This is a genomic window from Falsiroseomonas oleicola, from assembly GCF_019029495.1.
Classification (GTDB): Bacteria; Pseudomonadota; Alphaproteobacteria; order Acetobacterales; family Acetobacteraceae; genus Falsiroseomonas; species Falsiroseomonas oleicola.
Genome location: NZ_JAERQM010000005.1, coordinates 1 through 54,432 on the forward strand (window position 1 = coordinate 1; position 54,432 = coordinate 54,432).

A 54,432-nucleotide genomic window follows, 5' to 3' on the forward strand; every position below is an offset into this window, starting at 1 on the left:
TTCAAACCCTGCGGCTTCGCAAGGCGACTCGGAAAATGCGTTGGAGCAGGAGGCTGGAGCCGTTTCACCGTCTTCGCTTTCGGTGAAACGGGTCTAGGCGGCGCGGCACAGCGCGATCGCGGATCCGGACATTCCGTTCGGGCTGTTGAACGCGACAGCGAAGCTGTCCTTCGCGCGGAACAGGACCGAACGGTCCGCTCGCCGGGCGGTTCTGATGTGCACAGGGGCGATGCAGCGCCACGCGCTCGCCCGACACATCCACAGGAGCCCGCATTGCCTATGCCCGCCCAGTCCTCGCGGCTGACCGAACTCGATGCCTTGCGGGGCGTGGCCGCGGTCGTGCTGCTGCTGCATCACGCCTGGCTGCTGCTGCCGCGCGCGCCGGGCGATGCGCTGGGCGCGGTGGACTGGCTGCTCGAGGAAACACCGCTCCGCAGCCTGGCCCTGGGCCGCCCGGCGGTGATCTTCTTCTTTCTCCTGAGTGGCTACGTGCTGGTCTTCGGGCTGATGCGGCGCCCGACGCCCTGGCTGGCCTTCGCCGTGCAACGTGCCTTGCGCCTGGCGCCGCCGGTGGTTCTGTCCGTGCTGGTGTCCTGGCTGCTGTGGCAGATGACCTGGACCGGCCCGCTGCCGGATGAACTGCCCGACTTTGCCGCGGCCACCTGGGCCAATGCGCCGACGGGCGATGCCGTGCTGCGGCAGGCCATGCTGCTCAACACAGATCCGGATAACGGGCTGAACCCGGTGCTCTGGTCGCTGGTGCATGAATGGCGCATCGGGTTGCTGCTGCCGCTGTCGCTCGCCGCGGCGATTCTCCTGCACTGGGCGGCGGAACAGCCGGCGCAGCATCTGGCCCGGGAGCCTGCAGGCGAAAACCGCCCGATAGCCGTGGCAAAGCCGGCACAGCCCCTCATCCGGGGCCGCGCCGGCCAGTCCGGGCCGCAAGGGTGCGGCCCGGTGCCTTGATCGGGCCTAGGTGACCTTCTTGTAGATCGTCAAACCCAGGACGAACAGGATCACGGCGATGATGATGGCCAGCCAGAACAGGAGCTTGGCAATCTCGATGGCCGCTCCGGCCAGGCCCCCGAAGCCAAGCACGGCAAGCACCAGCGCCACGACGGCGAATATGACGGCCCATTTGATCATTTCAGCATCCTCGTCGGTTGTGTGCATCCTGAACGGGCCCTGAGGACCTTGGTTCTGCCCCCGCGCATGCTTTCCACGCGGCGACGCGGCCCGATGCATCACGTCCCGGGAGATTGATCGACACGTTCGTCCGCACGCGGCCTGCGCGCCGCCGCGGACAGCAGCGACGCCCAGGCCCCCGGGTCCTGCGGTGCCAGCAGGCGGAGATCCGGATTGGGGAGCCCGATGTCGGCCGCGAGAGCTTGCTGCGCCCTTGCGCTGAAGGAGCCGGAGCCGACCGAACCAGGCCGTCGCGATGACGGGCCGTAGCGCAGCGGCGATCGCGCGTGGATGGTCGCTCGCCGCGATCTCCGCCTCACCGCGCGGCAGCATGGCCCGGCAGCGGCATCAATCCGGCCTTGGCCTTGAAGCCCCCGCATGTCGCGGCGGGCTTCAGGCCTCTGGCAGGATCCCGGCCGATCAGGGGAACATCGCGACCGCGCGGATCGGGCTGGCGGTGCCGCCGCGGATGCGCAGGGGGAAGCCGATGAAGGTGAAGCGGCCCCGGCCCAGCAGCTTGTCCAGGTTGGCGAGGCATTCCATGTGGGTGATGCCGAGTTCGGCGCAGGCCATATGCGCCTGGAAATTCGGCTCACCCTCCGGTGCCGGGCTGATCGCCTCCACGCCGAACATGCCGATGCCCTGGCCCGCCAGCCAATGGATCGCCGGCAGCGACAGGCCCGGGAAGTCATGCGCATAGCCGGGCTTGCCGAGCAGCCGGTCGTTGGTCCCCATGTGGATCAGCACCGTGTCGCCGGGGCGGATCGTCTCCCCGGATTTCGCCACCGCCGCCTGCACCTCCTCCAGCGTCGCCGCCGTCTTCAGCGGCAGGTGCGAGAGGTCGATGCAGAAGGCGGAGGTGTAGAACTTCTCCAGCGGCACCTGGTCGATCGACAGCGCATCGGGGCGCGGGTCGAAATGCACCGGCGCATCCACATGCGTGCCGGCATGGTCGCTGAAGGCGATCGACAGCGCCTTGCTGGTGAAGGTGGTGTTGCCGGCGCGCTTCGGTTCCGAATGGTCGTTCCAGACCGTCATCACCACCGGGGGGTGGGAGGGATGGGTCTGGGTGCGGTGAAAGATCTCGCGGCTGAGATCGACGAATTCCATGGTTCTGTTTCCTCTCGGGGTCAGCTGATGCGGATGCCGGCGCGGCGGATCACCGCCCCCCAGCGTGCGCGGTCGGCGGCGACATGGGCGGCGAGGTCGGCGCGCGCCACGGGAAGCGGATCGCATCCCATCTCGTTCAGGCGGTTGGCGACGGCGGGCTGGGCGACGGTCGCCTCGAAGCCCTCGCCGAGCCGCGCCGCGATCGCATCCGGCGTGCCGGGTGGGGCGAACAGCGCATAGTACAACACCGCCTCATAGTCGTTGAAGCCGGACTCGGTCAGGGAAGGCACCTGCAGCAGCCGGGCGTGGCGCGTGGTGGTGGTGACGGCGAGCGCGCGCACGGCGTCGTTCTGGATATGCGGCAGGGCGGTCGGCATGGTGTCGATCATCATGTCGATCTGCCCGGCGAGCACGGCGGCCGTGGCGGGGGCCGTGCCGCGGAAGGGGATGTGGTTCAGCTCGATGCCCGCATGGGCTTCCAGCAGCATCATCGCCAGGTGCCCGCCCGTGCCGATGCCGGCGGTGCCGTAGGTGAGCTGGGCAGGACGCGCCTTGGCCAGCGCGATCAGCTCCGGCACCGAGCGCGCGGCGAGGCTCGGGCGGACGTAGAGCACCTGCGCGACATTCCCCACCGAGGCGATCGGCACCATCGTCGCCGGGTCCAGGCCGGGATTCTCGCGGATTTCCGGATTGATGGAATGGGTGGACTGGTTGCCCATCAGCAGGGCGTAGCCATCCGGCGGGCTGCGCATCACCGCCTCCGTCCCGATGGTGCCGCCGCCGCCGGAGCGGTTCTCGACCACGACGTTCTGGCCGAACGCCGCGCGCGCGGCCTCCGCCACCACGCGCGACATCACATCGGCGGCGCCGGCCGGCGGGAAGGGCACGATCAGGCGCAGGGTGCGGTTCGGAAAGCCCTGGCCCTGGGCATGGGCGAGGCCCGGCACGAAGGCGGGACCGGCCATGAGGGCACTGGCCAGCAGGGCGCGGCGATGGAGGGTGGCGTGGCGAGGGTCAGGCATGGTGAGCATCTCCCGGTCCGAGATTGGCCGAGCGACGGGGCATTTTCCTTGCAGCGTGGCGGTGCGGCTGGGAGTCCACCATGTGGACCATGAAGCGACCGCCATCCTTGTTGCCATGTATGCTTGCCGCTGCATGAGCAAGGATTCAACCGGGTTTCCGTATTGTGGACTCTGACCTGAACCCTGCCGCCCCATCCGCGCCGCCGGCGCGCGACGGGGCGCAGACCATCCACCGCGTCGCGGCGCTGCTGCGGGAGATCGCGGCCGCGCGCGGCCAGAGCGCCTCCCTCGGCGCCCTCGCGGTCGCCACCGGCCTGGCGCGCCCCACCGTGCACCGCATCCTCCAGGCGCTGGTCGGGGAGCAGATGCTGGCGCAGGAGGCTTCGGGAAAGACCTACCGGCCCGGGCCGCTGCTGTATGAGCTGGGCCTCGCCGCCGCGCCGCGCCTCGACCTGCGGGCGCTGTGCCGGCCGAGCCTGGAGCGGCTGGCGGAGCAGAGCGGCGACAGCGTCTACCTCACCATCCGCAGCGGAGAGGATGCGCTGTGCCTGGATCGCTGCGAGGGCACCTTCCCGATCAAGGCGCTGCCGCTGGAGATCGGCAACCGCCGGCCGCTGGGTGTCGGCGCCGGCGCGCTGGCGGTGCTGGCCGGAATGCCGCCGGCGGAGGCCGAGCTGGCCCTGGCCGGCAATGCCGTCCGCTTCCCGCGCTACCGCCTGACCGACGCCAAGGTGCGGGAGGCTTTGGAACAGGCGCGGCGCGACGGCTATTCCGTCAGCACCGGCCGCTTCGTGGCGCGCTATCGCGGCGTCGCCGCGCCGGTGCCGGTCCCGCCGCATCGCGGCGTGCCGGCGGCCTCGCTCTCGGTGGTGGCGATCTCGGAACGGCTGGCGCCGCCCCGGCTGGAACGGGTGGCGCGGCTGCTGCTGCGCGAGGCCGCCGCGCTGGCGGTGCTGCTGACGCGATCCGCCCTGGCCGATGGCCGCGCGATATGATGACGGATGAGGAGCGCCCGATGACCCTGACCCTGTTCCCCCGCGACACCGCGGCCGGCATGGCGGCACGACTGGCCGACGGCACGGTGACGCCGGAGGCGCTGCTGCGAACCTGCCTCGACCGCATCGCGGCGCTGGACGGCACCCTGCATGCCTGGGTGCATCTGGACCCGGAGGGTGCGGCCCGGGCGGCCGCGGCCTCGGGGACGCGGCACCGCGCCGGGGTGGCGCTGGGGCCGCTGGATGGCGTGCCGGTCAGCGTGAAGGACAATCTGCATGTCGCGGGGATGCCGGCGCGCTGGGGCAGCCGCTTCTTCGCCGATTTCGTGCCGGCGCAGGATGACATCGTGGTGGAGCGGCTGCGCGCCGCCGGCGCGATGATCCTCGGCAAGACCAGCACGCCGGAATTCGCCCTGTCGGGCCGCTGCTTCAGCCCCCTGACCGGCCATACCCGCAACCCGCTGGACCCGGCGCTGACGCCGGGCGGATCGAGCGGCGGGGCGGTGGCGGCGGTCGCCGCCGGCATGGTGCCGCTGGCGATCGCCACCGATGCCGGCGGCTCCACCCGCCTGCCGGCGGGCTATACCGGCCTGGTCGGGCTGCGGCCTTCCAATGGCCGCATCGCGCGGCGGCACGGCTTTCCGGCCATGGCGCTGGATTTCCAGGCGGTGGGGCTGATCGCGGCGACCCTGGCGGATCTGCGGCTGCTTTATGCGGCGGTGGCGGGGCCGGATGCGCGCGACCCGACCTCCCAGCGCCAGCCGCCGGAGCCCATGGCCGGGCCGGGCCGGCGCCCGAGGATCGGCTGCTGCGCGGCCATCGAGGGGGAGCTGGTGGACCCGGCGGTGCGACAGGCCGTGGCGGAGTCGGCCGCGCGCCTCGCGGCGCAGGGCTGCGAGGTGGTGCCCTGCACCGTCCCCTACGACCTGGCGGCGCTGCGCGACATCTGGGGCGTGCTGACGGCGGCGGGCGTCGCCCGCATGGCCGCCCGCTTCCCGGCGCGATGGGAGGCCGAGGCGAGCGATTCCCTGAAGCCCATGGCGCGGCGCGGCGCGGCCATGCCGGCGGCCGAATATGTCGAGGCGCTGGACCGGCTCGCGACCTTCCGTGCCGATGTCTCGGCGCGCTGGGGCGCGCATGATGCCCTGCTGCTGCCGAGCGCGGCGGCGCCCGCCTGGCCGGTGGAGCAGGAATTCCCCGCCATCATCGACGACCAGCCGGGCCATGCGCGCGCCCAGAATGTCTTCGCCACCTGGGTGAATGCGATGGGCTGGCCGGGCTTGACCGTGCCGGGCCAGCCGCATCCCGATGGCCGGCCGATCGGCGTGCAACTGGTCGGCAGCCATGGCAGCGAGGCGCTGCTGTTCGATCTGGCGCAGCGCCTCGTCGGCTGACTACAGCCGGTGCATGTGCAGCCCGCCATCGATGTGGAAGGCATCGCCGGTCGAGAAGGGAATCGCCCCCGTCACCAGCGCGGCGATGGCATTGCCGACATCCTCCGCCTCGCCCCAGCGGCGGACCGGGGACAGGCCCTCGGCGATGCGCTGGTCGTAGCGGGCGGTGACGGCGGCGGTCATGTCGGTGCGGATCACGCCGGGGCGGATGTCGTAGACGGGCACGCCTTCCTCCGCCATGCGGATGGCGAAGCAGCGCGCCACCATGCTGACGGCGATCTTGCTGGCGCTGTATTCGGCGCGATCGGCACTCGCCATCAGGGCGTTGGCGGAAGAGACGAAGACCAGCGCGCGGTTGCCCCGCAGCGGCGCCCCCGCCGCCACCATCCGCCGCGCCACGTTCTGCGAGACGAAGAAGGGCGCGCGGGTGTTGATGTCGAGGCAGCGGTCCCAGGAGGCGCGGGAGACGTCGAGCAGATCGCCGCGCTGCAGGGCGCCGACGCCGGCATTGTTCACCAGTGCCTCCACCCCGCCCCATAGGCCCCAGGCCCATGCGACCATGGCATCGACGGCGTCGAGGTCCGACACATCGCAGAGATGCCAGGCGAAGCGCCCGCCGGCCGCTTCCACCGCCGCGCCGGTTTCGGCAAAACCGTCCTCGCCAAGGTCGCAGCCGAGCACGTCATAGCCCTTCTGCGCCAGCGCCACGCAACTCGCCCGGCCGATGCCACGGCGCGCGCCGGTGACCAATGCGACGGGGCGCGTCATGCCAAAATCTCGCGTGCCATGATGACCCTTTGAATCTGATTGGTGCCTTCGTAGATCTGCGTGATCTTCGCGTCGCGATACAGCCGCTCCACCACCACGCCGCGGATATAGCCGCTGCCGCCATGGATCTGCACGGCATCGGCGGTGCGGGCTACGGCGGCATCACTGGCGAAGCACTTGGCCATGCTGGCCTCCAGCGTCACGCGGCGGCCCGCATCCATGCCCTGCGCGGCATCGCGCACCAGCAGGCGGGCGGCATGCGCGTCCTTCGCCATGTCGGCGATCAGAAAGCGGATGGCCTGCTGCTCCGCGATGGGTTTGCCGAACTGCACGCGCTGTTTCGCGTAGCTGACGCTTTCCTCCAGCGCGCGTTGCAGGATGCCGAGCGCCAGGGCGGCGATGCCGATGCGGCCCTTGTCGAGCACCGACATCATCATGTGGAAGCCGCGCCCTTCCGGCCCCAGCAGCGCATCGCCTGGCAGACGCACATCCGAAAAGCGCAGGCCGCCGACCGGGGAGGCGCGTTGCCCCATCTTGTGTTCCTTGCGCAGCCGCTCCACGCCCGGCGCGTTCAGATCGGCCAGGAAGATCGACATGCCACGATGCCCGGCGGCGGGATCGGTGCGCGCCAGCACCGCGGCGAAATCCGCGCGCGGGGCCATGTGGATCCACATCTTCTCGCCATTCAGCACCCAGTCGGAGCCGTCGCGACGCGCCGTCGTCTTCAGGTTCGCCAGGTCCGACCCGGCCTCCGCCTCGGTCAGCGCATAGGCGCAGCTTGTCTCGTAGCGCAGCAGCGGAGTCAGGTAGCGCGCCTGCTGGGCCGGGGTGCCGTGTTCGGACAGCAGCGTGCCCAACAGCTCCACCAGCCCCACCTGGTCCGCCACGCTGGCATAGCCGCGCGACAATTCCTCCATGACGATGGCATAGGCCTGGACGCCGGCCTCGGCACCGCCCAGCGCCTCCGGCACCGTCATGCCGAGCAGGCCGAGCCCGCCCAGGGCGCGGTAGATATCGGCGGGAAAGCTCTCGTTCTCGTCCAACTCGGCGGCGCGTGGCGCGACCTCGCTCTCGGCGAAGCGGCGCGCGGTGTCGCGCAGCGCGGCAAGTTCCCCTGATTCGGCCAAGGATGCGTTTCCCCCAATTCTTGGGGGTATCCTGCCGCGTCAGCCGCGCGCCCGCCAGACCGCCGGGCGCACGCCCAGCGCCGTGACCAGCCCATAGGCGGTGATGCCCAGCGCCACGCCGAGGAAATGCCCCTCGATGCCCATGCCCAGCGGCCCCGCCAGCAGCCATCCCCCGCCCACCGCCAAGGCGAGGCGGGACAAGGCGCCCGCCACCGGATAGCCCATCCGCCCCGCGCCCTGACTGGCGAAATACAGCGCCATGCCGAGGCCGAAGCCGCCAAAGGCGAAGCCGACATAGCCGAGCCCGCGCGCCGCGATCGCCACCACGGCGGGATCGCTGGTGAAGAGCGACGCCACCTGCACCGGCAGCAGCGCCACCAGCAACCCGGCCGCGCTGGTCAGCGCCAGCGCCAGCGCCGCGCCGGTCCAGGCGAGCGCGCGGGCCTCCGCCCAATCGCCGGCACCCGCGGCGCGGCCGACCAAAGCTGTCAGCGCCGATCCGATGCCGAAGGCCAGCGGGATCATCAGGAATTCCAGCCGGGCCGAAATGCCATAGGCCGCGACCGCCACCGCCCCATGCGCCGCCATCTGCGCGGTCACCAGGATGGTGGCGAGGTTGGCGATCACCGCCAGCCCGCTCGCCACCAGCCCCACCGACAGGATCTTTGAGAAGACCTCCGCCTGGGGTCGCATGCGCAGCGTCGGCACGAAGCCGGCGCCGCCGCGCAGTACGACGATGCCCATGGCCAGCGTCGCCACCCAGAAGACCAGCGCCATCGCCGCGCCCAGTCCGGCCAGGCCCATGCCGAAGGGCTCCGCCAGCGCCCAGCCGGTGAAGGGCAAAGCGAGCCAGGCCAGGACCAGCACCCGCGCCGCCAGCGCATGCCGCCCGCCGCCGCGCAGGACGGAGGCCAGCGTATTGGTCATCCAGACCGGCACCGCCCCCAGCCCGAACAGCCACATGGCATAGGGCGCCGCCGCCTCCGCCGCCGCGGCGCCGCCGATGGCGCCCAGGATGGCGCGCGGGAACAGGCCGAGCGGGATGGCGAAGATCAGCCCGGCGGCCAGCGCGATCAGCGCCGAATGCAGCACCATGGCGGAAGCTTCCTCCCGCCGTCCGCCACCCAGGGCGCGGGCGATGGCCGAAACCACGCCGCCGCCCATGGCGCCGGTCGACATCATCTGCATCAGCAGCACGAAGGGCAGGGCCGTGGCCCAGCCCGCCAGCGCCGCCGTGCCCTGCCGCGCCGCGAGCCAGGTTTCGGAGAGCTGCCCGGTGACCTGCAGGATCGCCACCAGCGCGGTCGGCGCCGCCAGCGCCCCGATGCGCCGCAGCCTTGCGCCCATCATATCGCGATGGCGGCGGCGGGCCGGCGAGGGTCGGCGGCGGCGGAGATCAGCCCGCGCGCCGGGTCCTTGCGCACCAGCTCGACACAGCCGGCCAGCCAGGTGCGTTCCGGCCAGAGCCGTATGACATGGCCGCGCGCGGCCAGCGCATCCCGCGTTGCCTCCGGGATGCGCGATTCCACCGCGAGGCGGGCCGGGAAATGGTCATGCGGGGCGCTGGTGCCGGGGAAGGCGTAGCTGGCGACGCGGGGCGCCTCCACCGCCGCCTGGGGCGACATGCCGTGGACGAACAGGTTCATCAGCACCTGCAACAGCGCCTGCGGCTGCACGTCATTCCCCGGCGAGCCGAAGGGCATGACGCTGCCATCCGCGCCCAAAGCCAGCGCCGGCATCGGCGTCAGCCGCGGTCGCCTGCCGGCCGCGAGACCCGCCGGATGCGCCGGGTCCGTGCGGTTCTGCGAGCCGCGGTTCGACGGCACGAAGCCCAGCCCCGGCACCACCGGGCTGGACCAGGAGGCATCGGACGGCGCGGAGGAAAACGCCCCGCCCCAGCGATCCACCACCGCGACATAGGAGGTTCCGGCCTCCACCGGCGGATCGGCGGCCTCCGATGCCGGTGGCACCGCTTGGCCGCGCCCGATCAGCGGCGCCATCATGCCCGGATGGGCGCGGGCCGGGTCGATGGCAGCCACGCGCGCCGCGACATGCGCATCCGACAGCATCTCGGCCAGCGGCACATCGACGAAGTCGGGATCGCCGACATGGTGTTCCCGATCGGCGAAGGCGATCTTCAGCACCTCTGCCAGCAGATGCAGATAGTCGGGGGAGTTGTGCGGCAGTTCCGCCAGCCCGGCACGCTCCGCCATGCGCAGCGCCTGAAGCAGAGTCGGCCCCTGGCACCAGGGGCCGCCCGTGAAGATCTGCCGGCCGCGCCATTGCACGCTGACCGGCGGCAGCACGGGGCAACGAAACGCGGCAAGATCGTCGCGGGACAGCCAGCCGCCCTCGGCCTGGATGAAATCCGCCATGCGCCGGGCGATGTCGCCGCGATAGAAGGCGTCCCGCGCCGCCTCCAGCCCCGCCACGCGATCGGCGCCACGCGCCCGGGCGGCGCGTTCCTCATCCACCATGAAGCGCAGCGTGGCAGCGAGGTCGGCCTGCACGAACAGCTCGCCTTCCTCCGGCGCCCTGTCGTTGGGCAGGTAGATGGCGGCGTTCTGTGGCCAGCGGCGATACTCCGCCGCGTGATTGGCGATGTTCTCCGCCAGCAGCGGATAGACCGCGAAACCCTCCGCCGCGAAGCGGATCGCATGTTCGGCGATCTCGGCAAAACCCATGCTGCCGTGGCGCTGCAGCGCGGTGATCCAGGCGCAGGGCGCGGCGGGCACCACGGTGCGCAACACGCCCGCCGGCATTTTGGCGCCATGCTCGCGCTGGAAGAATTGCGCATCGGTCGCCGCCGGCCAGGGGCCGACGCCGGCGATGGTCTCCACCATGCCTGCCGCCGTGCGCAGCGTGATGGGCGCGACGCCGGCGATGCTCACCAGATCCGGATGCAGCACGCCCAGCGCGAGGCCGGCCGCGCAGCCCGCATCCACGGCATTGCCGCCCGCCTCCAGCACCGCGAAGCCGGCGGCACTCGCCAGGTAGTGCCCCGCCGAGACGGCGTGGCGCGTGCCGCTGACCGTCTCTCTGGTCAGCATCACTCCACCTGCACCCCCGCCTGCCGCGCCACCTGCGTCCAGCGGGCGATCTCCGGCGCGATGATGGCGCGGAATTCGGCGGGCGAGCTGATGATGGGCTTGATACCGATATTGGCGATCCGCTCCGCGAAGCCCGGCAGGGCCGCGACCTGGGCGATGGCGGAGCCCAGCTCGCTGACGATGTTGGGCGGCGTGCCGGCCGGCACCACGAAGCCGAGCCAGCCGCTGGCGCTGTAGCCGGTCAGCCCGACCTCGGCGAAGGTCGGCACGTCCGGCAGCAGCGGGTCGCGCGTGACGCCGGTTGTCGCCAGGGCGCGCGCCGCGCCGTCCCGCACCGCCGTCATCACGGAATTCACCGTGTTGAAGGTCATGTCCACCTGCCCGCCGAGCATATCCGTCACCGCCTGCGGGCTGCCGCGATAGGGCACGTGCAGGATGTCCACGCCCGCCATCTGCTTGAAGAACTCGGCCGCCATATGGGTGGAGGTGCCCGTGCCGGCGGAGGAATAGCTCAGCGCCCCCGGCCGCGCCTTGGCCGCCGCCAGCAGGTCCGCGACGCTGCGAAAGGGGGATGCGGTGCGCACCACCAGCGCGCTGTCATTGGCGCCGACCAGCGCCACCGGATCGAAGCTGGCCACCGGGTCGTAGGGCAGGCTGGCACGGATCGCCGGGTTGATGGCCAGGACGGAGGAATTGGCCATCAGGATGGTATAGCCATCCGCCGGGGATCGCGCCGCGGCCTCCGTGCCGATGATGCCGCTGGCGCCGGCGCGGTTCTCGATCACCACCGGCTGGCCGAGCAGCTCCGTCAGCCGCTGGCCATAGGCGCGGGCCAGCAGATCGGTGCCGGCACCGGGCGGATAGGGCACGATGATCCGCAAAGCGCGGTTCGGCCAAGGCGGGGTCTGCGCCCGGAGCGATGTCCAAGGCTTTGCGGCCAGGGCCGTGAAGGCGGCGGCGGCGAGCAGGCCGCGCCGGGGAAGCTGGGTCATCCGCGATCCCTCATCGATATGTGCCCTGACATGCTGGCACCCCGATGCTGCGACGCGAAGGGGGGCTGCGATGCCAATGCGCGGCACCCCCGATGCCGGGAGGGTTCAGCTCGGCGTCACGCCCGCCGCGCGCACCACAGGCGCCCAGCGCGCGGCCTCGGCGGCGACGAATTCGCCAATCTTCGTGGGGCTCATGTCACCGAGGGAGACCACGCCGATGCTCTCCAGCCGCGCCTTCACCGCCGCATCGGCCAGCGCCGCCTGCAATTCCGCGTTCAGTCGCGCGGCGATGGCCGGGTCCAGCCCGGCAGGCGCCGCCATCAGGAACCAGTTGGTGGAGACGGAGCCCGGGAAGCCCGACTGCACCAGCGTCGGCGTCTCCGGCAGCGCCGAGACCCGTTCCGGCGAGGAGACTGCCAGCGCCTTCAGGCTGCCGGCGCGGATCGCCGCGGCATTGGCGCCGGAGGTGTCCCAGAGCGAGGTGGTGTTGCCGCCCATGACATTCTGCTGCGCCTCCGCCGCGCCGCGGAAGGGCACATGCAGCATCTGCACCCCGGCCTCCATCCCCCACATCACCCCGGTCAGATGCCCGACCGAGCCGACGCCGGAGGAACCGAAGGAGACCGTCTCCGGCGCCCGCGCCGCCATGGCCCGGTAGTCGGCCAGGCTGTTCATCGGGCTGTCGCCCTTCACCGCGCAGACGATCGGCGCGCCGCCGAGCATGCTGACCCAGGAAAAGGCACGCTGCGGGTCATAGGCCAGGTTGCGGAACAGCGACGGCGCGACCGCCAGAGGCCCGGTGTTGGAAACCAGCAGCGTGTGCCCATCGGCGACGCCGCGCGCGGCTTCGGCGGTGGCCACTGTGCCGCCCGCGCCGGGCTTGTTCTCGATGACGAAGGGCCGGCCGAAGGCGCGTTCCAGACGCTCCGTCAGCGGGCGGATGATCAGGTCGCTGGTGCCGCCCGGGGCATAGGGGTTGAGGATGCGCACCGGCCGGTTCGGCCAGGGCGCCTGGGCCAAAGCGGGGGCGGCGAGCGGTGCGGCCATGGCGGCGGCGAGGAGCTGGCGGCGGGTGGTCATCATGTCTCTCCGGCGTTGCAGGGCCGGTACGATGCAATCCGCGTGCCGACCAGCGGGGCACGCTCCGCGTGCCGGGGGCTCAGCCCGCCGGCCGCAGTGTCGGGATGCGGACCGGGGTGACCGTGAAGCCCTGCTGCCGCAGCAGGGCAACCACGCCGCGCGGCCCGGCGGCATGGGCGGCGCCGATGGCCACCACCAGACTTTCGCGGGGCAGTCGTGCCGCCAGCCGCCGCGCCATCACCTGGTTGCGCGCATCCAGCATCTGCCGGGCGAAGGCGTCGCGCAGCATCGGGTCGGAGTCCATCGGCGCCAGCATGCGGGCGCGCAGCCGGTCGAAATCCCCGGCCAGAAGGGCCTGGAGCATCAGAGCATCGAGCGGGGCGAGATCGGCCTGCGCCGCGCCGCCGCCCAGCATCTCCCGCGCCATCCGCGACACCAGCCGCAGCACCGCATCGCCACCCATGCCCCGCAGCGCCAGCAGCATCTCGCGCCGTGTCTCCAGCCCCTGGATAGGGACGCCGCGCCGCTGGGCGAGAAGGCGCAGCCAGGGATCGCCGCCGGAGGCTGTGCCGGCGCCCTCCGATGCCGGTGGGGCAGGCAGGCCGGGGCAGGGCGCCGCCGGGGGCTGGCTTGCGGCCAGCAGCGCCAGGAACAGGCCGAGCGGGCTCAGCGGTTCGTGGATCAGCCGGGTGCAGGCCGTCGCCGCCTCCAGCAGCCGGCGCTCGGCGGGCGGGAGGGGGTCGAGCACCCCGAAGCCGGGCGGGGCGCGCAGCAGGTCGCTGACATCCTCCGCATCCTCCACCGATTCCAGCAGCAATGCGCTGCGACCTTCGAAGATCGCGGGGTCCGGCGGCAGCAGCCCGACCTCCGGCTGATGCGAGCCGGGGATCAGCAGGGAGGCGGGGGCCTCGCGGCCGGCCGGGGTGATGCGGAAGGCCGCGAGGCTCTCCGGCTCGGCGCGCGATGGCGATGCGGCCAGCAGCAGGGCAAAAAGGACAAGCCAGCGCATGCTCAACGCGCCGCGTAGAGCGCCGCGACCTCCGCCGCGAAACCCGTCAGCGCCCGGTCCCGCCGAATGCGGGCTGCGCCGGGCGGGGCGAGGCCGACCAGGGCCTCCGCCAGCCGCACGGCGGCCGCCGTGCCATCCACCAGCGGGACCGCCACGCGATCGGCGATCACCGGGGCGAGGCCGGCGAGCGGTCCGCCGGCCAGGATCACCACCTCCGCCCCATCCTGCTCGACGGACTGGCGACAGAGGTCGACCAGCAGCGCCGCGCGTTCCTCCGCCACCAGCCCGGGATCGCCGGCGAAGGCGGGGCCCATGCGAAAGCCGGCGCAACGACCGGCGAGGCCGTGATGGGCCAGGCAGTCCTCGAACATCGGCCGCAACGCCGCGGTGAAGGACACCACGCCGAAGCGCCGGCCAAGCATGCTGGCGGCGTGGAAGGCGGCCTCGCTGATGCCGATCACCGGCACATCCAGCAATTCCTTGGCGGCATCGAGGCCCGGATCGCCGAAACAGGCGATCACCGCGGCGTCGTAGCTGCCGCGCCGGGCGGCGAGCGCCGCCAGCGTGGCGGGGCCGGCGACCAGCCAATCCGCGCGGCTGACGATCAGCGGCAGGCCGAAGGGGGCGCTGACCGCCTCCACCACCGTGCCCGGGGAGGCCGCGGCCTGGGCCGCCGCGCCGATGCGGGCGGTGACGCTGTCGGTCGTGTTGCTGTTGACGACGAGCAGCCGCATCACAGGGCCTCCTGCGTCAGCCAGTGCCGCGCGATGTCGCAGCGCCGCGCCACCCAGATATCCTCCCGCCCCGCCACATGCCGCAGCACGGCGTCCAGCCCGGCCATGCGTGCCGGCCGGCCGATGATGCGCAGGTGCAGCCCGATGGACAGCATGCGCGGCCCGCCTTCGGCCAGCAGCCAGTCGATGGCGCCGATGCAGTAGCGCGAAAAATCCTCGGGCTGCACGAAGCCGCCGCCGGGGGCGAAGCGCATGTCGTTGGTGTCGAAGGCATAGGGCAGGCGGACATGCGGCGCGCCATCGGGGCGCGGCATCAGCCGGGGCAGGTCGTCGTCGTAATTGTCGCTGTCATAGAGGAAGCCGCCTTCCTCCAGCAGCAGCCGCCTTGTGTTGACGGAGGATGCGCTGCGCGTGTGCCAGCCGACCGGGCGTTCGCCCGTGGCGTCTCGGATGGCCGCGACGGTGGCGGCGATGACCGCGCGCTCCGTCGCCTCCGCCATGCCGGCATGGCTTTCCCAGCGCCAGCCATGGGCCGAGACCTCATGCCCCCGCGCATGCGGCGCGGCGGCCAGGACCGGCGTTGCCGCCACGGCGCGCCCGCAGCTCGAAAACGTCGCCTTCACCCCATGCGCGTCGAAGGCATCCAGGATCCGCCACAGCCCGACGCGGCTGCCATAACCAAAATGGCTTTCCATGCAGGGGTCGGGGTGGCCCACCACCTCCTCCCGCGCCTCATAGGTCGGCTCGTTGCGATGATCGCCGGAGGTGAGGGCCATTTCCGCCCCTTCCTCCACATTCACCACGAAGGACAGCGCCAGCCTGGCCCGGCCGGGCCAGCTCGCGGGGCTGGGGGCGCCGGCGCGGCCGGCCAGGTCGCGGGTGGCGGGCGGCATGCCGCCTGGGAGTTCGCTCATGCCCCGCGATACAGCGAAAACCCCCAGGGTGTGAACTTGATCGGCAGATGATAGTGCAGCGCCGCGTCGAAGACCCGGAAGCGGAAGGGCACCAGTTCGAGAAAGGGCGGCGGCGGGCGGTCGGAAGCGGCGAAGAAGTCGCCGATATGGAACATCACCTCATAGGTGCCTTCCTCCACCCCGGCGCCGGTCGTGATCGGGTGGTCCAGGGCGCCATCCGAGCCGATCACGCCATCGGCGACCAATTCGCGCTCGCCATCGCGGCCGATGCGATGGATGTCCACGCGCATGCCTTCCCCGGTGCGGCCGCTGGCCACATCCACCGCATGCACCGAGATGCCACCCGCCATCAGCCCTGACCCTCGATCGAGAACAGCTGGCCCCATTCCGGCCCGGGGCGCGGCGTGATGCCGGCCAGGTCGAGCCCGCCCCAGACGCCGAGCGCCGTGGCATCCAGCACGGGAATGCCTGTCTCGGCCTCCATCGCTGCGGCGAGGGGGGCGGCGGCGCAATTGGTGTTCCACATGATGATGGCCTCGACTCCGGGATGCGCCACCTGGCGCACCAGCCCGGACACCGCCTCATACCCGATGGAAGCGAATGACAGGTTATCGGTCAGGCCGAGACTGGCCTCCGCCACCATCTCCACCCCCTCCGCCGCCAGGCCCCTGGCGGCGCGCAGGTTGTAGTCCCGCGTATGTGGTCCGATCAGCGCCACCCGCCTGGCCTTCAGCGCCGCCAGCGCCCGCAGCAAAGCGAGGCCGGAGGTCTCGCAGGGCAGGCCCGTGGCCTCCCGCACCCGTCGCACCAATTCCCGGTCATGCTCCAGGCCGATCACCGCGCCCTTGCTGGCCGACCAGATGATGACCTCCGGTCGGGCATCCGCCAGCAGGTCGGCGGCGCCCAGCAGGGCGTCCCAGTCATAGCTGTCCGGGAAGGGGTCCACCGCGCCGCGCTTGGCGACGCGGGTGAAGATCGGCACCACCCCCGGCAGGCCGCGCAGCAGCGCCTGGGTGGTGCGCTCCACCACCGTATTGGCGGAGGGCAGGATGGTGGCCAGCAGGCGGGGGGCCTGCGGCATCAGGGTCTCGGGGTCCATGATGGGAAGCCTGCACCGGGCGCGCGCGGCACGGCAATTGCCTCGAAGATGGTCAGATCGAGGATCATGCCCATGCGCCGCCGTCAATTGCCCGTTATCGCGGCACTCGCCGCCTTTGCCGCCAGCAGTGAATCCCGGGCGCAGCCCGCCTGGCCCAGTCGGACCATCCGCCTGATCGTCACATTCCCACCCGGCGGCTCCTCCGACATCGTGGCGCGGGTGCTGGCGGAGGTGCTGTCCCAGCGCCTGCCGCAGCGGGTGATCGTGGAGAACCGGCCCGGCGCCGGCGGGACGCTGGGCGCGGCCTATGTCGCCAGCCAGCCGGCCGATGGGCTGACGCTGATGCTGTCCAACACCGCGCCCATCGTCACCTCTCCGCCCATCTATGCCAACGTGCCCTATGATCCGGTCGGCGGCTTCACGCACATTGCCTATATCGGCGCGACGCCGCTGGTGGTGGTGGTGAACCCGCGGCTGGTGCCGGCCACCGACCTCGCCGGGCTGATCGCCTGGATCAAGGCGCAGGCGGCCCCGCCGGGCTATGGCAGCTCCGGCGCCGGCTCCGTCGCGCATATCTTCGGCGAGGCCTTCATGGCGAAGACCGGTGCGCAGCTGACCCATGTGCCCTATCGCGGCAGCGCGCCGATGCAGGCGGACCTGCTGGGCGGCGCCATCCCGCTGTCCTTCGACACGCTGCCGCAGAATGTGGAGAACATCCGTGCCGGCCGGCTGCGCGCCATCGCCATCACCGCCCCGGCGCGGCAGGAGATGGCCCCCGAGGTGCCAACCACGGCCGAGGCCGGTTTTCCCGATCTGCTGGCGGAGAACTGGCTCGGCCTGGCCGGTCCCGCCGGGCTACCGGCAGCGATCGTCGCGAAGCTGCATGCCGAGACCATGGCGGCGCTCGATTCGCCGCTGATGCGCAGCCGCATCCTGGAACATGGCATCGCCATGCGACCGATGACCCAGCCGCAATTCACGCAGTATGTGGCGGATGAGGTGCGCGTGGTCGGCGGCGCGGTGAAGGCGCTTGGCCTGACCGCCCAATGAGCAGCCTGCCGCGCGTCGTGGCCGTGCTGTTCGGCCAGCCCGGCGCCGGCGCCTTCAACCAGGCCGGCGTCGAGGGTTTGGCGCGCGCAGAGGCCCTGCCGGTGGCGATCGAGACGCTGTGGGAGCCGGTGCCCGCCCGGCGCACTGAGACCATCGAGGCTGCGGCGCAACGTGCCGACCTGGTGATCGCCCATGGCGGGCAGGGGGAGCAGGCGGTGGCGGCGGTGGCGCCCGCCTTCCCCGATGTCGCCTTCGCCGTCACCCAGGGCCGCATCACCGGCCCCAATATCGCGGGCTTCGAAGTGTTGCAGGAACAGTCGGCCTTCCTGGCCGGTGTGCTGGCCGGCTGGTGGATCGCGCCGGGCGGCGTGGCCGCGCATCTGTCCGGCGAACCAGTGCCCCCTGGGCTGCGCGGCCGCGCCGGCTTCGCCGCTGGGCTGGCCCATGCGAATCCGGGCGCGCGCTTCCTGACCGGCTTCTGCGGCAACCAGCACGACCCGGAACTGGCGGGGCGCTGGACGGCAGGCCAGGCGGCGGCGGGGGCGACCCTTCAATTCGCCATGCTGGACGGCGGCCGCGCCGGGGCCATCGCCGCCTGCAAGGCCGCCGGGATGCGCGCCATCGGCAATGTGCGCGACTGGACGGCGGATGACGCTGTCTTCCTCGCCTCCGCCATCGCCGACAATGGGGTGGCGATGGTCGCGGCGATCAAGGCCTTCCTGGCCAACCGATTCGCGGACCGGCGGATCGGCCTGGAAGCGCCGGAGGCCGTGCGGCTGGCGCTGGCCGCCGATGTGCCCGCCGACCTCGCCGCGCGGCTGGAGGTACTGCGCGGCGCGATCCTGTCCGGTGCCGTCAGGGTGCCGGAGGAATGGGCGGGGGAGGCGTGGGCGCCGCCGTGACCGGGCGGGCGCGCAGCTCCGCCAGGATTTCCGCCAGCAGCTTGTCGGTGGAGGAGGGACCCTTCACCGCCTCCTGCCGGATGCGCAGCTTGGTCAGCACCTTCAGCAACCAGAAGATCGCCATCGCCACGATCAGGAACTTGATGATGGCGTTGATGAAGCGGCCGATGGCCAGCACCGCCGCGCCACCTTCCCGCGTCGCCTCCAGCGAAGGCCGGCGTTCGCCGCTCAGCACGATGAAGAGATTCGAGAAATCGATCCCGCCGATCAGCAGACCGATGATGGGGTTGATCAGATCCTCCACCAGGCTGCCGACGATGGTGGTGAAGGCGGCGCCGATGACGATGCCGACGGCCAGGTCCACCACGCTGCCGCGCATGATGAAGGACTTGAACTCGGTCAGCCAGGCGGGCTCGTTGATCGGAATGGGCAGTTTCACGGCAGCGCTCCTTGTTCGCGCCGCCAGGGTGCGGCGCCTTGCGGCGCCGCGCCAGTCAGGACTGCGCGCGTGGGGTTATTCCGCGCCACACCAGCCCGCGATCAGCGCCGCCACCACGGCGACTCCGCGTTGGTAGTCCGCCACATCCACCCATTCATCCCGCCCGCCATTCTGCGTCAGGTCGCCGCAGAGCGGGCCGAGGCCGACGCAGGGGATGCCCGACTGCACCATCGGATTGCGGATGTCGGAGGAGGTGTGCAGCGGGTTGATCTCCGGCGCCGTGCCGGTGCCACGCAGCACCGCGGCGCTGGTCTCGACCCAGAGCGGATGGTCCAGCGGCACCTCCGCCCCGGTGACGCCGGACAGGAAGGTGACTTCCAGATCCAGATCGGGGTCGGCGGCCTGGGCCTCGGCCAGCGTGGCTTCCACCGCGGCCTTCACATCGGCCAGCTTCTCCCCGGGCGGGAAGGACAGGGCGCAGGACAGTTGCACGGCCGGCGGCACGCGCGCGGCGCGGCCATCGCCCAGCGTCTTGAAGTCGCCGACCAGCAGATTGGTGCTGCGTCCGATCGCCGCATCCAGCGCCGGATGATGCACGCTGGCGCCACGCTTCGCATCCAGGGCGCGCAGCGCGGCCAGCACCACGGTGGCCTTGTCGATCGGGTTGATCGCGGTATGGGCGAAGGCGGCATGGCCCGGCTCGTTCGTCGCCGGCAGGCGGCCCTTCACGACGATGCGGAAGACGAGCTGGCCGGAGGCGAGTGCCTTCACCTCCCGCATGCCCACGCCGGATTCGGCCGGGTGCAGATAGACCGCGGCATCGGCGGTGACGCCGCCATGCAGCAGCGCATGCACGCCGCGCGCATGGCGCTTCGACGGCGTGGAGGCAAGGATGACATCGCCCTTCGGCGTGACCCCGGCGGCGAGCACCGCGCGCAGCGCCTCCACCATCGTGGCGACGCCCGCCAGGTCATCCGCCACGCCCCAGCCATGGATGCGACCGTTGTCGACCTCACCGGCCATCGGGTCGTGCAGCCAGCCATGCTGCGGGTTGAAGGGCTCGCCATCCGGATGGGCGAAGAAGATCACGCTGCGGCCGCCGCCGGTGCCGGGGAAGCGGGCGAGCACCGCCGCGCGTTCCTCCGCCGCGATGGTCGCATCGCTGGCGAATTCGTCGCGCAGCACGATGCTGCAGGGCTGGTAGCGCCGGGTCTCGACGATGCAGCCGAGATCCTCCAGCGCCGAGGCGAGGCGCGCCTGCACCGCCTCCTCGCCGCCCGATTGCAGCCGGATCAGGTCGCGCAGGAAGGTGACCGCTGCCTCGCTCCCCGCTTCCGCCGCCTGGTCCACGCGTGCCGCGATGCCGTCCATCTGGGTCTTCTTCCTGTCTGCGCGGCGCCACCTTACCGGCTGCCGCGCGCGGGGCAACGGGGGCTGTGCGCCGGGCGTGCGTATACAGTAAGTGATTGGTGTTTCAGGACTTGCCGCGGTGCACAGCTTGCGTCCATGCTCGCATCAACGGTTCACGAACACAGGGGGCTTGGCGATGGATGGGATGTTCGGGCGGCGCGCCGCCATGTCGGGCCTTGCGGGCATTCTGGCCGCGGCATCGCTGCCGCGCAGCGCCGGGGCGCAGCCGCGTGGCACGGTCACGGCCTCGCTGCTCGGCAATCTGCCCAATATCCATCCCTGGCATGTCGGCAATGTGGAAACCGGCGCGGCGAATCTGCTGGCCTATTCCAACCTGCTGAAGGTGGGGCCGGACGGCACGCTGGTGCCGGACCTCGCCGTGGCGCTGCCGCAGATCACCGATGACGGGTTGAACTACACCTTCGAGCTGCGGCGCGACGTGCGCTTCCACAATGGCGACCGGCTGACGGCGGACGACGTGCTGTACAGCTACGAGCAATACCTCGCCACCGGCCGCCGCCGCGGCAATCTGCGGCGCTTCATCAGCAATGTGACGAAGGATGGCGACCATGTCGTCAAGGTGACGCTGCGCGATCCCTGGGTCGGCTGGATGCGGCTGATGGGCTATGAGGCGGCCATCGTCCGTCGCGGCACCGATGTGGCGAATGAAGGCGCGACCGGCGAGAACCTGTATCGCGGCAGCCGCACCGCCGGCTGCGGCCCCTTCATCCCGAAAAGCTTCCAGGCCGATGTCGGCGTGGAGTTCGAGGCTTTCCCCGACTACTTCGGTGGCGCGCCCGCGACGCAGACCATCAAGCTGGTGCGCATTCCCGATGCGGCGACGCAGCTCGCCAATCTGCGCACCGGCACCGTCGATATCATCTCCAACTGCCCGCCGAAGGATTTCGCGCCGGTGCGGCAGGAGCCTGGCTTCGGCGGTGCGGTGCGGCCTTCCGCCGGCATCTTCTACATGCCGATGAATGTCGCCAAGGCGCCCTTCGACAATGTGCATCTGCGCCGCGCCGTCGCCTGCGCCGTGGATCGCGACTATATCTGCGAGGAAATCTATTCCGGCCTGGTCACCGCCAGCGCCCTGCCGGCCTCGCCGAACGAGTTCTGGTATGAGGAGGATCTGGCGAAGCAGTTCGCCTATGATCCCGACCGCGCCAAGTTCCACCTGCGCGCCGCCGGCATGCCGCGCGGCTTCGCCTTCGAGGCGATCGTGCCCGTGCCCTCGGCCTATGTGGAGGCGCGGGAGGCGGCGGTGGTGATGCAGGCGAACCTCGCCGAGGTCGGCATCCGCATGAACATCCGCCAGACCGACTTCGTCAGCATGTACCGCAGCGCGCAGAATGGCGACTGGCAGGCCTTCCCGCATCCTTCGATGCAGTCCTCGGTGGAGGACTATCTGATCTGGAACAACTACCACAAGGATGGCAACCAGGCGCGCTGGATGGGCTATCGCAACCCGGCCTATGACACCGCGGTGATGGAGAGCTTCCGCTACCTGGACGAGGCGCGGAAGAAGCCGGCGCTGCGCAAGGTGTCCGAAATCCTGGTGGAGGATTGCCCGGCGCTGTGGATCGGGCGGCTCAACGCCTATCACCTGTGGCGCGCGGATATCTCGGGCTTCGGGCCGCGCTACTCCTATTTCATGGACCTGACCTCGGCCAGGAAAGGCTGAGGGCAAGAAGGGCTGATGGCGAACTTTCTTCTCGGCCGCGCGGCGACGCTGGCGCTGGTGCTGTTCGGCGCCAGCGTGCTGATCTTCCTGGTGGTCCGCGCCCTGCCGGGCGACCCCGCCATCGCCATGATGACGAGCAACGCGACGCCGGAGGAAATCCAGGCGATGCGGGAGGCGATCGGCCTGCATCTGCCGCTGTGGCAGCAGTATTTCACCTGGGTCGGCGGTGCGGTGACCGGCGATCTCGGCCGCTCCTTCATGTATTCCACCGGCGTCGCGGGGCTGATCGCGGAACGCTTTCCGGTGACGCTGCATGTCTCGCTGGTGGCGCTGGCGATCGCCATGGCCATCGCGATTCCAGCCGGCGTGCTCTCGGCGCGCTACAAGGGCGGGCCGATCGATCATCTGTTCCGCATCGTGGCGATGATCGGCATTTCCATGCCGGTCTTCTGGCAGGGGCTGCTGAGCATCCTCCTCTTCGCCGTGATCCTCGGCTGGCTGCCGCCGGGTGGGTACCAGCCGCTGTCGGCGGGCATCGGCCTGTCCACGGCCCATATCATCCTGCCGGCGGTGGCGCTGGGCACCGCCTATGCCGCGACCATCACGCGCATGCTGCGCTCCTCCATGCTGGACGTGCTGGGGCGGGAGCATATCGCGGTGGCGCGCGCCCATGGCGTGCCGGAACGCACCATCATCTGGACCGACGCTTTCCGGAATGCGCTGATCCCGACGCTGACTGCCGCGGGCTTTTCCTTCGGCTACCTGTTGGCCGGCGCGGTGTTGACGGAGGTGATCTTCAACCTGCCGGGCATGGGGCGACTGCTGTATGAGAGCATTCTGTCGCGCGACTATCCGCTGGTGCAGGGACTGGTCCTGCTGAATGTCACGCTCTTCGTGCTGATCAACTTCGGCATGGATGCGCTCTACGCCATTCTCGATCCCCGGATTCGCCGATGAGCGCGACGCTGGCCGCACCGCGGCGCCCGAACCGCCTGTGGATGGTGATGAAGCGCGATCCGCTCGCGCTGGCCGCCTTCCTGTTCCTGCTGGTGCTGGTGGTCGTCGCCATCTTCCCGGAACAGATCGCCCAGTTCCTGCCCAACCGCCCCTCCCGCCTTCGCCTGCGGCCGCCGGATGCCACCTTCTGGTTCGGCAGCGACCAGTTCGGTCGCGACATATTTTCCCGCTGCGTGCATGCGACGCGGGTTTCGCTGACGGTGGGGCTGACCACGGTGGGGATCGCGGTGGCCATCGGCGTGCCGCTGGGTGCCATCGCGGCCTTCCGCAGCCCGGGTTTTACGGACTCCGCCATCATGCGGGTGATGGATGTGCTGATGGCTTTTCCGCCGATTGTGCTGGCCATCGCGGTGGTCGCGGCACTTGGCACCCAGGACCTGGAATTCGGCCCCTTCGTCATCCCGCATATCATGAAGGTCATGGTGGTGATCGGGTTGCTGAACGCGCCGAAGGTCGCCCGCATCGTCCGCGCCGCCGTGCTGGTGGAGCGCAACGAGCAATATGTGATGGCGGAACGCGCGGTCGGCGCCAGCGAGACGCGCATCCTGTTCCGCGACGTGCTGCGCAACTGCGTCTCCCCGGTCGCGGTCTTCGCGACCCTGCTGGTGGCGACGTCCATCCTCACCGAGGCCTCGCTCTCCTTCCTCGGCCTCGGCATCCAGCCGCCGGAGCCGAGCTGGGGCGGGATGCTGGCGGATAGCCGAACCTATGTGATGTCCGGCCAGTGGTGGCTGACCATCTTCCCCGGCCTGCTGATCTTCCTCACCGTCGTCGCCTTCAACCTCGCCGGCGACCTGCTGCGCGATGTGATGGACCCGGCGCAACTGACGCGGCGGGGCGATGCCTGAGATGCTGTTCGAAGTGCGTGACCTGGTCACGCGATTCCGCAGCGAGGGCGGCGAGATCCGCCCCTCCCGCGGCGTGTCCTTCCACATCGCGGCGGGGGAGGTGCTGGGGCTGGTCGGCGAATCCGGCTCCGGCAAATCCGTCACCGCCCGCGCCTCGGTGCGCCTGCAGCAGCCGGAAAGCGCCACCATCGGCGGCGAGCTGTTTTTCCGCGGCCAGGACCTGCGCAAGCTGGATGCTGAGGCGCTGCGCGCGCTGCGCGCGAAACAGATCGCCATGGTGGTGCAGGACCCCGCCGCGGCGCTGAACCCCGTGATGACCATCGGCGACCAACTTTTCCGAATTCACCGCCTGCATGGCGGCAGCGAGTCGGAGGCGCGCGCGGCGGCGCTTTCGCTGCTGACGCGGATGCGTATCGCGGAGGCCGAAAGCCGGCTCTCGGCCTATCCGCACCAATTGTCGGGCGGCATGCGCCAGCGGGTGCTGATCGCCCTCGCGCTGATCTGCCGCCCCTCCCTGCTGATCGCGGACGAGCCCACCACGGCGCTGGACGTGACGGTGGAGGCCGAGATCCTGGCGCTGCTGGACGAGCTGCGCCGCGAACTCGGCATGGCGATGCTGATGATCTCCCACAACCTCTCCGTCATCGGCCGCATCTGCGACCGCGTCGCGGTGATGTATGCCGGACGGATCATGGAGGAGGGGCCGACCCAGGCCCTGCTGACGTCCCCGCGCCACCCTTACACCCGCGCCCTGCTGGCTTCCGTGCCGCGCGGCACCAAGGCGGATGGCCCGTTGCCCGCCATTCCCGGCGAGCCACCGGACCTCGCCCGCCTGCCGCCAGGCTGCCCCTTCCAGGCCCGCTGCCCCGGCGCCGAGGCCCGCTGCACGGAGGATCAGCCGCTGCGCGACATCGCCCCCGGCCGCAAGGCCGCCTGCTGGCGCGCGGAGGCCGCATGAGCCCGCCACTGCTGACCCTCGACGGCGTTTCCCGCCACTACGCGACGAAGCCCTCCGTGCTCGGCCGGCTGCTGCCCAACCAGCCGGTGGTGCGTGCCGTGCAGGATGTGTCGCTGAGCATCGCCCGCACCGAAATCCTCGGCCTGGTCGGCGAAAGCGGCTCCGGCAAATCGACCCTCGGCCGTGTCGCTTTGGCGCTGGAACCGCCCACCGCCGGCACTGTGCTGTTCAACGGCGCGCCGCCCGCCGCCGACCTGCCCGGTTTTCGTCGCCGCGCGCAGATGGTGTTCCAGGACCCGCAGAGTTCGCTGAACCGGTCGCTGACCATCGAGCGCATCCTGGAATCGCCGCTGGTCGTCCACCGCTTCGGCAACGCTGCCGCACGCCGCGCCCGCATCGCGCAATTGCTGGAAACGGTGGGGCTGCGCGCCGACATGATGCGTCGCTACCCGCACGAGTTGTCGGGCGGCCAGCGCCAGCGCGTCGGCATCGCCCGTGCACTCGCCATAGAACCCGCCTTCATCGTGCTGGATGAGCCGACAAGCGCGCTGGATGTCTCGATCCAGGCGCAGGTGGTGAACCTGCTGGTGGAATTGCAGCAGCGCCTGTCGCTGACCTATCTGTTCATCAGCCACGACCTGCGGCTGGTGCGCTGGCTCTGTGACCGGATCGCGGTGATGTATCTCGGCCGCATTGTCGAGATCGGCCCGGCCGAGGCGCTGTGGAACGCGCCGCGCCATCCCTATACCAAGGCGCTGCTCACCGCCGTGACGGCGGAGACGCTGGTGCCGCCGGAGGCCGCGGGCGACGTGCCCAGCCCGATCCGCCCGCCGCCCGGCTGCGCCTTCCACCCCCGCTGCCCTGCCGCCGGCCCGCGCTGTTCGCGGGACGCGCCGCGTGATGTGGCAGCGGGCGATGGCGTGATGGTGGCCTGCCATCTGCATGACGGGGGCGTCGCGTGATGAAGCTCATCATCGGCGGCAAATGGTCCTCCACCTGGACCATGCGCGGCTGGCTGGCCTGCAGGCTTTCGGGCCTTGAATTCGAGACGGAGACGCTGCTGCTGTCGCGCGACGACAGCAAGGCGAAGCTGGCCGCCATCTCCCCCACCGGGCTGATCCCCATCCTGTTCGACGGTGCCCTCGCCATTACCGATACCTGGGCCATCGCCGAATATCTGTGGGAGAAGGCGCCGGGCTGCGACATCTGGCCCGCCGATCTGCCCGCCCGCACGGCGGCGCGCGCCTCGGCCGGGGAGATGCACGCGCATTTCGTGGAGCTCCGTGCGGCCATGCCGATGAACCTGGTGAAGCGCTGGCCGATCGCCAATGGCGTGCCGAGCAATGCCAAGCTGCTCGGCCGCCCCGGCGTCGCGCCGCAGGTGGCCCGGGTGCAGGAAAGCTGGCGGCAGACCCGCGCGTTGCATGGCAGCGGCGGCCCCTTCCTGTTCGGCGCGCGCTTCTGTTTCGCCGATGCGATGTGGGCGCCCATGGCCAGCCGCTTCCGCACCTATTCCGTGCCGTTGACGGCCGAGGCCCAGGCCTATGCCGATGCCGTGCTGGCGCATCCGTTGGTGATGGAATGGGTGGCGGGGGCGGAGGCGCAGGCGCGCGAGATCGGGCTGGAAGCCTGCCGCGCCTTCCCCTGAGCTAGATCACCCGCGCGCCTGAAATCCGCACCGCCTCGGCCCATTTGTCACGCTCCGTGGCCAGATGGCGCTGCAGATGCGCGGCGCTGCCGCCGGCCGGCTCGGCGCCCACCTCCAGCAGCCGCCGGCGCAGGATCGGCGTGCTCAGGGCGGTATTGACTGCCCAGTTCATCATCAGCACGGCCTCCTCCGGCACCGCGACCGGATAGACCAGGCAGCTCCAGGACGCGTAGTCGAACTCGGCCACGCCTTCCTCCTGCAAGGTCGGCACATTGGGCAGGCCGGGCCAGCGCTGGGCGGTGGTGACGGCCAGGGGAAAGGCGACCTCGTCATCGATGAAGCCGGCGGCGCTGGCCAGGCTTTCCATCGCGAACTGCACCTGGTTTGCCAGCAGCGCCTGAAGCGAGGGGCCGGCACCGCGGAAGGGGATGTGCAGCAGCCCCGGCAGGCCGAGCCGGACCTTCAGCACCTCCATCGCCATATGCCCGCCACTGCCGGGTCCCGCGCTGGAGTAGTTCAGCCTTTCGCCGCTGCGCGCCGTCATCAGCAGATGCGCCAGGCTGCGTTCGGCCCGGCGGGGTCCGGCGAGGAGTGCCATCGGGTTCGTGGTCACCAGGGCCACCGGTGCGAATTCCGTCTCCGCGTCATAGGTCATGGTGCGGAACAGGAAGGGGTTCACCACCAGCGGGCCGGGCGAGGCGAGCATCATGCTGTGCCCATCCGGATCGCTGCGCGTCAAAGCCTCCGCGCCGATACTGCCGCCGGCGCCGCTGCGGTTCTCGACGATGATGGAGACACCGACCAGCGGTTCCATCGTCCAGGCCAGCAGCCGCGCCGTCAGGTCCAGGGCGCCACCTGGCGAAAAGGGCACGATCAGCCGCATGGACCGGGTCGGCCGCCAGCCCGGCCGCGCCTGGGCGATGGCGGGGACCGCCAGGCCGGCGGCCAGAAGGCTGCGGCGCCGCATGGCTAGTCCAGCCGTGTCCCGGCCGTGATCGGCGGACCGAGATTGAGCGAGCCTTCCAGGCGGTAGCCCAGGTTCAGGCTGGCGCGGCGCACCCAGACCTGTTTCAGGTCGAACAGCGGCAGGCTGCATCCGGCCTCCATCACCTTGCGCTGCGCCGTGGCCCAGAGCGCCAATTGCCGCGCCTCATCCGGTTCCGCCCTCGCGGCGTCGATCTCGGCATCGGCGGCGCTGCAATGGGCGAAGTTCAGCGACATGGTCGGCTGCCCCGGGGCGCTGCGGGAGTGATAGAACTGGCTCAGATAGCTGTCCGCCACCGGATAACGCGCCGCGCCGTAGAAGGTGAACTGGGACAGGTCCTGGCGGATGCGGGCATGGAACGTCGCGTGCTCCACCACATCCATCTCCAGCCGGATATTGGCCCGGCGAAGCTGCGCCTGCACCACCTCCATGATCGGCAATTGCGCGGAGTTGGAGGAGACGACGGCGCGGATGGTCACGCCATTGGGATGACCGGCCTCCGCCAGCAGGGCGCGGGCGCGCGCCAGGTCATGCGGGAAGCGCGGCACATCCTCCGTCGCGCCCAGATAGCCGGGCGGCACCGGGCTGACCCAGGGGGTTGCCACATCCAGGCCGACGAAGCGCGCGATGCCGGGGGCGTCGATCGCATGCTGCACGGCGCGGCGCACGCGGCCGTCATCCAGCGGTGCGCTGCGGTTGTTGATGAGCAGGGTGCGGAATTCGCCGGGGGAGAAGACCTCCACCACCGTGTTCGGATGGCTGCGGATGCGCTCCACCCAGCGCTGCTCGCGCCGGCCGATGAACAGGTCCAGCTCGCCGGCGGTGAAGGCCAGTTCGCGCGTGGCGTCGGAGGTGATGAAGCGCAGCTCAACGGCGCGGATGTTCGGCCGGCCGCGCCAATGGCCGTCGAAGGCCACCATGCGCGCCATGCCGCCTCCGGCGCGTTCCATCCGGAACGGCCCGGTGCCGGGCTGCTGCCCGCCGGCATCGGCACGGCGGGAGACGATCATGCCGCCATGGTAATTGGCGAAAAGGCCGAGCGCGCCGGCCACCGCCGACCTGAGTGTGACGCGCACCGTCATCGGGTCCACCACTTCGATGGTGGAGACGGCGCTGTAGTCGCCGGCGAAGGCGCTGCGGGCGCGGTCGGCGGCGCGGCGCAGGGAGAAGACCACGTCCTCGGCCTCCAGCGGGTTCCCATCATGGAAGCGCACGCCAGGGCGCAGGCGAAAGGTGTAGGTCAGGCCGTCGGCCGATCGGGTGAAGCTCTCGGCCAGGTCAGGTTCCAGCTTCGCGGGATCGGCGGAGCCGGGCGGGAAGCGCACCAGCCCGTCATAGCCCCAGGCGAGCGGCGCCTTGTCCTGCGTCGCGCTGGCGCGATGGGGGTCGGTGGTGCCCATATCCTGCGCGATCAGCCCGACACGCAGCGTCTGCGCCTGTGCGGCAGCGGCCGGCAAAGCAAGTGCCAGCGCGGCCAGCATGAATTTGCGGAGCATTGTTCTGTCCTTCGCCTTCCCGTCTTGCAGGATGGGGCCGGTCGGGTCAGGCTCGCAAGCATGTCATCTCACGGCAGTCCCTGGGACAGCTTCGACGTCGCGATCATCGGCGGCGGCATGGTCGGTTCCGCCATCGGCTTCGGCTGCGCCGAGCGTGGCGCCCGCGTCGCCATGCTGGATGAGGGCGATGTGGCGCTGCGCGCCGCGCGGGGCAATTTCGGCCTGGTCTGGTCGCAATCCAAGGGCGACGGCATGCCGGCCTATGCCGCCTGGACGCGGCAGAGCGTGGCGCTGTGGCCGGCGCTGGCGGAACGGGCTTCGACCCTGGCGGGGCGGGATGTGCAGTATCGCGCGGTGGGCGGGCTGACCTTCTGCCTGGATGACGCGGAATTCGCGGCGCGCCAGCTTTTCGTGCAGCGCATGCACAACCAGGGCCAGGAAGGGCTTCAGATGCTCGACCGGCATCAGTTGCGCGAACTGATGTCCGGCTGCCCGCTGGGGCCGGAGGTGCGCGGCGCCAGCTACCAGCCGGCGGATGGCCATGTGGATCCGCTGACGCTGCTGCGCGGCTTGCAGGCGGGCATGCGCGCGGCGGGCGGCGTGCATCTGCCGGGCGCTTCGGTGGAGTCCATCACCCCCATCGCCGGGGGCTACCGCATCACCCGCGCCGATGGCAGCGAGGTATCGGCGCGCCGCATCGTCATCGCCGCCGGGGTGATGACCTCGCCACTCGCAAAAATGGTCGGGCTGGATGTGCCGGTGCGGCCGGTGCGGGGGCAGAACATCGTGACCGAAAGGCTGGCGCCGCTGCTGCCGCTGCCGGCAAGCGCCATCCGCCAGACCGGCGATGGCACGGTGCAGATCGGCGTGACCAGCGAGGATGACGGCAGCTTCGAGACGGCGACGACCACCGCGGCCCTGTCCCGCATGGCGGCCCGGGCGTTGCGGGTGCTGCCGGTGCTGGCGCAGGCGCGCATGGTGCGAAGCTGGGCGGCGCTGCGGCCGATGACGCCGGACGGCTTTCCCGCCTATGCCGAAAGCCGGACCCATCCCGGTTGTTTCGTCGCCACCTGCCATTCCGGCGTGACGCTGGCCGCCGTGCATGCCGGCCGGCTTGCGGAGGCGGTGCTGACCGGCACGCTGCCTGAGCATGCGCGCGACCTGCACCCGGACCGTTTCGTTGGAATGACCCATGTTTCGTCGCACTGAGCCCACCGATTGCACCATCGAATGGGAGGGTCGGGCCTTGCCGGCCCGCGCCGGGGAAAGCCTGGCCGTGGCGCTGCTGGCGGCTGGCATCACCAGCTTCCGGGAGACGCCGGTGACGGGCACGGCGCGCGGGCCGCTCTGCCTGATGGGGGCCTGCTTCGACTGCCTGGTGGAGGTGGAGGGCGCGCAGAACATCCAGGCCTGCCTGACCCAGGTGACCCCAGGCATGCGGGCCGGCATCCAGCACGGCGCGCGCGGCTTCGTGGATGATGCGGCATGAGCGTCGCCGATGAATGGACCGCCGCGAAGGACGGGGCCGCGCCGGTTGCGGAGAAGGTCGATCTGCTGGTGCTGGGCGCCGGCCCGGCCGGCATGGCCGCCGCGACCGAGGCGCGCGCCCATGGCATGAGCGTGCTGGTGCTGGACGAGAATGCGGCGCCGGGCGGCCAGGTGCATCGCGCCGTCGAGGCGCGTTTGCCGGCCAAGGATGACCAGGACAAGGATGGCGCCAAGCTGGCCGCCGCCTTCCGCGCCTCCGGCGCGCAGTATCGGCCCGGCGCCACCCTCTGGGCTGTGGAGCCGGAGGGGAAGGTGTTCTGGTCCGAGGCCGGTGCCGCCAGGAGCGTGCGGGCGGAGCGGCTGATCCTCTGCGCCGGGGCCACCGAGCGGCCGTTGCCGATCCCGGGCTGGACCCTGCCGGGGGTGATGAGCGTCGGCGCGGCGCAGATCGCGCTGAAGACGTCGGGCCTGGTGCCGGAGGGGGCGGTCTGGCTGGCGGGGCAGGGACCGCTGCTCTGGCTCTATGCGGTGCAGGCGCTGGCCAAGGGCGGCAGGATTGCGGGCATCGTCGATCTCTCGCCGCCGGGCGGGTTGCGGCGGGCGCAGCCGCATCTGCTGCGCGCGCTGAAGGCGCCGGAATACCTCTGGCGCGGGCTGGTCTGGCAGCGCCAGGTGAAGCGGGCGGTGCAGGTGATTCCGGCGCGGGACTTGCGGGCGGAAGGGGAGGGACGGCTGGCGCGCATCCTGGTGGATGGCGTGGCGCATCCGGCCGACCTGCTGCTGCTGCATGACGGCGTCGTGCCCAATACCCAGGTGACTCGCGCCATCGCCGGCCTGACCCATGGCTGGGACCCGGTGCAGCGCTGCTGGCGGCCGGGGCTCGACCTCTGGGGCAATACGGCGGTGCCGGGGGTGATGGTGGCCGGGGATTCGGGCGGCATCGGCGGGGCGCGCGCCGCGGCGCTGTCGGGCCGCATCGCGGCGCTGGAGGCCGGTCGCGCCCTCGGCCGGATCACCACCGACGAGCGCGATGGCCGCGCCGGGCCGCTGCGCCTGCTGCGCGACCGGCAACTTGCGCCGCGCCTGTTCCTGGACGCGATGTTTCCGCCGCTGCCGGAGGCCGCCATCCCGGACGAGACGGTGCTTTGCCGCTGCGAGGAGGTGACGGCGGGGCGGGTGCGCCAGGCCGTGGCGCTGGGCTGCCTCGGCGCCAACCAGACCAAGGCCTTTACCAGGGCCGGGATGGGGCCGTGCCAGGGGCGGATCTGCGGGCCGGCGGTGCATGGGGTGATCGCGGCGGCGCGTGGGGTGCAGGGAGGGGAGGTGGACCCCTTCCGCACCCGCTTCCCGACCAAGCCGCTGACGCTGGGTGAGTTGGCGGCGCTGGCGGGATGAGGGCGCCTCGTTCCGGCTGGCTAAGAGAGCCCTCTCCACCCAACGGGGGGAGAGGGTTGGGTGAGGGGGGTTCCGATGGACATGAGCGTGTCCCGCAACCTGCGCGTCCCCCTCACCCAACCCTCTCCCCCTGTCAGGGGGAGAGGGCTTCCAAGCGCTACCCGGCGAGGCGCCACCCATGAAAAAGGCCCTCGTCATCGGCGGCGGGCTGCACGGCCTTTCCACCGCACTCCACCTCGCCCGCACCCCGGGCTGGCAGGTGACGCTGCTGGAGCGCCGCCATGTCGGGCGGCATTCCAGCGGGGTGAATGCGGGCGGCGTGCGGCGCCTCGGCCGGGCGCTGCCGGAAATCGCGCTTTCCGTCATTGCCGCGGAGATGTGGCAGAACATCACCGCCCTGGTCGGTGACGATTGCGGCTTCCGCGCCACGGGCCAGGTGAAGGTGGCGGAAAGCACCGCCGACATGGCGAAGAACGAGGCCCGTGTCGCCCAGGTCCGCGCCCTCGGCTGGTCGCATGAGGAGGTGGTGGACCAGGTGGAGGTCCGGCGCCTGCTGCCCGCCGTCAGCCGCCATGTGGTGGGCGCGATCGTGACGCGGGATGACGGCTCGGCCGACCCCATGCGCACCGTCATGGCTTTTCGGCGCGCCGCCGAACAGGCGGGGGTGACGATCGTCGAAGGCGTGGCCGTCACGGGTCTGGAGGCCACCGCGGAGGGCACCATTCGCGTCGACACCGACCAGGGACCCTATGAGGCCGAGCGCGTGGCCAATTGCGCCGGCGCCTGGGCGCCCGACCTCGCCGCGCTGACGGGCGAAACTATCCCCTGCGGCACGAAGGCCAGCATGATGATCGTGACGGAGCGGCTGCCGCCCTTCGTCGATCCCACGGTGGGGGCGACGGCCCGCGCGCTGTCCTTCAAGCAGACCGCCGCCGGCACGGTGGTGATCGGCGGCGGCCACCAGGGGCGCAACGACAAGGCGGCGGAAACCTCCACGGTGCTGTTCGGCAGCCTGGCCCATGCGGCCCGCATCGCCGCCGAGATCTTCCCCTGCGTCGCCCAGGCCCGCATCGTGCGGAGCTGGACGGGGACGGAGGCGCGGCCGCCGGACGACATGCCGGTGATCGGTGAAAGCCGCACATTGCCAGGCCTGTTCCATTCCTTCGGCTTCTCCGGCCACGGCTTCCAGCTTTCGCCCGCCGCCGGCGCGGCGGTGGCCGAACTGATGGCCCGCGGCGCCACCAACCTGCCGGTCGCGCCCTTCACGCAGGATCGCTTCACCGTTCCGGCTTGATGCCGGGCGCCGGCTGGCGCAGGCTCGGCGGTGATGACGAAACCTGCCCTCGAACTGGTCGGCCTCCGCACCGAATTCCGAATCGGCGGGCGCTGGCATCCCGCGGTGCGCGACCTGTCGCTCACCCTCATGCGCGACGAGACCCTGGCGCTGGTCGGCGAAAGCGGCTGCGGCAAGTCCGTCACCGCCCTGTCGGTGATGGGGCTGGTGCAGCCGCCCTTCGGCCGCGTCGCCGCCGGGCAGATTTTGCTGGATGGGCGGGACCTGGCCGGGCTGTCGGACCAGGCGCTGGAATCCGTGCGCGGCGACCGCATGGCGATGATCTTCCAGGAACCGATGACCAGCCTGAACCCGGTGATGACCGTGGGCGACCAGGTGGCGGAAGCCCTGCGCATCCATCGCGGCATGGACCGCAAGGCCGCCCGCGCCCGCGCGCTGGAACTGTTCGAGGAGGTGAAGATCCCCTCCGCCGCGCAGCGGCTGGACGAGTATCCGCACCAGTTCTCCGGCGGCATGCGCCAGCGCGTGATGATCGCGATCGCGCTCGCCTGCGAGCCCGCCGTGCTGCTGGCGGATGAACCGACCACGGCGCTGGATGTGACCATCCAGGCGCAGGTGCTCGGCCTGCTGGCCGATCTGCGGTCGCGCTTCGGCATGGCGGTGCTGTTCATCACGCACAATCTCGGCGTGGTGGCGCAGATCGCGGACCGGGTGGCGGTGATGTATGCGGGGGAGATCGTGGAGCAGGGGCCGGTCGAGGCGATTTTTGCGAAGCCGCAGCACCCCTATACACGCGCGCTGTTCTCGGCGATTCCGCGGCTCGACCAGCCGGGCCAGGCGCTGTCCGCGATTCCGGGCCGCGTGCCGCCTCTGGATGCGATGCCCGCCGGCTGCCGCTTCGCGCCGCGCTGCCCGATGGCGCAGGCGGGCTGCGAGCGGGAACAGGTGCTGGCGGAGGTGGCGCCAGCCCATGCGGCGCGCTGCCATGTGGCAACGGGGGCTTTGGCCTATGCTTGATCCCGTCGGGAGAGTTGTTTTGATCACGGGCGGCTCGCGCGGGATCGGGCGGGAAGTGCTGCGCCGGCTGCATGGCTCCGGCTGGCTCATCAGCGCCGGCATCCGCAGTGCCGGCAAGCTTACGGCCGGGCCGGACCTGATGCTGCACCGCTGGGACGCGGAAAAGCCCGGCAGCGCGGAGGCTTGGGTGGATGCCACCTTCGCCCGCTTCGGCCGCATCGACGCCGTGGTGAACGCCGCCGGCATCAACCCCATGGCCCGCCTGCTCGATGCGGATGAAACGCCGCATGACGCCATGTGGGATGTGAATGTGAAGGCGCCGATGCGCGTCATCCGCGCCGCCTGGCCGCATCTGATCGAGAGCGGGGAGGGCCGTGTGGTCAACCTCGCCTCGCTCTCCGGCAAGCGGGTGGCGAATGAGAACCTCGGCTATGCGATGAGCAAGTTCGCCGTGGTCGCCCTGACGCAGGAGGTGCGGCGGCTCGGCTGGGAGCACGGCATCCGCGCCACCGCCATCTGCCCCGGCTTCGTGCAGACCGAGATGACCCTGCATGCCCGCTACCCGCGCGAGGCGATGAGCCGGCCGGAGGATGTGGCGGCGCTGGTGGAGACGGTGATGCGCCTCCCCAACACGGCGACGGTGGGTGAGATCAAGGTGAATTGTCGCTTCGAGGCCCTGCTGTGACCGTCACACGCCTGCTTGACCAGGACCGGACCGCCATCACCTTCACCGTGGACGGTGTGCAAGTCCCTGCGAAGCAGGGCGACACGCTGTTGACGGCGATGCTGACGGCGGGTCTCGGCCATGTCCGCACCAGTGAATTCGGCGATGGTGGGCGGGCCGGCTTCTGCTGGATGGGGGCCTGCCAGGATTGCTGGGTTCTCGTGGTCGGCAAGGGCGTCCGCCGTTCCTGCACGACGTTGGTGGAACCCGGGATCGAGGTGGTCAGGCGATGAGAATTGTCGTTGTTGGTGGTGGCCCTGCCGGCATCCGTGCCGTGGAACAGCTCGTCCGGGCCGGCGTGACGCCGATCTGGATCGAGGAAGGCCCCGATGGCGGCGGCCGCATCACCCAGCGCCCGCCTCCCGGCTTCACCCGTGACCATGCGGCGCTCTACGGGGCCGATGCCGGCCGCGCCCGGCGGCTGCATGCGACGCTGGATGCGATGAAGCCGCGCACGGATTGGCGGCCGGACACGCTGGTCTGGAACATCCGGCCGCAGGACAAGGTGCTGCACACCCTGACCAACGGCGCCGCGCAGGGGGAAGTGGCCTATGACGCGCTGATCCTCTGCACCGGGGCGATGGACCGGGTGCTGCCGCTGCCGGGCTGGACCCTGCCGGGCGTGACCACATTGGGCGGCGCCCAGGTGGCGCTGAAGTCGCAGGGCGTGGGCATCGGCGCCAATCCCGTGCTGATCGGCACCGGGCCGCTGTTGTGGCTGACCGCGCTGCAATATGCCAAGGCCGGGGCGAAGCCCGCCGCCGTGCTCGACACCACCGATTTCCTCACCAAGGCGCGCTTCGGCGCCGGCATGCTGTGGAACCTGCCGACGCTGCTGCGCGGCATGGGCCTGTTCGCGCAGCTCAAGCTGCGTGGCGTGAAGCTGCATGAGGACATCACGCCGCTGGCGATCGAGGGTGTGGATGGCGTTACCGCCGTGCATTGGCGCGACGCGGCCTGGAAGGAACATGTCACCCCCTGCGATGCCGTTGGCATGGGCTGGGGGCTGAAGCCGGAAGCGCAACTCGCCGATCTCGCCGGCGTGCCCTTCGACTATGACGCGACGCAGCAGAACTGGGTGCCGCGCAAGGATGTCGCCGGCCGCGCGCCGGTGGCGGGCGTCTATCTCGCGGGCGACGGCGCCGGCATTGGCGGGGTGGAGGTGGCGGAACTCGCCGGCGCGCGGGCGGCGCTGGCCGCGCTGGGCGATGCGCATCTGCCTTCCGACATGGCGCTGACCCAGCATCTGGATGGACGTCTGCGGACGGAGCGGCGCTTCCGCAAGGCGCTGGAACAGGCCTTCCCCTATCCGGCGAAGCTCGCCGCACGGATGGAGGACAGCACCTCCGTCTGCCGCTGCGAGGTCATCACGGCCGGCGAGTTGCGCGCCGCGGCGGCGGCCGATGCGCCGGAGGTGAACCGCGCCAAGGCCTTCTCCCGCGTCGGGATGGGCCGCTGCCAGGGGCGGCTCTGCGGCACGCCGGCGGCCGCCGTGTTGGCCAAGGCGCTGTCGGTGGAGGTGCCGGAGGTGGGCCGCCTGCGCGGCCAGCCGCCCGTGAAACCGGTGCCTTTGCAACAGGTGGGCTGATGATCCAGGCGGATGTGCTGATCGTCGGCGGCGGCGGCGCGGGAACCTCCGCGGCGCTGCATCTGGCGAGGCGCGGTGTGCGCGTGGTGCTGCTGGAACGCGGCCTGGTCGGCGGCCAGGCCACGGGGGTGAATTACGGCGGCGTGCGCCAGCAGGGCCGCCACCCCGCCGGCATTCCGCTGGCGCGCAAATCCCGGGAAATCTGGTCGCGCATCAGGGAGCTGACCGGTTCGGATGTGGAATTCGACCCCTCCGGCCATCTGAAGCTGGCGCGCAGCGCGGCGGATGAGGCGGAACTGCTGCGCTGGAACACGCTGGCTGTCGAACACGGCCTGCGCCCGCGCATGATCGGCCGCAATGCGATCCGCGAGCTGTATCCGCATTTCAGCGACGTCGTCATCGCCGGCAGCCTGATGGAGGAGGATGGCAGCGCCAATCCACGCCTGCTGGCGCCGGCCTTGGCCCGTGCGGCGCGCAAGGCGGGCGCGGATATCCGCGAAGGCCATGCGGTGACCGGGCTGGAACATGACGGCACGGATTTTCGCCTGCTCGCCAATGGCACGCGCTTCGCCGCGCCCTGGCTGCTGAACTGCGCCGGTTTCTGGGGCGGCGAGATCGCGCGCCAGTTCGGCGAGGCGGTGCCGATCGAGAAGCTGCACCCGAACATGCTGGTGACGGAGCCGCTGCCCTATTTCCTGCGGGAAAGCCTCGGCGTGGTCGGCGGCGGGCTCTACATGCGCCAGATCGCGCGCGGCAACATCATCTTCGGTGGCGGGCGTGGCGAAAGCGATGCGGGCATCACCTTCACCCGCCCGCGCCCCGACGCGGCCTTCGAGGTGATGCGCAGCGCCATCGCGGTGATCCCGCGCCTGGAACATGCCATGGTGATCCGAAGCTGGTCCGGGACGGATGGCACCTTCGCGGACCATTTCCCGGTGCTCGGCCCGTCCCGCACCACGCCCGGCCTGATCCACGCCTTCGGCTTCTGCGGCGAGGGCTTCCAGACCGGACCCGGTGTCGGCGCCGTGCTGTCCGAGCTGGTGATGGATGGCGTCACCGACGTGCCGCTGGAGGCTTTCGACATCGGACGCTTCACGGCGGCGCAAATAGCGGTCTAAGCTCCCCGGCAAGGCAAACGGGGAATAATTTCATGCGGGGATTTCGGGCGGCGCTGCTGGGCAGCGCCATGGCCATTGCGTCCGCTATCGGTCTGCACGGCGCGGCGCAGACGCAGACGGCACCCACCTTGCGCGTCGGCATGGCGGCGCAGGATGTCGGGCGGCTTGATCCGCACTTCGCCGTCTCCACCATCGACCGCGTCGTCGTCGCCTGGATGTTCAACGGGCTGGTGCGCTTCAAGCCCGGCTCCATCAACCCGGCCGAGATCGAGCCCGATCTCGCCGAGCGTTGGGAGAGCAGCGCCGACGGCAAGACCTGGACCTTCCATCTGCGCCGTGGCGTGCAGTTCCATGGCGGCTTCGGCGAGCTGACGGCGGAGGATGTCGTCTTCTCCCTGCGCAAATCCGGCACCGCCGCGACCAGCGCCTTCGCCGCCGACTACCGCGCGATCGAGAGCATCGAGGCGGTGGACAGCCACACGGTCCGCATCGTGCTGCGGGAGAATATCCCGAGCGTGCTCGGCATCCTGACCAATTATTCGGGCGGCTACATCGTCTCCAAGCGCGCGGTGGAACAGCGCGGCGACACCTTCGTGCGCAACCCCATCGGCACCGGCCCCTTCGCGCTGGACCGCGTGACGCCGAACCAGTCGGCGGAGTTGGTCGCGCATGCACAGTATTTCCGTGGCGCGCCGCAGATCGGGCGGATCAGCTATCGCTTCATCCCCTCCGACGCCTCGCGCGATCTCGCCTTCCAGAACCGTGAGCTGGACCTGAATTACGGCCGCGCCGACCAGACCTGGGTGAACCGCACCCGCGCCGTACCGAACACGGTGGTGGATGTGTTCGAGCCGGGTGAACTGGCCATCATCAGCCTCAACACCCGCCAGCCGCCCTTCAACGACATCCGCATCCGCCAGGCGATGGCGCATGCGGTGAACCGGTCGGAGCTGGTGCGCTTCCGCGGACAGGATGTGGCGCGCGAGGGGCAATCCGTGGTGCCGCGCGGCTATCTCGGCTTCAGCAACGACAACGGGCTGTTGCCGGCGGACCCCGCGCGGGCGCGGGCATTGCTGGCGGAGGCCGGGCATCCGAACGGCATCACCATCCGCGCCATCCACACGCAGTTGCCGGAAATGCTGAACATGATGCAGGTGGTGCAGCAGCAGCTGCGCCGCGCCGGCATCACGCTCGATCTGCAGGTGGTGGAGCACGCGACCTTCCACCAGCAGATCCGCCAGGACCTGTCGCCGATGGTCTATTACTCCGCGGCGCGTTTCCCGGTGGCCGATATCTACCTGACGCAGTTCTTCCATGGCCGGTCGCGCGTGCGCACGCCGACGGCGGTGACGAACTTCTCGCATTGCGACCAGGCCGACAGCCAGATCGATGCGGCGCGTGTGAGCACGGATGTGGAGGAGCAGAAGCGCCTCTGGGCCGAGGCGCAGCGCATCCTGGTGCAGAATGTCTGCGGTGTGCCGCTGATCGAGACGCTGCTGGTCTTCGCCCGCCGCGACAATCTGGACTATGGCTACGAGCTGCGCGGCTCGATGAGCCTCGGCCCGCTCATCACCGAAGCGACGCGGCTGCGGTGAGGCCGGCAAAGGGGGACGGAGCATGACAGGCTTCGTCCTGCGCCGCCTGCTGGCCGCCGTGCCGACGCTGATCGCGGTGCTGACGCTGGTCTTCATCATCGTCCGCATCGTGCCCGGCGACCCGGCGCTGGTGATCCTGGGGGATCAGGCGACGCCGGAGGCGATCGCGGCGCTGCGCACGCGGCTGGGCTTGGACCGGTCGCTCTGGGCGCAGTATTTCAGCTTCATTACCAGCGCGCTGATGGGCGATTTCGGTGTTTCCATGGTCACCGGCCGTTCCATCACGGCGGAGGTCGCGGCGGTGCTGCCGCATACGCTGGATCTCACCATCGCCTCCATGATCTTCGGCGTGGTGGTGGGCGTGCCGGTGGGCATCTGGGCGGCGCTGAACCGCAACGGCGTGGTGGATGTGGCGGCGCGCGTGCTGTCGCTGCTCGGACTGTCCTTCCCGGTCTTCGTCTCCGGCATTTTTCTGCTGCTGGCCTTCTCGCTGCACTGGCGGTGGTTTCCGGTGATTGGCGGCGCGGACCTGTCGGACTATGGCGACCGGCTGCACAAGCTGGTGCTGCCGACCATCGCGCTCGGCCTCATCATGGCGGCCTACATCACGCGGGTGACGCGCAGCGCCATGCTGCAATCGCTCGGTGAGGACTACATCCGCACCGCGCGCGCCAAGGGCGTGCCCTGGCGGCGCGTGGTCTGGGTGCATGGGCTGCGCAATGCCTCCATCCCCATCGTCACCGTGGTGGGGCTCTATGTCGGGATTCTTCTGGGCAACTCGGTCCTGACGGAAATCGTCTTCAACAGGCCGGGCCTTGGGAAGATCATCGTCGGCGCGCTGAACCAGCGGGACTACACGATGCTCCAGGGGCTGATGGTGATCTACTGCTTCCTCATCGTCGTCGTGAACCTCATCACCGATTTGCTGTACGGCGTGATCGACCCACGGGTGAAGGCGGAGTGATGAGCACCACACAGGAACTCGTCGCGCCGCCCGCGCCCAGTGGCTGGAAGCGCGCGCTGGGCAAGGCGCGCAGCAATCCGACCACGGCGGTGGGCGTCGTGATCTGCCTGGTCATCATGGCGGCCGCGATCTTCGCGCCATGGCTCGCGCCCTATGACCCGGCGGAGCAGGACATCTTCAACCGCCTGCAGCCGCCCTCCGCCGACTTCTGGCTCGGCACCGACCAGTTCGGCCGCGACATCCTCTCCCGCCTGATGTGGGGCGGGCAGATCTCGCTGACCGTCTCGCTCGGCGCCATCTTCGCCGCCGCCATCATCGGCGGCGCCATCGGCCTCGTCTCCGGCTATATCGGCGGCAAGTTCGACCTGTTCGTGATGCAGGTGATGGATGTGCTGCTGTCCTTCCCCTCGCTGATCCTCGGCCTGATCGTGGTCGCGCTGCTCGGGCCGGAGCTGGTGAACCTGGTTGTGGCCATCGCGCTGACCGCCATCGCCCCCTTCGCCCGCGTCGCCCGCGCGCCGACCATGGCATTGAAGGAACGCGCCTTCGTGGAAGCCGGCCGCGCGCTCGGCTTCAGCCATGCCCGCGTGCTGTTCCGCCATATCCTGCCGAACATCCTGTCGGAGGTGATGGTGATGGGCACGCTGTGGCTCGCCACCGCCGTGCGCGTCGAGGCCTCGCTGTCCTTCATCGGCCTCGGCGTGAAGCCGCCGACGGCGACCTGGGGCGGCATGACGCGCGACGGCTTCGAGAACATCCTGGATGCGCCCTGGCTCGCCGTGTTTCCGGGCATCGCCATCCTGCTGCTGGTATTGGGGCTGAACATGGTGGGCGACGGCCTGCGCGACGCAACCGACCCGAAGCTGCGCAATGAGTGAACCTGTTCTGGTTGTAGACGGGCTGCGCAAGCATTTCGTCGCCAAGAAGGGCTTCCCCACGCCGCGCACGGTGCGCGTGCGCGCGGTGGAGGACATCTCCTTCACCATCCATGCCGGCGAGGCCTTCGGCCTGGTCGGCGAATCCGGCTGCGGCAAGTCCACTGCCGCCCGCGCGCTGCTGCGGCTGATCGAGCCTGATGCCGGCACCGTCACCTGGAAGGGCGAGAACGTCCTCACCGCCAAGGGCGCCGCGCTGAAGGCGCTGCGCCGGCGCATGCAGATCGTCTTCCAGGACCCCTATTCCTCGCTCGATCCGCGCCAGTCCATCGGCGCCGCGCTGATGGAGCCCATGCATGTGCATGGCCTGGCGGAGGGCCAGGAAGCCCGCCGCCGCGCCGCCGCCTTGCTGGAGGAGGTAGGGCTGCCGCCCGCGGCGCTCGATCGCTTCCCGCATGAATTCAGCGGCGGCCAGCGCCAGCGCATCGGCATCGCCCGCGCGCTGACGGTGGAGCCGGAGCTGATCGTGGCGGATGAGCCCGTCTCGGCGCTCGATGTCTCCGTGCAGGCGCAGGTGCTGCTGCTGATGCAGGACCTGCGCAAGCGGCGCGGCCTGTCCTTCCTCTTCGTCAGCCACGATCTTTCGGTCGTGCGCTGGTTCTGCGACCGCGTGGCGGTGATGTATCTCGGCCGCATCGTGGAGGAAGGGCCGGCCGGCCGCGTGCTGGCGGACCCGATGCACCCCTATGCGCAGATGCTGCGCGATGCCTCGCCGATTCCGGACCCGTCGCGGCGCGGCGTGCTGCCGCGCATCATCGGGGAGATCCCGTCCGCGGCGAACCCGCCGCCCGGCTGTCCCTTCCACCCCCGCTGCGTCCACGCCATGCCGCAATGCTCGGTGCAGATGCCGGCCTGGACAGCGGCGGCAGGCGACAACCAGGGCGGCGTCGCCTGCCATCTGCACGGCTAGATCAGGACTCGGAAAAACCCTCCAGCACGATCTTGCCGCGGGAGGTGGTGCTCTCGATCGCGGCATGGGCGCGGCGCAGATGGGCGGCGGTGATCGGGCCGTAATGCTCGGCCAGCGTGCTGCGCAGCGTGCCGGCCTCCAGCATGCGGCTGACCTCCACCAGCAGGTCGTGCTGCGCCTGCATGTCGGCTGTCTTGTGCATCGGGCGCGCGAACATCAGCTCCCAATGCAGCGAGGCCGCCTTGGTCTTCAGCATGCGGATATCGGGCGGCGACTTCGGATCATCGATCAGGCAGATGGCGCCCTGTGGCGCGATGATCTCGCAGATCGCCGGCCAATGCGCCTCGGTATGCGTCGTGACGAAGATGGCGGAGACCGGCACGCCCAGCGCCTTGGCCTGCGCCGCCAGGTCGCCCGCATGGTCCAGCACGTCATGCGCGCCCATCTGCCGCGCCCAGTCCATCGTCTCCGGCCGGCTGGCGGTCGCCACCACGCGCAGGCCGGTGAGCTGGCGGGCGAGCTGCACGGCGATGGAGCCGACGCCGCCCGCGCCGCCGATGATGAGCACCGCCTCGTCGCGCTTCACTGTGTCGCGCGCAATGCGCAGGCGGTCGAACAGCGCCTCCCAGGCCGTGATGGCGGTCAGCGGCACGGCGGCGGCCTCGGCGAAGGACAGGTTGGCCGGCTTCGGGCCGACGATGCGCTCATCCACCAGATGCAGTTCGGCATTGGTGCCGGTGCGGGTGATATCGCCGGCGTAGAACACGGCATCGCCGGGGCGGAACAAGGTCGCGTCCGGCCCCACCGCGCGCACCACGCCAGCGGCATCATAGCCGATGACCTTCGGCGTGCCGCCCGGATCGGCGCGCATCCGCACCTTGGCATCCACCGGGTTCACGGAGATGGCACGCACCTCCACCAGCAGATCGCGGCCGGTGGGCGGGGCGGGGTCGGGCAGGGTCACGTCGATCAGGGCCTCCGCATCGGTGATCGGCAGGCTGCGCGTATAGGCGACGGCTTTCATGGACTGTTCTCCGGTCTGCGCTGGGGAAATGGACCCGGCCTGCGGCATTGAAAATGACCCTGTCCGATAAAACACGCTCAGCCGGGGGGCTCCATCTTGGCCCGAGGCGCAGCGGCCACGGTGCCCCTTCGGGCGCGCGAGCCGGTCCGCAACCGGCTCCATGATGGGGCGGAATCAAAACGATAATTCGTTGTTGCTTGGGAAAGGCAAACGTAATTCTCTCGTTAACTTTACAAATAAAGTATTGATAAGGTTAACGGGTGCACGGTATGGTTGCAAATAAGCAGGGCGCCACACCGTTCTGCTTCACGATACATGCCGAGGAACATGACCATGAAGCGTCTTCTTCTTTCCATGACCTGCCTTGGATTCACGGCGCTGGCCCTGCCGGCCTTCGCGCAGACGGCGACCGGCACCATGGCCGTGGCCGCCGACGTCACCGCGGTCTGCACGATCTCGGCCACCAGCCTGACCTTCGCGGGCTATTCCCAGACGGTCGACACGGACACGACCGCCACCGCGACCGGCCAGTGCACCGGCACCAGTGGCACCCTGAACTTCACCGTGGGTGAGGGCGCCAACTATGCGGATGGCAGCCGCCAGGTCACCGACGGCACCAACTTCCTCACCTATCAGGTGGCCGAGTCCGTCGGCGGGGCCGACCTGGTTGTCGCCGACCTGGTGGACATCGAGATCAGCCCCGAGCTGGGTGCCGGCTCCACCACGCTCTACGGCCGCATCCCCGCGGGCCAGGGCAACAGGCCGGCCGGCGCCTATGTCGACTCGGTCGTCCTGACCATCAACTGGTGATGAAGGTGGCCGTTCTCTCCCTCGCTCGGCGCCGGCTCCTCCTTGGCGGGGCGGCCCTGGCCGGTCTGCTGCGCTCGCGACCGGCGCGAGCGGCGTCCCTCGGCGTGGACCCCATCATGGTGGATTTCATGCCGGGGCGAAGAACGGCCACGTTCAAGGTAACGAATCGCGGTGGCACGGCCACCGCGGCGCAGATCCGCCTGTTTGCCTGGTCGCAGGATGGCGATCAGGATGTGCTGGCCCCGACCGCCGATGTGCTGGCCTCGCCACCCATGTTCGAGGTCGCGCCGGATGAGGAACAGGTGGTGCGCCTGGTCCTTCGCCGGCCGGCGGATGCGCGCGAGCGGACCTACCGGCTGATCCTGGATGAGATCCCGCGCGTGGCGCGGGGACGCGAGGTGGTGGTGGCGCTGCGGCTTTCTCTGCCCGTCATTGTCATCGGCAGCCGCCCCGCCGCGGCGGAGCTCGCCTGGCATGCCGAGCGAGGCCCCGGCAACGAACTCCTGCTGCTCGCCCGCAACAGCGGCGCGCGGCATGTGCGGGTCAACCTGCTCGAAGCGCTGCTGCCGCGTGGCGCCATGACCGCGCAGCCGATCAGCGCCAACCCCTATGTCCTGTCGGGTATGGAGCGACGCTGGCAGTTGCCTGCCGCGGCGGGGTCCGCAGGCCGTCTGCGCCTGCGCATCCAGGCCGGCACCGAGGCGCCGACCGAGACCACCGTCGCCATGCCCGGCTGAGCGACGGCATCTTGCGCCAAGGTCGGGACATGGCCGTTGGCCTCGGGTGTCTGGTGCTGTCCGCGACCTCCGGCCTGGGTGCGGAGCCGCCTCTGTTCCTTGAGATCGTCGTCAACGGCAACCCCTCCGGCCAGGTTGGCGAATTCATCCAGGATGGGGCGGAGATCCTGGCCCGGCCGCGGGAGCTGCGGGCGCTCGGCTTCGTCCTGCCGCAGGCGCTGCGCGAGGAGGAGGAGCCGATCGCGCTCAGCCGCATCCCGGGTGTCCAGGCGCGGATCAATGTCCTGCGCCAGACGCTGATGGTGACGGCGGATGATTCCGCGCGCCGGCCGTCCGAGCTGTTCGCCGGCGGTGTCGCCCGCATGGGTCCGCTGACCGCTGCCGGCTGGGGTGCGGTGCTGAACTACGATGTGCTCGGCACCTTCGCCGATGCGGGGAATTATGGCGGCGCCTTCCTGGAAGCGCGGGCCTTCGGCCCCCATGGCACGCTCTCGGCCTCCGCGCTGAGCAGCTACAGTCCCCAGCGCGACCAGAACACCTCCTTCGCGCGGCTGGAGACGCTCTACACCTATGCCGAGCCGGAGGAACTGCGTCGCTGGCGGGTCGGCGACGTGATCAGCGGCGCGCTGGGCTGGAGCCGCGCGGTCCGCCTCGGTGGCGGCCAGGTCAGCACCGATTTCGGCCTGCGGCCGGATCTGGTGAGCTATCCGCTGCCGGTCTTCGGCGGCTCCGCCGCGCTGCCATCGACCGTCGATGTGCTGGTCAACGGCATCCGCTCCCTCAGCCTGCCGGTGCAGCCGGGGCCGTTCCAGCTCCGCAGCCTGCCGGTGGTCACCGGCGCGGGCGATGTGCTGATGACGGTGACGGATGCGCTGGGCCGGCAGACGGTGGTCAGCCTGCCCTTCTATGCCAGCACCGCGCTGCTGCGGCCTGGCCTGGCCAGTTATTCGCTGGAGGCGGGCGGGGTGCGCCGGCGCTTCGGGTTGGATGACAGCGATTATGGCGAGGCCGCCGGCAGCGGGTCCCTGCGCTATGGGCTGACCGATTGGCTGACCCTGGAAGGCCATGCCGAGGGCAGCGATGGCTTCGCGCTGGGCGGGGTGGGCGCCGCGCTGCGGATCGGCAATCTCGGCATCCTGACGGCCGCTGTGGCGACCAGCAGCGGTGGCGAGACGGGTCTGCGCGGCGATACCGCCAGCGAGGGCACGCGGGTCGCCATCGGCGTGGAGCGGCGCACGCGGCGTTTCAACGTCTTCGCCAGCGGCACCTTGGGCACTGCCGGCTATCGCGACATCGCGGCGCTGAACGGCACCCCGATGCCGCGACAGACGCTGCGCGCCGGCGCCGGCCTGTCGCTGGGCAGCTATGGCAGCCTCAGCATCGGCTATATCGGGCAGCAGGCCGGGCCCAGCGCGCAACGGCAGGCTGCCTCCAGCTATCTCGGTGGCGCCCTCGTCGGGGCCTCCGATGTGTCGCTGGTGACGGCGAGCTACTCGGCCCGAATCGCCGGGCGGGTCAACTTCTACGTCACCGGCTACAATGATCTGCGGCGCGACGATTCCTATGGCGTCTCCATGGGGGTGTCGATGTCCTTCGGGGGTGGCCGGTCCGGGGGCGTAAGCACCAGTATCGATGACGGGCGCTCGGGCTTCCGCACCCAGCTTCAGCAGGCGGCGCAGGTGCCGGGGGATACCGGCTTCCGCCTGTATGACCAGGAAGGTCAGTATGCCCGCCGCATGGCGGATGCCGACCATATCCTGCCCTTCGCCCATGTCACGGCCGGCATCGACCAGTCCTCGCTCGGCACGGCGGGGCGCGTGGGCGCGCGCGGCGCGCTGGTGGCGGCGGGTGGGGGCGTGTTCGCGGCCAATACGATCCATGACAGCTTCGCCGTGGTCAGCAGCGGCGATGTGCCGGATGTCCGCGTGCTGTACGAGAACCGCCCGGTGGGCAGCACGGATTCGAATGGCCGCCTGCTGGTGCCCTATCTCGGTAGCTTCCGGAACAACCGCCTGGCGCTGGAGCCGGCGGACCTTCCCCCGGATGTCGAGGTGGACCGCACCCAGGCCCTGGTCCGGCCCGGCGACCGTGTTGGCGTCATCGTCGATTTCGGCGTCCGCAGATCCCGTTCCGCGCTGCTCCGGCTGCAAGACGGCCAGGGCGCGCCGCTGCCGCTCGGCGCGCGCCTGCATCGGGAGGGGCTGCCGCCGACGCCCATCGGCTATGACGGCGAGAGCTTCGTGACGGAGCTGCGCCCCACCAATACGGCGGAGGTGGAGCTGCCCGACGGGCGGCGCTGCCGCATCACCTTCACCTACCGCCCGGTGCCGGGCGATGTCCCCGTGATAGGACCCCTGCCATGCCAATGATCCGCCGCAGCGCCCTGGTTGCCCTGCTGGTGCTGGCCGCGCCGGCTGCCGCGCAGGCGCAGGCCACCGCGTCCTGCAGCGTGACCAGCACGTCGATGAGCTTTGGCAGCTATGATGGCAGCATGGCCTCCCCCACGGTGTCGACCGCGATCATAGCCGTCACCTGCCTCGCGCTGGACCAGCCCACTGTGGTGACCTTCAGCATCGCCCTGCTCGGCGGGACGGGCGGGCAGGGGGGACGGCAATTGTCCTCGGGCGCCGAGCGGCTGGACTTCGAGATCTACACCGATGCCAATCGCAGCATCGTCTTCGGCGAGGGCGCGGGCGGAACCGCGCTGCTGAGCGGCAGCGGCACGGCCAGCCAGGTCGCGCCGTTGCGGATGAATTTCACCGTCTATGGACGGGCGCCGGCCCGCCAGCGCGCCCCCCGGGCTGGCGCCTATACCGAGGCGCTGACGGTGCTGATGACCTATTGAGCGGGTCGCACCCCTCCGTCGCGCCTACTCCACCCGCGCACCGGAAAGTTGCACGGCGCGCTGCCACTTCTCCAGCTCCCGCGCATGGAAGGCTGCGGTGGTGGGCGCATCGGTGCCGATCACGCTGGCGCCCAGATCCGCCAGCCGGTCCCGCACCGCCGGCCGGGCGAGCGAGGCCTGGATCTCCGCCGACAGCCTTTGGACGATCGGCGCCGGCGTGCCCGTCGGCGCGAAGACGATCACCCAGGCTGCCGCGTCGAAGCCCGGCACGGTCTCCGCGACGGAGGGTACATCCGGCAGCTTGGCCGCCCTGGTGCCGGAGGTGACGGCGACGGCCCGCAACTGCCCGGCGGAGAGGAAGCCGGGCAGGGAGGGCAGGCCCTCGATCGCCACCTGCACCTCACCCTGCATCACCGCCTGGATGGCGGGCGAGCCGCCGCGGAAGGGGATGTGGGTCATCTCGATGCCGGTCGCGGCGCGCACCAGTTCGAAGGCCAGGTGGCTGGTCGATCCGGCACCGGAGGTGGCGTAGTTCAGCGCGCCGGGGCGTGCCTTCGCCGCCTGTACCAGGTCGGCCAGGCTGCGGATCGGGCTGTTCGGGTTCACCACCATCACCTGGGGGAAGGACACGAGGTGGCTGACGGCCACGAAGTCCTCGACCTTGTAGGGCAGGGTGCGGAACAGGAAGGGGTTGATGCCCATGGTGCCCGGCGAGCCCACCAGCAGCGTGTAGCCATCCGCCCGCGACCGCGCCGCGAATTCGGTGCCGATATTGCCGGAGGCGCCGGTGCGGTTCTCGACGACGAACTGCGTGCCGATCCGCTCCGACAGGTCCTGCGCCACGAGGCGGATCACCACATCGACGGCCGACCCCGCGCTGAAGGGGTTCACACAGCGTACGGGCCGTTCCGGATAGGTCTGCGCGAAGGCGGGCAGGGCCGGCAGAGCGAGGCCGGCGGCGAGAAGGCTGCGGCGTGCGAGCATGGGGGGGCCTCCATTGTGGCAACTGGGATACAACCACATTCCCAGGGAGGCATGCTGTCAAGCGGCCAATTGGCAGGCGGCGCCGGCCGGGCCATGGTCGCGCCATGCAGGACTTCGATGTGGTGGTGGCCGGCGCCGGTGCGGCCGGCATGATGGCGGCGCTGGCGGCGGCGGAAGCCGGCGCGCGCGTGGCGCTGCTGGAACGCGACGCGGCGGCGCCGAGCACGCTGTCGGTCTCCGGCGGGCTGATCTCCGCCGCCGGCACGCGCTGGCAGGCGGCGGCGGGGGAGCGCGACTCGCCCGAAATGTTCGCCGCCGATGTGCGCGCGAAAAGCGGTGCGGCCGTGGATGCGCTGCTGCTGGCCACGGTGACGGAAGCGGCGGCGGAGGCGGTGACCTTCCTCGCCGATGTCGCCGGGCTGCCGATCCATCTGCACACAGCCTCCCGCTGGCCGGGGCATTCGGCCATGCGGCTGCATGCGACGCCGGCCGAGAGCGGGGCGGAGTTGCAGGCGCTGCTGCGCCAGGCCGTGGCGCGCCAGCCGCGCATCGCTTTCCGGGATGGCGTGGTGGTGACGGCGCTGCGGCCGGAGGGAGTCGCGACCCGCGGCGGCGATGTGCCTGCACGATCCGTGGTGCTGGCCACCGGGGGGTTCGGCGGCGCGCCGGGCCTGGTGGCGCGCTATTGCCCGGAGGCGGCGCGCGCGGTGCATGTCGGCGGCAGCTATGCCGATGGCGTCGGCCTGGAATGGGCGGCGGCGCTGGGGGCCGAACTGCTCTGCATGGATGCCTATCAGGGCCAGCCGCATGTCTCGCCGCATCTGGTGCAGGGGCTGCGGCCGCGCTTCGGGGCCTCGCTGCCCGCCTTGGGCGCCGTGCTGGTGAACCGGCAGGGGCGGCGCTTCGTGGCGGAGGATATGGGGCCATCCGAACTCACCGCGCATCTGCTGGCGCAGCCCGGCGGCGTCGCGGTGGAGGTCTGGGGGGAGGCGGCGCAGCAGGCGGCGCTCGCCGGGGGGCCGTTCCGGCGCGCGGTGGAACTCGGCGCGGTGACGCGTTGCGCGGATATCGCCGGGCTTGCCGCCCGCTTCGGCCTGCCGGAGCCGGCCCTGGCGGCGACGCTGGCAGCGGTGGGCCAGGACCCGGACCCCTTCGGCCGCCGCCGCTGGGGCGGTGACCTGGCGGCACCGTATTTCGCTGCGGAGGTCACGGGCGCGCTCGCCCATACCCAGGGCGGCGTGCGCGTCAATGCCGATGCGCGGGTGCTCCGCGCCGATGGCAGCGCCATTCCCGGGCTGTTCGCGGCGGGCGGCGTGGCCTGCGGCATCTCCGGCAACGGTGCGGCGGGGTATGTGCCGGGCAATGGGCTGGCGCAGTCCTTCGGCCTTGGCCTGCGCGCCGGCCGGGCGGCGGCGCGATGATCGAAAGCCCCTGCAACAAGGTGTGTTTGCTGGACCCGCGCAGCGGTTGGTGTCTCGGCTGCGGTCGCAGCGGCGCCGAGATCGCTGCCTGGACCCGCCTTTCGCCGGAAGCGCGCCGCGCCATCATGGCGCTGTTGCCGGCGCGCCTGGAAGGCCTCGCCGCATGACCCGCTTCATCGCCAATGCCCGCATGTATGCCGTGGCGCCGGAGGCCGAGGCGGCCTGGCAGGCCCTGATCGCCCATGTGGCGGCGGAGGCCGGGGTGGAACTGGACTACGAGCCCTATCCCGCGCCGCAGCCGCTGGAGCATCTGTGGCGCCGGCCGGATCTCGGCCTGGTGCAGATGTGCGGCTATCCGATCGCGCTGCGCATCGCCGATGTGGTGCCGATCGCCGCGCCCATTCCATCGCCGGACTGGGCGCAGGGCAGGGCGGCCTATCGCTCCGACCTGATCGTGCGGGCCGACAGCTCCTTTCGCCGGCTGGAGGACACCTTCGGCCATCGGGTGGGCTGGACGGTGGCGCATTCGCATTCCGGCTTCAACGCGCTGCGCCACCACCTGCTGCCGCATTGGCAGGTCAAGGTCGGGCCGCTTTACGCGGAGAGCCTGGGGGATCTGGTGACGGCGCGGGCCGTGCTGGATGCGGTGCTGGCGGGGCGGATCGATGTCGGGCCGCTCGACGCCTATTGGCACGCGCTGATCGCCCACTATCGGCCGGAACTGACCGCCAGCATCCGGGTGCTGGACAGCACGGCGCTGGCGCCGATGCCAGCCTTCGTCGCGGCGCCCGGGCTGCCGGCGGCGGCGGTGGCGCGGCTGCGCCAAGGATTCGCGCAGGCTGCGACGCGCCCCTGGTTCGCGGAACATGCCGAGGCCTTGCTGATCGCCGGCTTCGCCCCGGTGGACCAGGCGGATTTCGCGACGACCCTGGCCTGGGACCACGCGGCGGTTCAGGCGGGGTATCCGCTGCCCGTCTGAAACACGCTCGACCGGTGTGGTTTACCCGGCGGTGATGCCGAAGCGGCGCACGATCTCGCCATAGCGGGCGGCATCGTCGCGGATCGCCGCCTGCAATATCCCGGGCGGTTCCTCCGTGGCTTCCACGCCGAGCGCGGCCAGGCGCCCGGCGATGTCCGGGCGATGGGCCACGGCGCGGCTGGCCTGGTTCAGCCGGGCGATGATCGCCGGGTCGGTGCCGGCGGGGGCCACCAGCCCGTGCCAGCCGACGGCGGACAGGCCGGCGAAGCCTGCCTCCGCCAGGGTCGGCACATCCGGCAGGGCCACCGCGCGCTGGTCCGGGCTGACCACCAGCCCGCGCAGGCGGCCGCCGCGGACATGGTCGGTCACCGCGCCGATATTGATCATCACGCCCTGCAGCAGCCCGCCCATCAGATCGTTCAGCGCCAGGGCGCCGCCGCGATAGGGCACATGGGTCCAGGCGGAATCCGCAGCCCGTGAAAGTTGTTCGACCAGCAGATGCGCCAGGCTGCCATGGCCCGGCGTGCCCACGGCCGAAGGGCGTCGACGGCTGGCGGCGAACCACGCGGCGAAGTCGCGCGCCGGGTCATCGGCCCGCACCACCAGGATCTGCGGCACGCGCACGGTGCGGTGGATGGCGGCGAAGCCCAGCGGGTCGAAGCCCAGACGGGGCGTGATCGCCCCGGTGATGGACAGCGTGTCGGCCCCGGCGAGCAGCGTATAGCCATCCGGCGCGGCACGGGCGGCGGCGGCATAGCCGATATTGGACCCGCCACCGGGCAGGTTCTCCACCGCCACCGGCTGGCCCAGCAATTCGGAAAGGCCCCGCGCCGAATGCCGCGCCACGATGTCCTGGCTGCCGCCCGGGGCGACCGGGACGATCAGGCGGATGGTCCGCTCCGGCCAGGTGCTGGCGCGCGCCAGGCAGGGCGCGGCGAGCAGGCCGGCGGACAGGGTGAAAAGGCGGCGGCGCGGAAGCTGCGACATGCGGGGTCCCCAGCCGGGCATGAACGCCGGCTGGGCGTAAATACGCATATTCCACGCGCTATTCAATAACACACATTAAACGATCGTATTTAGTTATTTAAGCGCGACCTCGCCGGGCAACGACGTCCCCTCCCGCAACGCCGCCAGCAGCGTGGCGGAGGCGGCTTCGCCGACCGCCGGCACCGTCAATTCGGAAAACTTCGCAGCCAGCTCCGCGTCGCTTAGCGGCATGTCCGGGTCGCCCTTGCGGGTCGGCTGGTGGTGCCGCAGCACGCGGCCATCGGTCAGCGCCACCTCCAGATTCGCGGCGCGGCGGGCGGGGTAGTCGGCGGCCAGGGCAGGGTCGAGGCTGACGGTCACCTTCGCCATCACGGCCCGGATGCGTGGATTGGCGAGGCTTTCGGGCGTGAAGGCGGCGATGCGGACGCCGCCCAGCACCAGCACCGCGCCAAGGCAGTATTGCGCGGAGAAGCGCGCCTGCTGTTCCGTCTCCACCACCGGCCGGTCGCAGACATCCTTGGTGGCGGAATAGCCGCCGAGATGGATGGAAGCGACATCCTCCGCGCCGAAGCCATGCGCGGCCTGAAGCGCCGCCAGGGCATCGAGCCCGGCAAAGATATGGCCACAGCAGCCATGGTTCTTGAAGGTCATGGCGGTGATGGCGATGGTCTCGCCCAGCCCTGCCAGCGCCTTGTCCCATTTGCCGGTGTCCTCGCTGGTCGCCGCCGCGAAGCCCACCGGCCCGTGCAGCACGTCCAGCGCCCCGGTGACGCCGGCGGAGGCGGCGAGGGCCGCCAGCGCGCCGGCTTCCGCCGCATGACCCGGATGCAGGGGCTTGCTCATGCCCTCGCCCCGGAAGGCCTGCTGCAACCCGCCGGCCATTGTGGCGGCGGTGGCGAGCGCATGGGCCATGCGGGTCTCGTCCAGGCCGAGCACCACGCCCACGGCCGCGGCGGCGCCGAAGGTGCCGACCGTGCCGGTGGTGTGCCAGTAGCGGTAATGGCTGGGCTGCACCGCCAGGCCGATGCGGCAGCCGACCTCATAGCCGGCGGTGACGGCGCGCAGCAGCAGCGCCATGTCGCCGCCTTTCGCCTGGGCCGCGGCCAGGGCGGCCGGGATGGTCGGGCAGCCCGGATGGTAGCCGGCATCCCGGTAGATGTCGTCGAATTCGACGGTATGGCTGGCGGTGGCATTCAGCAGCGCCGCATGGCGCAGCGCGCCGGGCTGGCCGTCGACATAGCAGATGGCGCGGCCGGTGCCGCGCTGATCGGCCAGCACGCCGGCCATCAGGGTCGCGGGGGGCTGGGTGCAGCCGGGCAGCAGGGCGGCGAACCAGTCGATCAGGGCACGCCGCGCATGGTGGTCCACCTCCGCCGTCAGGGGCCGGTCCCGCCAGCTCGCGACATGGGCCGCCAGGCGGATGAGGGGATTGTCCATGCTGTTTCCTCCGCTGAAGCGCGATGACCGAAGGTGCGAAGGCACCGAAGGTCTGAATCGCGCTTTCTAACTAATGCAAATCCGGATGGGTCACGACCTGGCCGAAGGGGTCGTAGCCCGAGGGGAAATGGCCGCTGGGCTTCAACCAGTCGTAGCGGTCCCGCGCCAGCCAGCGCCCCTGGCCTTCATGCCCCAGATACCGCCCCTGATGGAACACCACCTGGCCGCGCAAAAGGGTTGTCTCCGCCCATCCGGTCAGGACCATGCCCTCATAGGGCGTGTAGTCCACCGCGTGGTGCAGCTTCGCATTGGTCACGCGATCCTGCCGCTCCGGGTCCCAGACCACGAGGTCCGCATCCGCGCCAATGGCGATGCTGCCCTTGCGGGGCGCGAGGCCGAAAGTGCGCGCCGCATTGGTGGAGGTCAGCGCGACGAATTGCTGCGGCGTGATCCGCCCCGTCGCCACGCCCTCCGACCACAGCAGCGACATCCGCGTCTCGACGCCCGGAATGCCATTAGGGATCTGGTCCACCGAGGCATCCTCCCCCCAGCGCTTCTTACCATCGGCGGCGTCGAAATTCACCGGCGCGTGGTCGGAGGTCACGACATCCAGCACACCGCGCCGCAGATAATCCCACAGCGCATGGCGGTCGGCGGCCGCGCGTGGCGCCGGGCCGAAGACATATTTGGCCGCCTCGAATCCCGGGCGGTTCAGGTCGGCGGCGGACAGTGCGAGATACTGCACGCAGGTCTCGCCATGCACGCGGGCGCCGCGGCGCTGCGCAGTCTCGATCTCGGCGGCGGCCTCGGGCGCACTGACATGGAAGATCTGGATCGGCGCATCCACCAGCTCCGCCAGGCTGGCCACGCGATGCACCGCCTCCCGCTCCCCGATCGCCGGCTTCAGCACCGCCTGGTACTTGGGGTGATGAAAGCCGCCGGCCTTGAGGCGTTCGCCCAGGAACTGGTGGATGCCCCAGTTCTCCGCATGCACCGTCACCAGCGCGCCATGCTCCCGCGCCACGGCCAGCACCCGCAGCAGCGCCAGGTCATCGAGCCAATTGGTCTTCCCCGTCATGAAGACTTTGACCGACCGATGCCCCGCCGCGATCAGCGCCGGCAATTCGCTGTGCAGCACATGGTCCGTCGGGTTCGTCACCCAGAGATGAAAGGCGTAGTCCACGGCGCAGCGTTTCGCGCGTTCGGCATAGCTCGGCACGATATCCGCCAGCGTGCCGTCGCGCGGCTGCAGCGCGAAGCAGAT

General features: G+C 70.7%; 54 protein-coding genes (1 of these 54 only partly in view). 31 read left to right on the forward strand and 23 right to left on the reverse strand.

Features of this window, described 5'->3' with window-relative positions:
- Positions 1-279: 279 nt before the first annotated feature.
- The gene (locus JJQ90_RS16590; RefSeq protein WP_216877359.1) at positions 280-966 is read left to right on the forward strand and encodes an acyltransferase family protein; all 687 of its coding nucleotides are present in this window, start codon (positions 280-282) and stop codon (positions 964-966) included.
- Between the two features lie 6 nt (positions 967-972).
- Here the strand turns inward: JJQ90_RS16590 and JJQ90_RS16595 are convergent, their stop codons facing one another.
- The 3 genes from JJQ90_RS16595 to JJQ90_RS16605 form a co-directional block, all read right to left on the reverse strand.
- Positions 973-1,146 carry a DUF1328 domain-containing protein gene (locus tag JJQ90_RS16595; RefSeq protein WP_216877360.1) on the reverse strand — a complete coding sequence of 58 codons (174 nt, stop codon included), beginning with the start codon at positions 1,144-1,146 and terminating at the stop codon, positions 973-975.
- A gap of 459 nt (positions 1,147-1,605) precedes the next feature.
- Positions 1,606-2,295 carry a cyclase family protein gene (locus JJQ90_RS16600; RefSeq protein WP_216877361.1) on the reverse strand — a complete coding sequence of 230 codons (690 nt, stop codon included), beginning with the start codon at positions 2,293-2,295 and terminating at the stop codon, positions 1,606-1,608.
- 20 nt (positions 2,296-2,315) lie between these two features.
- Positions 2,316-3,317, reverse strand: coding sequence for a Bug family tripartite tricarboxylate transporter substrate binding protein (locus JJQ90_RS16605; protein WP_216877362.1), 1,002 nt, complete (start codon positions 3,315-3,317; stop codon positions 2,316-2,318).
- Between the two features lie 164 nt (positions 3,318-3,481).
- Here JJQ90_RS16605 and JJQ90_RS16610 point away from each other — a divergent pair, with 164 nt between their 5' ends.
- Both JJQ90_RS16610 and JJQ90_RS16615 read left to right on the forward strand, forming a co-directional pair.
- Positions 3,482-4,312: an IclR family transcriptional regulator gene (locus JJQ90_RS16610; protein WP_216877363.1), complete on the forward strand. Its 831-nt coding sequence runs from the start codon at positions 3,482-3,484 to the stop codon at positions 4,310-4,312.
- 20 nt (positions 4,313-4,332) lie between these two features.
- Positions 4,333-5,706: an amidase gene (locus JJQ90_RS16615; RefSeq protein ID WP_216877364.1), complete on the forward strand. Its 1,374-nt coding sequence runs from the start codon at positions 4,333-4,335 to the stop codon at positions 5,704-5,706.
- On the opposite strand, the gene JJQ90_RS16620 is transcribed toward JJQ90_RS16615, so the two are convergent.
- From JJQ90_RS16620 to JJQ90_RS16670, 11 genes are all read right to left on the reverse strand, one after another.
- Positions 5,707-6,474, reverse strand: coding sequence for a 3-ketoacyl-ACP reductase (locus JJQ90_RS16620; RefSeq protein WP_216877365.1), 768 nt, complete (start codon positions 6,472-6,474; stop codon positions 5,707-5,709).
- Positions 6,471-7,601, reverse strand: a complete 1,131-nt coding sequence (locus tag JJQ90_RS16625; RefSeq protein WP_216877366.1) for an acyl-CoA dehydrogenase family protein — start codon at positions 7,599-7,601, stop codon at positions 6,471-6,473. The genes JJQ90_RS16620 and JJQ90_RS16625 overlap by 4 nt, the downstream gene beginning before the upstream one ends.
- A 39-nt stretch (positions 7,602-7,640) precedes the next feature.
- Positions 7,641-8,951 (reverse strand): MATE family efflux transporter, encoded by a 1,311-nt coding sequence (locus JJQ90_RS16630; RefSeq protein WP_216877367.1) that lies wholly within the window; start codon positions 8,949-8,951, stop codon positions 7,641-7,643.
- Positions 8,948-10,651: a gamma-glutamyltransferase family protein gene (locus JJQ90_RS16635; RefSeq protein WP_230410785.1), complete on the reverse strand. Its 1,704-nt coding sequence runs from the start codon at positions 10,649-10,651 to the stop codon at positions 8,948-8,950. The genes JJQ90_RS16630 and JJQ90_RS16635 overlap by 4 nt, the downstream gene beginning before the upstream one ends.
- On the reverse strand, positions 10,651-11,643 hold the full coding sequence (locus JJQ90_RS16640; protein WP_216877369.1) for a Bug family tripartite tricarboxylate transporter substrate binding protein: 993 nt from the start codon (positions 11,641-11,643) through the stop codon (positions 10,651-10,653). Before JJQ90_RS16640 ends, JJQ90_RS16635 begins: the two co-directional genes overlap by 1 nt.
- 105 nt (positions 11,644-11,748) lie before the next feature.
- A complete protein-coding gene (locus JJQ90_RS16645; protein ID WP_216877370.1) occupies positions 11,749-12,723 on the reverse strand; it encodes a Bug family tripartite tricarboxylate transporter substrate binding protein in 975 nt (324 codons plus the stop codon).
- A gap of 79 nt (positions 12,724-12,802) precedes the next feature.
- Positions 12,803-13,732, reverse strand: coding sequence for a TraB/GumN family protein (locus tag JJQ90_RS16650; RefSeq protein ID WP_216877371.1), 930 nt, complete (start codon positions 13,730-13,732; stop codon positions 12,803-12,805).
- A 2-nt stretch (positions 13,733-13,734) separates the two neighbouring features.
- On the reverse strand, positions 13,735-14,466 hold the full coding sequence (locus tag JJQ90_RS16655; protein WP_216877372.1) for an aspartate/glutamate racemase family protein: 732 nt from the start codon (positions 14,464-14,466) through the stop codon (positions 13,735-13,737).
- Entirely contained in the window at positions 14,466-15,380 is a 915-nt protein-coding gene (locus JJQ90_RS16660) for a polysaccharide deacetylase family protein (protein WP_216877373.1), read from the reverse strand. Before JJQ90_RS16660 ends, JJQ90_RS16655 begins: the two co-directional genes overlap by 1 nt.
- The gene (locus JJQ90_RS16665) at positions 15,377-15,730 is read right to left on the reverse strand and encodes a hydroxyisourate hydrolase (protein ID WP_216877374.1); all 354 of its coding nucleotides are present in this window, start codon (positions 15,728-15,730) and stop codon (positions 15,377-15,379) included. Before JJQ90_RS16665 ends, JJQ90_RS16660 begins: the two co-directional genes overlap by 4 nt.
- Positions 15,730-16,479, reverse strand: a complete 750-nt coding sequence (locus JJQ90_RS16670; RefSeq protein ID WP_216877375.1) for an aspartate racemase/maleate isomerase family protein — start codon at positions 16,477-16,479, stop codon at positions 15,730-15,732. Before JJQ90_RS16670 ends, JJQ90_RS16665 begins: the two co-directional genes overlap by 1 nt.
- A gap of 72 nt (positions 16,480-16,551) precedes the next feature.
- Between JJQ90_RS16670 and JJQ90_RS16675 the strand changes: the two genes are divergently transcribed.
- Both JJQ90_RS16675 and JJQ90_RS16680 read left to right on the forward strand, forming a co-directional pair.
- Positions 16,552-17,529, forward strand: coding sequence for a Bug family tripartite tricarboxylate transporter substrate binding protein (locus JJQ90_RS16675; protein WP_216877376.1), 978 nt, complete (start codon positions 16,552-16,554; stop codon positions 17,527-17,529).
- Positions 17,526-18,431: a BMP family ABC transporter substrate-binding protein gene (locus JJQ90_RS16680; protein ID WP_216877377.1), complete on the forward strand. Its 906-nt coding sequence runs from the start codon at positions 17,526-17,528 to the stop codon at positions 18,429-18,431. Before JJQ90_RS16675 ends, JJQ90_RS16680 begins: the two co-directional genes overlap by 4 nt.
- On the opposite strand, the gene mscL is transcribed toward JJQ90_RS16680, so the two are convergent.
- Entirely contained in the window at positions 18,385-18,870 is a 486-nt protein-coding gene (gene mscL / locus JJQ90_RS16685) for a large conductance mechanosensitive channel protein MscL (RefSeq protein WP_329959459.1), read from the reverse strand. The two genes, JJQ90_RS16680 and mscL, sit on opposite strands and share 47 nt — an antisense overlap.
- 75 nt (positions 18,871-18,945) lie before the next feature.
- Positions 18,946-20,241: a M20 family metallopeptidase gene (locus JJQ90_RS16690; protein ID WP_216877378.1), complete on the reverse strand. Its 1,296-nt coding sequence runs from the start codon at positions 20,239-20,241 to the stop codon at positions 18,946-18,948.
- Between the two features lie 175 nt (positions 20,242-20,416).
- On the opposite strand from JJQ90_RS16690, the gene JJQ90_RS16695 reads away from it, so the two are divergent.
- Genes JJQ90_RS16695 through JJQ90_RS16720 form a run of 6 tightly spaced genes read left to right on the forward strand, consistent with a single transcriptional unit; the run spans position 20,417 to position 26,435 of the window.
- Positions 20,417-21,964, forward strand: coding sequence for an ABC transporter substrate-binding protein (locus JJQ90_RS16695; RefSeq protein WP_216877379.1), 1,548 nt, complete (start codon positions 20,417-20,419; stop codon positions 21,962-21,964).
- Between the two features lie 15 nt (positions 21,965-21,979).
- Positions 21,980-22,921, forward strand: a complete 942-nt coding sequence (locus JJQ90_RS16700) for an ABC transporter permease (protein WP_216877380.1) — start codon at positions 21,980-21,982, stop codon at positions 22,919-22,921.
- Entirely contained in the window at positions 22,918-23,829 is a 912-nt protein-coding gene (locus JJQ90_RS16705) for an ABC transporter permease (RefSeq protein ID WP_216877381.1), read from the forward strand. The genes JJQ90_RS16700 and JJQ90_RS16705 overlap by 4 nt, the downstream gene beginning before the upstream one ends.
- Before the next feature lies 1 nt (position 23,830).
- Positions 23,831-24,787 (forward strand): ABC transporter ATP-binding protein, encoded by a 957-nt coding sequence (locus tag JJQ90_RS16710; protein WP_216877382.1) that lies wholly within the window; start codon positions 23,831-23,833, stop codon positions 24,785-24,787.
- Entirely contained in the window at positions 24,784-25,749 is a 966-nt protein-coding gene (locus JJQ90_RS16715) for an ABC transporter ATP-binding protein (RefSeq protein ID WP_216877383.1), read from the forward strand. The genes JJQ90_RS16710 and JJQ90_RS16715 overlap by 4 nt, the downstream gene beginning before the upstream one ends.
- Positions 25,749-26,435: a glutathione S-transferase N-terminal domain-containing protein gene (locus tag JJQ90_RS16720; RefSeq protein WP_216877384.1), complete on the forward strand. Its 687-nt coding sequence runs from the start codon at positions 25,749-25,751 to the stop codon at positions 26,433-26,435. The genes JJQ90_RS16715 and JJQ90_RS16720 overlap by 1 nt, the downstream gene beginning before the upstream one ends.
- Before the next feature lies 1 nt (position 26,436).
- Here the strand turns inward: JJQ90_RS16720 and JJQ90_RS16725 are convergent, their stop codons facing one another.
- Positions 26,437-27,402 (reverse strand): Bug family tripartite tricarboxylate transporter substrate binding protein, encoded by a 966-nt coding sequence (locus JJQ90_RS16725; protein WP_216877385.1) that lies wholly within the window; start codon positions 27,400-27,402, stop codon positions 26,437-26,439.
- Positions 27,403-27,404: 2 nt separating this feature from the next.
- A complete protein-coding gene (locus tag JJQ90_RS16730; protein ID WP_230410758.1) occupies positions 27,405-28,916 on the reverse strand; it encodes an ABC transporter substrate-binding protein in 1,512 nt (503 codons plus the stop codon).
- 60 nt (positions 28,917-28,976) lie between these two features.
- On the opposite strand from JJQ90_RS16730, the gene JJQ90_RS16735 reads away from it, so the two are divergent.
- The 13 genes from JJQ90_RS16735 to JJQ90_RS16795 all read left to right on the forward strand — a co-directional run bounded on the left by JJQ90_RS16735 (position 28,977) and on the right by JJQ90_RS16795 (position 41,944).
- Complete coding sequence (locus tag JJQ90_RS16735) at positions 28,977-30,125, forward strand: NAD(P)/FAD-dependent oxidoreductase (RefSeq protein WP_216877386.1); 1,149 nt, start codon at positions 28,977-28,979, stop codon at positions 30,123-30,125.
- The gene (locus JJQ90_RS16740) at positions 30,109-30,405 is read left to right on the forward strand and encodes a (2Fe-2S)-binding protein (RefSeq protein ID WP_216877387.1); all 297 of its coding nucleotides are present in this window, start codon (positions 30,109-30,111) and stop codon (positions 30,403-30,405) included. Before JJQ90_RS16735 ends, JJQ90_RS16740 begins: the two co-directional genes overlap by 17 nt.
- Positions 30,402-31,799 carry an FAD/NAD(P)-dependent oxidoreductase gene (locus JJQ90_RS16745; protein ID WP_216877388.1) on the forward strand — a complete coding sequence of 466 codons (1,398 nt, stop codon included), beginning with the start codon at positions 30,402-30,404 and terminating at the stop codon, positions 31,797-31,799. Before JJQ90_RS16740 ends, JJQ90_RS16745 begins: the two co-directional genes overlap by 4 nt.
- Positions 31,800-31,977: 178 nt before the next feature.
- Positions 31,978-33,093 (forward strand): NAD(P)/FAD-dependent oxidoreductase, encoded by a 1,116-nt coding sequence (locus tag JJQ90_RS16750; protein WP_216877389.1) that lies wholly within the window; start codon positions 31,978-31,980, stop codon positions 33,091-33,093.
- Between the two features lie 33 nt (positions 33,094-33,126).
- Entirely contained in the window at positions 33,127-34,110 is a 984-nt protein-coding gene (locus JJQ90_RS16755; RefSeq protein ID WP_216877390.1) for an ABC transporter ATP-binding protein, read from the forward strand.
- Positions 34,111-34,129: 19 nt separating this feature from the next.
- A complete protein-coding gene (locus JJQ90_RS16760) occupies positions 34,130-34,795 on the forward strand; it encodes an SDR family NAD(P)-dependent oxidoreductase (RefSeq protein WP_230410759.1) in 666 nt (221 codons plus the stop codon).
- The gene (locus tag JJQ90_RS16765; protein ID WP_216877392.1) at positions 34,792-35,067 is read left to right on the forward strand and encodes a (2Fe-2S)-binding protein; all 276 of its coding nucleotides are present in this window, start codon (positions 34,792-34,794) and stop codon (positions 35,065-35,067) included. The genes JJQ90_RS16760 and JJQ90_RS16765 overlap by 4 nt, the downstream gene beginning before the upstream one ends.
- Entirely contained in the window at positions 35,064-36,422 is a 1,359-nt protein-coding gene (locus JJQ90_RS16770; RefSeq protein WP_216877393.1) for an NAD(P)/FAD-dependent oxidoreductase, read from the forward strand. The genes JJQ90_RS16765 and JJQ90_RS16770 overlap by 4 nt, the downstream gene beginning before the upstream one ends.
- Positions 36,422-37,540, forward strand: a complete 1,119-nt coding sequence (locus JJQ90_RS16775; protein ID WP_216877394.1) for an NAD(P)/FAD-dependent oxidoreductase — start codon at positions 36,422-36,424, stop codon at positions 37,538-37,540. The genes JJQ90_RS16770 and JJQ90_RS16775 overlap by 1 nt, the downstream gene beginning before the upstream one ends.
- A 32-nt stretch (positions 37,541-37,572) precedes the next feature.
- Positions 37,573-39,135, forward strand: a complete 1,563-nt coding sequence (locus tag JJQ90_RS16780; protein ID WP_216877395.1) for an ABC transporter substrate-binding protein — start codon at positions 37,573-37,575, stop codon at positions 39,133-39,135.
- Between the two features lie 22 nt (positions 39,136-39,157).
- On the forward strand, positions 39,158-40,099 hold the full coding sequence (locus tag JJQ90_RS16785) for an ABC transporter permease (RefSeq protein WP_216877396.1): 942 nt from the start codon (positions 39,158-39,160) through the stop codon (positions 40,097-40,099).
- A complete protein-coding gene (locus tag JJQ90_RS16790) occupies positions 40,099-40,977 on the forward strand; it encodes an ABC transporter permease (RefSeq protein WP_216877397.1) in 879 nt (292 codons plus the stop codon). Before JJQ90_RS16785 ends, JJQ90_RS16790 begins: the two co-directional genes overlap by 1 nt.
- Positions 40,970-41,944: an ABC transporter ATP-binding protein gene (locus JJQ90_RS16795; RefSeq protein ID WP_216877398.1), complete on the forward strand. Its 975-nt coding sequence runs from the start codon at positions 40,970-40,972 to the stop codon at positions 41,942-41,944. The genes JJQ90_RS16790 and JJQ90_RS16795 overlap by 8 nt, the downstream gene beginning before the upstream one ends.
- A 1-nt stretch (position 41,945) precedes the next feature.
- On the opposite strand, the gene JJQ90_RS16800 is transcribed toward JJQ90_RS16795, so the two are convergent.
- A complete protein-coding gene (locus JJQ90_RS16800; protein ID WP_216877399.1) occupies positions 41,946-42,968 on the reverse strand; it encodes a zinc-binding alcohol dehydrogenase family protein in 1,023 nt (340 codons plus the stop codon).
- 333 nt (positions 42,969-43,301) lie between these two features.
- Between JJQ90_RS16800 and JJQ90_RS16805 the strand changes: the two genes are divergently transcribed.
- The 4 genes from JJQ90_RS16805 (at position 43,302) to JJQ90_RS16820 (ending at position 47,360) form a co-directional block, all read left to right on the forward strand.
- Positions 43,302-43,778, forward strand: coding sequence for a spore coat protein U domain-containing protein (locus tag JJQ90_RS16805; protein ID WP_216877400.1), 477 nt, complete (start codon positions 43,302-43,304; stop codon positions 43,776-43,778).
- Positions 43,779-43,882: 104 nt separating this feature from the next.
- A complete protein-coding gene (locus JJQ90_RS16810; RefSeq protein ID WP_216877401.1) occupies positions 43,883-44,515 on the forward strand; it encodes a fimbrial biogenesis chaperone in 633 nt (210 codons plus the stop codon).
- A 29-nt stretch (positions 44,516-44,544) separates the two neighbouring features.
- On the forward strand, positions 44,545-46,884 hold the full coding sequence (locus tag JJQ90_RS16815; protein ID WP_216877402.1) for a fimbria/pilus outer membrane usher protein: 2,340 nt from the start codon (positions 44,545-44,547) through the stop codon (positions 46,882-46,884).
- A complete protein-coding gene (locus JJQ90_RS16820; protein WP_216877403.1) occupies positions 46,875-47,360 on the forward strand; it encodes a spore coat protein U domain-containing protein in 486 nt (161 codons plus the stop codon). Before JJQ90_RS16815 ends, JJQ90_RS16820 begins: the two co-directional genes overlap by 10 nt.
- Positions 47,361-47,384: 24 nt before the next feature.
- Here the strand turns inward: JJQ90_RS16820 and JJQ90_RS16825 are convergent, their stop codons facing one another.
- Entirely contained in the window at positions 47,385-48,344 is a 960-nt protein-coding gene (locus tag JJQ90_RS16825; protein ID WP_216877404.1) for a Bug family tripartite tricarboxylate transporter substrate binding protein, read from the reverse strand.
- Between the two features lie 104 nt (positions 48,345-48,448).
- On the opposite strand from JJQ90_RS16825, the gene JJQ90_RS16830 reads away from it, so the two are divergent.
- The 3 genes from JJQ90_RS16830 to JJQ90_RS16840 are packed head-to-tail and all read left to right on the forward strand — an operon-like array spanning position 48,449 to position 50,744.
- Positions 48,449-49,765 carry an FAD-dependent oxidoreductase gene (locus JJQ90_RS16830; protein WP_216877405.1) on the forward strand — a complete coding sequence of 439 codons (1,317 nt, stop codon included), beginning with the start codon at positions 48,449-48,451 and terminating at the stop codon, positions 49,763-49,765.
- Complete coding sequence (locus JJQ90_RS16835; RefSeq protein ID WP_216877406.1) at positions 49,762-49,932, forward strand: DUF1289 domain-containing protein; 171 nt, start codon at positions 49,762-49,764, stop codon at positions 49,930-49,932. The genes JJQ90_RS16830 and JJQ90_RS16835 overlap by 4 nt, the downstream gene beginning before the upstream one ends.
- Positions 49,929-50,744: a phosphate/phosphite/phosphonate ABC transporter substrate-binding protein gene (locus JJQ90_RS16840; RefSeq protein WP_216877407.1), complete on the forward strand. Its 816-nt coding sequence runs from the start codon at positions 49,929-49,931 to the stop codon at positions 50,742-50,744. The genes JJQ90_RS16835 and JJQ90_RS16840 overlap by 4 nt, the downstream gene beginning before the upstream one ends.
- 21 nt (positions 50,745-50,765) lie before the next feature.
- Here the strand turns inward: JJQ90_RS16840 and JJQ90_RS16845 are convergent, their stop codons facing one another.
- The 3 genes from JJQ90_RS16845 to hydA form a co-directional block, all read right to left on the reverse strand.
- Positions 50,766-51,731, reverse strand: coding sequence for a Bug family tripartite tricarboxylate transporter substrate binding protein (locus JJQ90_RS16845; RefSeq protein WP_216877408.1), 966 nt, complete (start codon positions 51,729-51,731; stop codon positions 50,766-50,768).
- A gap of 93 nt (positions 51,732-51,824) precedes the next feature.
- Positions 51,825-53,168, reverse strand: a complete 1,344-nt coding sequence (locus JJQ90_RS16850; RefSeq protein WP_216877409.1) for an MmgE/PrpD family protein — start codon at positions 53,166-53,168, stop codon at positions 51,825-51,827.
- Positions 53,169-53,238: 70 nt separating this feature from the next.
- A protein-coding gene (hydA, locus tag JJQ90_RS16855) for a dihydropyrimidinase (protein WP_216877410.1) crosses the window boundary here: on the reverse strand, positions 53,239-54,432 show its 3' portion. Its footprint extends 267 nt past the window's final position; 1,194 of the gene's 1,461 nt are visible here — the last part of the coding sequence; its start codon lies beyond the right edge, outside the window — the gene reads right to left on this strand; its stop codon occupies positions 53,239-53,241.

Excerpts from the sequence above, each read along its gene's own strand:
- JJQ90_RS16590 (WP_216877359.1), top strand. The coding sequence starts at position 280 with ATGCCCGCCCAGTCCTCGCGGCTGACCGAACTCGATGCCTTGCGGGGC.
- JJQ90_RS16595 (WP_216877360.1), bottom strand. The coding sequence starts at position 1,146 with ATGATCAAATGGGCCGTCATATTCGCCGTCGTGGCGCTGGTGCTTGCC.
- JJQ90_RS16600 (WP_216877361.1), bottom strand. The coding sequence starts at position 2,295 with ATGGAATTCGTCGATCTCAGCCGCGAGATCTTTCACCGCACCCAGACC.
- JJQ90_RS16605 (WP_216877362.1), bottom strand. The coding sequence starts at position 3,317 with ATGCCTGACCCTCGCCACGCCACCCTCCATCGCCGCGCCCTGCTGGCC.
- JJQ90_RS16615 (WP_216877364.1), top strand. The coding sequence starts at position 4,333 with ATGACCCTGACCCTGTTCCCCCGCGACACCGCGGCCGGCATGGCGGCA.
- JJQ90_RS16620 (WP_216877365.1), bottom strand. The coding sequence starts at position 6,474 with ATGACGCGCCCCGTCGCATTGGTCACCGGCGCGCGCCGTGGCATCGGC.
- JJQ90_RS16630 (WP_216877367.1), bottom strand. The coding sequence starts at position 8,951 with ATGATGGGCGCAAGGCTGCGGCGCATCGGGGCGCTGGCGGCGCCGACC.
- JJQ90_RS16635 (WP_230410785.1), bottom strand. The coding sequence starts at position 10,651 with ATGCTGACCAGAGAGACGGTCAGCGGCACGCGCCACGCCGTCTCGGCG.
- JJQ90_RS16640 (WP_216877369.1), bottom strand. The coding sequence starts at position 11,643 with ATGACCCAGCTTCCCCGGCGCGGCCTGCTCGCCGCCGCCGCCTTCACG.
- JJQ90_RS16645 (WP_216877370.1), bottom strand. The coding sequence starts at position 12,723 with ATGACCACCCGCCGCCAGCTCCTCGCCGCCGCCATGGCCGCACCGCTC.
- JJQ90_RS16650 (WP_216877371.1), bottom strand. The coding sequence starts at position 13,732 with ATGCGCTGGCTTGTCCTTTTTGCCCTGCTGCTGGCCGCATCGCCATCG.
- JJQ90_RS16655 (WP_216877372.1), bottom strand. The coding sequence starts at position 14,466 with ATGCGGCTGCTCGTCGTCAACAGCAACACGACCGACAGCGTCACCGCC.
- JJQ90_RS16660 (WP_216877373.1), bottom strand. The coding sequence starts at position 15,380 with ATGAGCGAACTCCCAGGCGGCATGCCGCCCGCCACCCGCGACCTGGCC.
- JJQ90_RS16665 (WP_216877374.1), bottom strand. The coding sequence starts at position 15,730 with ATGGCGGGTGGCATCTCGGTGCATGCGGTGGATGTGGCCAGCGGCCGC.
- JJQ90_RS16670 (WP_216877375.1), bottom strand. The coding sequence starts at position 16,479 with ATGGACCCCGAGACCCTGATGCCGCAGGCCCCCCGCCTGCTGGCCACC.
- JJQ90_RS16675 (WP_216877376.1), top strand. The coding sequence starts at position 16,552 with ATGCGCCGCCGTCAATTGCCCGTTATCGCGGCACTCGCCGCCTTTGCC.
- JJQ90_RS16680 (WP_216877377.1), top strand. The coding sequence starts at position 17,526 with ATGAGCAGCCTGCCGCGCGTCGTGGCCGTGCTGTTCGGCCAGCCCGGC.
- JJQ90_RS16690 (WP_216877378.1), bottom strand. The coding sequence starts at position 20,241 with ATGGACGGCATCGCGGCACGCGTGGACCAGGCGGCGGAAGCGGGGAGC.
- JJQ90_RS16695 (WP_216877379.1), top strand. The coding sequence starts at position 20,417 with ATGGATGGGATGTTCGGGCGGCGCGCCGCCATGTCGGGCCTTGCGGGC.
- JJQ90_RS16700 (WP_216877380.1), top strand. The coding sequence starts at position 21,980 with ATGGCGAACTTTCTTCTCGGCCGCGCGGCGACGCTGGCGCTGGTGCTG.
- JJQ90_RS16705 (WP_216877381.1), top strand. The coding sequence starts at position 22,918 with ATGAGCGCGACGCTGGCCGCACCGCGGCGCCCGAACCGCCTGTGGATG.
- JJQ90_RS16710 (WP_216877382.1), top strand. The coding sequence starts at position 23,831 with ATGCTGTTCGAAGTGCGTGACCTGGTCACGCGATTCCGCAGCGAGGGC.
- JJQ90_RS16715 (WP_216877383.1), top strand. The coding sequence starts at position 24,784 with ATGAGCCCGCCACTGCTGACCCTCGACGGCGTTTCCCGCCACTACGCG.
- JJQ90_RS16720 (WP_216877384.1), top strand. The coding sequence starts at position 25,749 with ATGAAGCTCATCATCGGCGGCAAATGGTCCTCCACCTGGACCATGCGC.
- JJQ90_RS16725 (WP_216877385.1), bottom strand. The coding sequence starts at position 27,402 with ATGCGGCGCCGCAGCCTTCTGGCCGCCGGCCTGGCGGTCCCCGCCATC.
- JJQ90_RS16730 (WP_230410758.1), bottom strand. The coding sequence starts at position 28,916 with ATGCTCCGCAAATTCATGCTGGCCGCGCTGGCACTTGCTTTGCCGGCC.
- JJQ90_RS16735 (WP_216877386.1), top strand. The coding sequence starts at position 28,977 with ATGTCATCTCACGGCAGTCCCTGGGACAGCTTCGACGTCGCGATCATC.
- JJQ90_RS16740 (WP_216877387.1), top strand. The coding sequence starts at position 30,109 with ATGTTTCGTCGCACTGAGCCCACCGATTGCACCATCGAATGGGAGGGT.
- JJQ90_RS16745 (WP_216877388.1), top strand. The coding sequence starts at position 30,402 with ATGAGCGTCGCCGATGAATGGACCGCCGCGAAGGACGGGGCCGCGCCG.
- JJQ90_RS16750 (WP_216877389.1), top strand. The coding sequence starts at position 31,978 with ATGAAAAAGGCCCTCGTCATCGGCGGCGGGCTGCACGGCCTTTCCACC.
- JJQ90_RS16755 (WP_216877390.1), top strand. The coding sequence starts at position 33,127 with ATGACGAAACCTGCCCTCGAACTGGTCGGCCTCCGCACCGAATTCCGA.
- JJQ90_RS16770 (WP_216877393.1), top strand. The coding sequence starts at position 35,064 with ATGAGAATTGTCGTTGTTGGTGGTGGCCCTGCCGGCATCCGTGCCGTG.
- JJQ90_RS16775 (WP_216877394.1), top strand. The coding sequence starts at position 36,422 with ATGATCCAGGCGGATGTGCTGATCGTCGGCGGCGGCGGCGCGGGAACC.
- JJQ90_RS16780 (WP_216877395.1), top strand. The coding sequence starts at position 37,573 with ATGCGGGGATTTCGGGCGGCGCTGCTGGGCAGCGCCATGGCCATTGCG.
- JJQ90_RS16785 (WP_216877396.1), top strand. The coding sequence starts at position 39,158 with ATGACAGGCTTCGTCCTGCGCCGCCTGCTGGCCGCCGTGCCGACGCTG.
- JJQ90_RS16790 (WP_216877397.1), top strand. The coding sequence starts at position 40,099 with ATGAGCACCACACAGGAACTCGTCGCGCCGCCCGCGCCCAGTGGCTGG.
- JJQ90_RS16795 (WP_216877398.1), top strand. The coding sequence starts at position 40,970 with ATGAGTGAACCTGTTCTGGTTGTAGACGGGCTGCGCAAGCATTTCGTC.
- JJQ90_RS16800 (WP_216877399.1), bottom strand. The coding sequence starts at position 42,968 with ATGAAAGCCGTCGCCTATACGCGCAGCCTGCCGATCACCGATGCGGAG.
- JJQ90_RS16805 (WP_216877400.1), top strand. The coding sequence starts at position 43,302 with ATGAAGCGTCTTCTTCTTTCCATGACCTGCCTTGGATTCACGGCGCTG.
- JJQ90_RS16815 (WP_216877402.1), top strand. The coding sequence starts at position 44,545 with ATGGCCGTTGGCCTCGGGTGTCTGGTGCTGTCCGCGACCTCCGGCCTG.
- JJQ90_RS16820 (WP_216877403.1), top strand. The coding sequence starts at position 46,875 with ATGCCAATGATCCGCCGCAGCGCCCTGGTTGCCCTGCTGGTGCTGGCC.
- JJQ90_RS16825 (WP_216877404.1), bottom strand. The coding sequence starts at position 48,344 with ATGCTCGCACGCCGCAGCCTTCTCGCCGCCGGCCTCGCTCTGCCGGCC.
- JJQ90_RS16830 (WP_216877405.1), top strand. The coding sequence starts at position 48,449 with ATGCAGGACTTCGATGTGGTGGTGGCCGGCGCCGGTGCGGCCGGCATG.
- JJQ90_RS16835 (WP_216877406.1), top strand. The coding sequence starts at position 49,762 with ATGATCGAAAGCCCCTGCAACAAGGTGTGTTTGCTGGACCCGCGCAGC.
- JJQ90_RS16840 (WP_216877407.1), top strand. The coding sequence starts at position 49,929 with ATGACCCGCTTCATCGCCAATGCCCGCATGTATGCCGTGGCGCCGGAG.
- JJQ90_RS16845 (WP_216877408.1), bottom strand. The coding sequence starts at position 51,731 with ATGTCGCAGCTTCCGCGCCGCCGCCTTTTCACCCTGTCCGCCGGCCTG.
- JJQ90_RS16850 (WP_216877409.1), bottom strand. The coding sequence starts at position 53,168 with ATGGACAATCCCCTCATCCGCCTGGCGGCCCATGTCGCGAGCTGGCGG.